The following is a 56,451-nucleotide window of genomic DNA, read 5'->3' as shown; positions in this document are numbered from 1 at the left end:
GCGACTCGGGGTCGACGATCTCCACGTCCACCGAGACCCCGATGCCGTCCTTCACGGCCGCGACGATGGACCGGGCCGCCGCCTCGCGCGTCTGCGAAGGCGCGTCCGGACGGGCCTCGGCGCGGACGGTGAGGCTGTCCAGGCGCCCCTCGCGGGTCAGCCGGAGCTGGAAGTGGGGTGCCACACCGGGCGTGCGGAGCACGATCTCCTCGATCTGGGTCGGGAACAGATTCACTCCGCGCAGGATCACCATGTCGTCACTGCGCCCGGTGACCTTCTCCATCCGCCGGAACACCCGGGCCGTGCCGGGCAGCAGCCGCGTCAGGTCCCTGGTCCGGTACCGCACGATCGGCATGGCCTCCTTGGTCAGCGAGGTGAACACCAGCTCCCCCTGCTCGCCGTCCGGCAGCACCTCGCCCGTGATCGGGTCGACCACCTCCGGGTAGAAGTGGTCCTCCCACACGGTCAGCCCGTCCTTGGTCTCCACGCACTCCTGGGCCACACCGGGACCGATCACCTCGGACAGCCCGTAGATGTCGACGGCGTCGATCCCGAACCGCTCCTCGATCTCGCGCCGCATCTGCTCGGTCCAGGGCTCCGCCCCGAACACGCCGGCCCGCAGCGAGGTGGTGCGCGGGTCCACGCCCTGCCGCTCGAACTCGTCCAGCAGCGTGAGCATGTAGGACGGGGTCACCATGATGACGGTCGGCTCCAGGTCCCGGATCAGCTGCACCTGCCGGGCCGTCATACCGCCGGATGCGGGGACGACCGTACAGCCCAGGCGCTCGGCACCGTAGTGGGCGCCCAGACCGCCGGTGAACAGTCCATAGCCGTACGCCACATGCACGATGTCGCCGGGCCGTGTGCCGGCCGCCCGTAGCGAGCGCGCCACCATGTCGGCCCACATGGAAAGGTCGTTGTCCGTATAGCCGACCACCGTGGGGTGTCCCGTGGTGCCACTGGAGGCGTGCAGCCGGCGGATCCGCTCCCGGGGGACGGCGAACATGCCGTACGGGTAGTTCGCCCTGAGGTCGGCCTTGGTCGTGAAGGGGAAGTGGGCGAGGTCCGGGAGGGAACGGCAGTCCTCCGGGTGGACGCCGGCCTTGTCGAAGGACTCCCGGTAGAACGGCACGTGGTCGTAGGCGTGCCGCAGCGAGGCGCGCAGCCGCTCCAGCTGGAGCGCCCGCAGCTCGTCGGGCCCGAGCCGTTCGCCCGCGTCGCGCAGGTCCGTCGCATCCGCCATCGAGACGTCTCCCTTGCAGGCCGTACATACCGGACGACCGATCATTCGGTTGACTCGTTCGGGGCCAGTAATTCAGGCCATGCGCGATCAGGCAAGGGGGGTGCACGGATTTTCTGCCCGGTTCCGCGCCCGCGCCGGGCGGGATGCGGCGCCCGTACGCAAAAACGTTGCGCCCCGCCGGGGTGGACCGACATGATCGCGGCCATGCCCACCTTCACCACGACCGACGGGACCCGGCTCGCCTACCACCTGCGGGGCGAGGGCGAGCCCCTCGTCGTGCTGCCCGGCGGCCCCATGCGTGCCTCCGCCTACCTCGAGGACCTCGGCGGGCTGACCGCGCACCGCCGGTTGGCCCTGCTCGACCTGCGGGGCACCGGCGACTCCGCGGTGCCCGCGGACCCGGCGACGTACCGCTGCGACCGGATGGTCGAGGACGTGGAGACATGGCGCGCACACATGGGCCTGGAGCACATGGATCTGCTCGCCCACTCGGCGGGTGCCGCCCTGGCCATGCTCTACGCGGCCCGCCACCCGCGGCGCATCCGGCGGCTGGTGCTGATCACCCCGAACCTGACCGGGCTGGGCCTGCGGGCGGCGCCCGAGGACCGGCTCGCCGCGGCCCGGCTGCGCGCGGACGAGCCCTGGTTCGAGAAGGCCTTCCCCGCCTTCCGGGCATGGCTGGTGGGGGAGGCGGACTTCGACGACGTCTTCCTGCCGTTCTTCTACGGCCGCTGGGACGCCGCCGCCCGGGCACACGCGGACGCCGAACTGGAGCAGAGCAACGAGGAGGCGGGCGACCGGTACTTCACCGAGGGTGCCTTCGTACCCGAGGCGACCCGGGCCGCACTCGCCGGCCTGACGGCACCCGTGCTCGTGCACGCGGGCGAACTCGACGGCGGCCCCCGCCCCGACCTCGCCCGCCGGGCCGCCGAGGCCTTCCCCCGGGCCGAGTTCAGCGTCCAGCCCGGTGCCGGTCACTTCCCCTGGCTGGACGACCCCGAACGGTTCGCGGGCCGCGTGCTCGCCTTCCTCGACGCAGCCGTGGGCACCGCTGTGCCCTCGGCGGATTAGTCGGCCCCCGCCCCGGCCGCCCGGCCGGCGTGCCCGGCATGGACACCGCGCGGCCGCACACCACCGAGGCGAACGGCAACACCCTGGCCTGCCGAAGCCGAAGCCGAAGCCGAAGCCGAAGCCGGAGCCGGGGCCGGGGCCGGGGCCCGGCCCCGGCCGGCGCCCCGCCGTCCTGCTGCTGCACTACCGGGGCGCCGTCGGCGCCGGCCCGACCCCGATCGCCGAACGGCCCCCGCGCCACCGGTGCCGCGCCGCGTGTACGCCCCCGACCGGCGCGGCCACGGACGCAGCAGGTGGCCGGGGCAGTACGCGCGGGAGGCGATGCCGGACGACGTACGCGCCCTGCCGGCCGCCCCGGGCCTCGCCCGGGTCGATGGGGTGGGCCGATCGCCGGGCGGCCTCGTCGCCTGTCTGCCGGCGCAGCGCCACCCCGGGGTCGTACGACGTCCGGTGCTCGAGGACGTCTGCGCACCGGTGCCGCGCGACCCGCCCCGGGTCCCCGCCCCGCGGCCCGTGGGAGAGTTGCCGTTCGGCCGGGCGATGGTGCGGGCCACCGACGAGCAGTGCAACGCCCCCGATCCTGTGTGGCGGGACCGCATGGGCCGGATCGCTATGCCAACACCGGAGGAGTTCCTCGGGCGCTGAGGACCGGGAGCCGCGTCCGCGCGAGGTCCGTCACCGGCCGGGCCGGGGCCCGTACGCCTTGAGGAAGCGGTCACGGAAGCTGTCCATGGGCCACACGGGGGCGTCGGCGGCGGGCTTCAGCCCCCGCGTCCAGCCCCAGCCGGAGATGCGGTCCAGCACCTCGGGGTCGTAGGCGACGATGCTGACCGGCACGTCCTTGCGGGGGCTGTTCCCGGTGACCGTCGGCACCGGCTGGTGGTCGCCCAGGAAGACCAGGACCGTGTTCCTGTCGCCGTAGCGCTGCAGGAACCCGACGAGGCTGTGCAGTGAGTACTCGATGGAGCTGCGGTACTCGGCGCGCACGCTCTCCGGACTGCTCCAGACCTCCTCCTGGGACCTGCCGGCGCGCCTGATCGGCTGGAACACCGAGCCGTCGCCCAGTTTCGCCCAGTCGACCAGGCGCGGTACCGGCGCCCAGGGATAGTGGCTGGAGGTGAGGATGATCTCCGCCATCAGCGGGCCGCGGCCCCGCCGTGCGAACTCCTTGTCCCGGAAGGCGTCCAGGGTGAACTGGTCCGGCACCTGCGACCAGCCGAAGTCAGGGCCGTGGTAACCGAGATGACGGCCGTCGTAGATGTGGTCCAGGCCGAAGAACCGGCCCTCCGGCCAGGCCGCCAGCACACCCGGCACGACACCGACCGTGCGCCAGGCACCCGTCCTGCGGAAGGCGCCGGTGAGGGTGGTGCGGTCGCTGGAGGTGAGGCTGCGGAACCGCTGCTGGTTGCTGATCCACAGGCCGGACAGAAAGGTCGAGTGGGCCAGCCAGCTGCCGCCGCCCGTCACCGGCGAGCGCAGCCAGCCGCTGCGCGCCTCGAACCCGGCCGCCCGGACGGCCGCCGTGCTCTCCTTGAGGACCGCGTCGATGCGCGGGGCCATCGCCGGGTCCTCGATCGCCGAACGGCCGTAGCTCTCGACGAAGGTGAACAGCACGTCCTTGCCGCGCAGTGCGGTGAGCAGCCGGCCCGGCGGGGTGCGGGCGAAGGCGTCGACGGCGGCCTGCTGCCCGAAGAGGCGGGCGTCGGCGAGTGACGTGCGGACCTGGCGGGCGTGGTCGCCGAGCAGGTCGGCGTCGAGCGTGGCGGCGACGGGCCGGCCGGCGCTGTGCAGGCCGAGCACGACGCAGGTGCCCCACGCGGTGCCCAGCAGCAGGATCCCGTGGACCGACCGGGTGCGGTGGCGGACCAGCAGTGCGGCCAGCCGGACCGTGGCGCCCGTGGTCAGGACGAGGACCGCGACCCCGAGCAGTACGGCACCGGCGATGGCGGCCAGCTCACCGGCCCGGCCCGACGTCTCGCGCAGATAGTCCGCCGCGTTGCCGAGCAGGCCCCAGTCCAGCACCAGGTCGAAGGGGCGGAACAGCACCGAGTAGAAGCCGATGTCGAGGCATTTGAGGAGGATGAGCAGCCCGATGAGCACACCGGCCGCCACCGCCACGGCCCGCCGGGCCCGGTACGGCAGCACCAGGAGCAGTGCCGCGAGCACGATGCCCTCGGCCGGAAGCCGGACGAACGCGGCCGGGTCGAGATGGTCGGGCCGGTCCGGCAGCAGCAGCGCGCCCAGCACGAGGACGGCGGCGAGGACGGTCGTGCCGAAGGACACCCCGCGCCCGATCCGGGTGTGCCGACGGCACCACGCGAACCATCGACGAGGCGTGGGGTGCGACACCTGGAGGTCCTTCCGCACGGGGCCGGGTGCCGGCGCGGGCGGGACCGGGACCGGCATCACTCGTACGACCGACGATCACTCCTGGTAATGAAATGGCGTCGGGCGTTGACACAGGGTAATCCTCCGGTGCGGTCGAGGCGGCGGGACACCCCGCAGCCACGGCCTACGGCCGGTCCGCCGCCACCGCCACCTCGCGGGCCCACCGGTAGTCGGCCTTGCCGCTCGGGGAGCGCCGGACGGACTCCGTGATCACCAGCTGGCGGGGGATCTTGTAGCCGGCCAGCCGGGTACGGCAGTGGCCCTGGATGTCGGCGAGGGACGGCCGCGCGGCTCCCTCGCGCAGTTGCACCACGGCCGCCACATGGTTGCCCCATGTCGCGTCGGGCACCCCGGCGACGAGCGCGTCGTACACGTCCGGATGCGCCTTGAGCGCCTGCTCGACCTCTTCGGGGTAGACCTTCTCGCCCCCGGTGTTGATGCACTGCGATCCGCGGCCGAGGACCGTGACCACGCCGTCCGCGTCGACGGTCGCCATGTCGCCGAGCAGCACCCAGCGCTCGCCGTCCCTGGTGAAGAAGGTCTCCGCCGTCTTGCGCGGGTCGTTGTAGTAGCCGAGCGGCACATGGCCGCACTGGGCGACGCGGCCGACCTCGCCCGCCGTGACCGGTTCGTGGGTGGCCGGATCCACTACCCGAGTACGGGAGTTGACCCGGATCCGGAAGCCGCGCTCGGGCCCGGAGTCCTCGGTCGCCGTGCCGTTGAAGCCGGACTCCGAGGAGCCGAAGTTGTTCAGCAGCATGGCGTTAGGGACCAGTTCGCGAAACTGCCGGCGCACCGTCTCCGACATGATCGCGCCGGACGAGGAGACGCTGAACAGGGCCGAGCAGTCGGTACCCTTCAGCGGCCCGCTCAGCGCGTCGATCAGCGGCCGGAGCATCGCGTCGCCGACCAGCGACACGCTGGTGACCTTCTCCTTCTCGATGGTCCGCAGTACCTCCTCGGGCACGAACTTGCGGTGCAGGACGACACGTTGGCCGAAGTTGAAACCGATGAACGCGGTCAGCGTCGAGGTGCCGTGCATCAGCGGGGGAGTGGGGAAGAAGGTGATCCCGGTGCCGCCGGCCGCGACCCGCTCGGCCAGCTCCTCCGGTGTCCTCACCGGCTCCCCGGTCGGTGCGCCGCCGCCCAGCCCCGCGAAGAACAGGTCCTCCTGACGCCACATCACACCCTTGGGCATGCCGGTCGTGCCGCCGGTGTAGATGATGAACTGGTCGTCCCCGGAGCGCGCGGGAAAGCCCCGCTCGGGTGACCCTGCGGCCTCCGCGTCCGCGAACGCAACCGCGCCCGGCACCCCGGCCGCACCCGTCGCCGTACCCGGCCCTGTGGCCACACCCGTCCCTGTGCCCGGCCCCGTCCCCGGCCCGCCGGGCGTCCCCGGCCCCACGCACAGCAGGTGCCGCAGCCCCGGCGTCCGCGGCAGCGCGCCCGCCACCCGGTCCGCGAACTCCGCGTCGAAGACCAGTGCCACCAGGTCCGCATCCCGGTAGAGGTACACCAACTCCTCTTCGACATAGCGGTAGTTGACGTTGACCGGAACAATGCGCGCCTTGAGGCAGGCCAGCACCGTCTGGAGGTACTCGACGCCGTTGTACAGGTGCAGGCCCAGATGCTCCCCGGGGCGGATGCCGCTGTCGATCAGGTGATGTGCGATGCGGTTGGCGGCCGCGTCCAGCTCCGCGTAGGTCAGGCGGCGTTCCGCGCCGGTGCCGGGATGGTCGAGGTGGACGAGGGCCTCCCGGTCCGAGGCCACGTCGACGACCGACTCGAACAGATCGGCAAGGTTGTACTCCACCGCGCCTCCTGACCCCGAACAGCCCCGACGGAGAAAGGTGAGAACCGTCGCTTCGCCGGTCATCAGAGCAAAGGGCGCCGCAACTGTGAAGGGCCCGCACCAATAAATCTGACTGTCTGTCAGAAAACCCTTGAAGTGCCTCCCCGCCTCCTGCAACCTGTTCTCGTTCTCACCGAGGGGAGACAAGTCCATGGGCGGGACGGAACACCTCACCGTGCGGCGCGAGGGCGCCACACTGGTGCTCACACTCAACCGGCCCGACGCCAGGAACGCGCTCTCGCTTCCGATGCTCGTCGGCCTGTACGACGGCTGGCTCGAGGCCGACGCGGACGACGCGATCCGCTCGATCGTGCTCACCGGGTCCGGCGGCTCCTTCTGCGCCGGCATGGACCTGAAGGCGCTCGCCGGCAACGGCATGCAGGGCGAGCACTACCGCGACCGGCTCAAGGCCGACCCCGATCTGCACTGGAAGGCGATGCTGCGTCACCACCGGCCCCGCAAACCGGTGATCGCCGCCATCGAGGGGTACTGCGTGGCGGGCGGTACCGAGATCCTCCAGGGCACCGACATCCGGGTCGCCGGCGAGTCCGCGACCTTCGGCCTGTTCGAGGTCCGCCGCGGGCTCTTCCCGATCGGCGGTTCCACCGTCCGGCTCCAGCGCCAGATCCCGCGCACCCACGCCCTGGAGATGCTGCTCACCGCACGGCCGTACAGCGCCGAGGAGGCTGCCCGTATCGGCCTGATCGGTCATGTCGTCCCCGACGGCACCGCGCTGGAGGCGGCCCTGGAGATCGCCGAGCGGATCAACGCCTGCGGCCCGCTCGCCGTCGAGGCCGTCAAGGCGTCGGTGTACGAGACCGCCGAGCTGACGGAGACCGACGGTCTCGAGGCCGAACTCGCCCGCGGCTGGCCGGTCTTCGACACCGCCGACGCCAAGGAGGGCGCCCGCGCCTTCGCCGAGAAACGGCCCCCCGTCTACAAGCGCGCCTGAACCGCCGAAGGAGTCCCCAAGGATGCCCGAAGTCCTGCAAGCGCCCCTCGTCGTCGAGTTCCCCTTCACCCGCTCCCTCGGACCCGTCCAGAGCGCCTTCCTCACTGGCCTGCGCGAACGCGTCGTGCTCGGTGTGCGGACCGGCGACGGACGCACCCTGGTGCCGCCCGTCGAGTACGACCCGGTCACCGCCGAGGAGATCCGCGACCTGGTGGAGGTCGCCCCCACGGGCACTGTCACCACCTGGGCCTGGAACCACGAACCCCGCCGTGGCCAGCCCCTCGACGCCCCCTTCGCCTGGGTCCTGGTCCGGCTCGACGGCGCCGACACCGCCCTGCTGCACGCCCTCGACGCCCCCGGCCCCGACGCCGTGCACACCGGCATGCGGGTGCGGATCCGCTGGGCAGGGGAGCGCACCGGCGCCATCACCGACATCGCCTGCTTCGAGCCGTACGACGGACCGGCCGCACAACCGGGAGACCACACGGGAGAGTTCGCGGCCCCCCTCACCGGGATCGTCGCACCCGCCCGCCTCGACTACACCTACTCTCCCGGCCGCGCCCAGTCCGCCTACATCCATGCCCTCTCCCAACAGCGGACCGTCGGCGAACGCTGCCCCTCCTGCCGCAAGGTGTACGTCCCGCCCAGGGGTGCGTGCCCCACATGTGGCTTGGCCACAGCAGAACAGGTCGAAGTAGGTCCTCGGGGCACAGTGACCACCTTCTGCATCGTCAACATCAAGGCGAAGAACCTCGACATCGAGGTCCCGTACGTCTACGCGCACATCGCGCTCGACGGCGCCGACCTCGCTCTGCACGCCCGGATCGGCGGCATCCCGTACGACCAGGTGCGCATGGGACTGCGCGTCGAGCCGGTATGGACCGAAGGAGCCCGCTTCCCCGACCACTACCGGCCCACCGGCGAGCCCGACGCGGACTACGAGACGTACAAGGAGCTGCTGTGACCAGCGAAGAAGCCCCCGCCGCCCGGGACGTCGCCGTCGTCGCCTTCGCCCAGACCGACCACCGGCGCTCCACCGCGGAGTCCTCCGAGGTCGAGATGCTCATGCCGGTGCTCCACGACGTCCTCGCACAGACCGGCCTGAAGACCGCCGACATCGGCTTCACCTGCTCCGGCTCCAGCGACTACCTCGCGGGCCGCGCCTTCTCCTTCACCATGGCCCTGGACGGCGTCGGCGCCTGGCCGCCCGTCTCCGAGTCCCACGTCGAGATGGACGGCGCCTGGGCCCTGTACGAGGCCTGGACGAAGCTCCTCACCGGCGACGCCGACACCGCGCTCGTGTACTCCTACGGCAAGTGCTCACCCGGCTCCGTGCGCGACGTACTCACCCGGCAGCTCGACCCGTACTACGTCGCCCCCCTATGGCCCGACTCCATAGCTCTGGCCGCCCTCCAGGCGCAGGCACTCATAGATGCCGGCCACACCGACGAGCCCGCCCTCGCGGCCGTCGGCGCCCGCAGCCGGGCCGACGCGGCAGCCAACCCGCACGCCCAGCTCAAGGGCCGGCAGCCGCAAGGCGACTATGTCGTACGGCCGTTGCGCACCGGCGACTGCCCGCCCGTCGGCGACGGCGCCGCCGCCGTGATCCTCGCGGCCGGGGAGCGGGCCCGGGAGCTGTGCGCGCGGCCCGCCTGGATCCGGGGCATCGACCACCGCATAGAGGCGCACGGCCTCGGCGTCCGCGACCTCACCGACTCGCCGTCCGCCCGGCTGGCGGCCGAAAAGGCCGGCGTCTTCGAACGGCCCGTGGACACGGCCGAGTTGCACGCCCCGTTCAGCGCCCAGGAGGTGATCCTGCGCAGGGCCCTGCGCCTCGGCGACGACGTGCGCGTCAACCCCTCCGGCGGGGCGCTCGCCGCCAACCCCGTCATGGCCGCCGGACTCATCCGCATCGGCGAGGCCGCCACCCGCATCCACCGCGGTACGTCCGACCGCGCCCTCGCCCACGCCACCTCCGGCCCCTGCCTCCAGCAGAACCTGGTCGCCGTACTCGAAGGGGATCCACGATGAGCAAGGAGCCCGTGGCCGTCACAGGCATCGGCCAGACCAAGCACGTGGCCGCCCGCCGGGACGTGTCGATCGCCGGACTCGTCCGCGAGGCGGCCCGAAGCGCCCTGGACGACGCCGAGTTGACCTGGGCCGACATCGACGCCGTGGTCATCGGCAAGGCGCCCGACTTCTTCGAGGGCGTGATGATGCCCGAGCTGTACCTCGCGGACGCGCTCGGCGCGGTCGGCAAGCCCATGCTCCGGGTGCACACCGCCGGCTCCGTCGGCGGCTCCACCGCGCTCGTCGCGGCGGGCCTGGTCGCCGCCCGTGTCCACGGCACGGTCCTCACCCTCGCCTTCGAGAAACAGTCCGAGTCGAACGCCATGTGGGGTCTGTCCCTGCCCATCCCCTTCCAGCAGCCCCTGCTCGCCGGGGCGGGCGGCTTCTTCGCCCCGCACGTGCGCGCGTACATGCGGCGCAGCGGCGCCCCCGACACCATCGGCTCCCTCGTCGCCTACAAGGACCGGCGCAACGCCCTGAAGAACCCCTGCGCCCATCTCCACGAGCACGACATCACGCTGGAGAAGGTCCAGGCCTCGCCCATGTTGTGGGACCCCATCCGGTACTCCGAGACCTGCCCCTCCTCCGACGGCGCCTGCGCCATGGTCCTCACCGACCGCGCCGGAGCCGCCCGCGCGCCTCGGCCGCCCGCCTGGATGCTCGGCGGCGCGATGCGCAGCGAACCGACCCTGTTCGCGGGCAAGGACTTCGTCTCCCCGCAGGCCGGCAAGGACTGCGCCGCCGACGTCTACCGGCAGGCCGGCATCGCCGACCCGCGCCGGGACATCGACGCCGTCGAGATGTACGTGCCGTTCTCGTGGTACGAACCCATGTGGCTGGAGAACCTCGGCTTCGCCGAGGAGGGAGAGGGCTGGAAGCTCACCGAGTCCGGGGTGACCGAACTCGACGGGGACCTGCCCGTCAACATGTCGGGCGGCGTGCTGTCCACCAACCCCATCGGCGCATCCGGGATGATCCGCTTCGCCGAGGCCGCGCTCCAGGTCCGCGGCCAGGCCGGGGAGCACCAGGTGGACGGCGCCCGGAAGGTCCTCGGACACGCCTACGGCGGCGGCTCGCAGTTCTTCTCCATGTGGCTCGTGGGCTCCATGCCGCCCGACGCCTGAACGACTGGCCAAAGTCCTGCCCACGTGGCCTGTCGGCCATAGGAACCGGTCGCTAGGCTGAGCCGCGGACGACAAACCGGGAGGAGCACGGACGTGGCCGAGAGCACCATCCAGCAGCAGCCGTTCGCGGGCTGGGACAAGCCGGACCTCGACCTCAGCAACGCGGAATGGCAGTCCAGCAGCCGGGGCCTGGGCGATGTCCAGATCGCGTTTGTCGAGGGATTCATCGCGATGCGCAACGGCGACCGCGCGGAGAGCCCCTCCCTGATCTTCACACCCGCCGAGTGGGGCGCCTTCGTCTCCGGCGCGCGGGAGGGGGAGTTCGACCTGACCTGACCTGAGCCGCACCGACGGCGGCACCGCCCCCGGCGAGAGCGGACCAGGAGCCGAACCGGGGGTGTTCCGGGCCGATTTCCGGACACGCGACCAGCAGCGCCCCACGGGGGCCGACGCCTGAGTCAGGCTGGCCCCAGCAAGGGGAAGGTCGCGTTCCGGAGGTGAGAACGATGAGCACTGCGCCGGTCATCGCCGCGGTCGACGGTTCGGACGACAGCCTGCGCGCACTGGACTGGGCCGTCGATGCCGCCCGGCGCCGCGTGGCATCGCTGCGGGTGGTGCACGTACGGCAGTACGCCGCCTGGGGCCAGGCCGACGTGCTGGTCGCCGGGCCACCCGAGGCCGAGGGTGATCCAGTGCTGGACGAGGTCCGCATCCGGCTCGCGGGCCGCGTCGAGGAGTCCGCAGTGGAGTACGTCGCCCTGGAAGGCGTACCGGGTGCCGTGCTGCCCGAACTCGGCACCGACGCGCAGCTGTTGGTCCTCGGCTCGCGGGGCCGCGGCGGCTTCGCCAGCCTGCTGCTCGGTTCCAATGGCCTTGCCGTCGCCCGGGACGCCGAGTGCCCGGTGGTCGTCGTACCCCGGCCCGGCCGGGACGCGGGTACCTCCCACGACCCTGGGCCGGTGGGCGAGCACGGCGACGGACCGGCCGAACCCGGGCCCCGGGTGGTCGTCGGACTGCATGCCGACAGCCCTGACGACGCCACCCTCGGCTTCGCCTTCGCCGAGGCCGCCCTGCGCGAGGCCCGGGTACAGGTGATCGCCGCCTATCCGTGGCCGGTGCAGACCTGGACCGCGCCCGGGCAGATCCTGCCGCCCGCGATCGACCAGGTCGCCGTCGAGAGCGAGACCCGCGCGCTCGCCGAGGGCTTCCTCGCCCCGCACCGGGGGCGGCACCCCGAGGTCCGCGTCGACACCGAGGCGCTGCCGGGTGACGCGGCCGGACACCTCGTCGCCGCCTCCCGGGACGCCGAGCTGGTCGTCGTCGGCCGCCACCGCCGCCGCCTGCTCGCCCCGGCCCGCATGATGGGCTCGGTCGCCCAGGCCGTCCTGCTCCACGCGGCCAGCCCGATCGCGGTCGTACCACCGGCACCACCCCAGGAGTGAGCGACCCCGCCCGGCACGGCGTGCCGCCGGCCGCCGCCGAGCCCGCCCCGACCTTGCGTGACAGCACCGACAGCGACAGCACCGCGGCAGTCCCGCCCCGTACCCGCCACCGTCACCACGTTGCCCGCCCGGCTCGTACGGCACCACCGTCCCGCCCGCCTCGGTCGGCCCACGCTTCCTGCAGCCGTTCGGGTGTGCGGACGGACCGTCAGTCGTGCCGTCCGTCCGGCCGGCCGCCGGTGACCCGGGCGGGGCACGGGACCGGTCCGCATGCCGGGCCGATCCCCGGCCGGGCGGGAGCGGGCCGAGCCCCGACGGCCGCACCGTCCCCCGGGCCGACGGCCTCCCCGCCCGCCCGGCACCCGCACGGCGTCACCGGGCGCCCGCAGGTCACCCTGTAAGGCCCGGGCACGTACCATGGCCGCATGTCGTTCCTCCGCCGCCGCAGCGCCACTCCTGCCGGACCCGACTTCGACGTGCTGGCCATGGACCCGGGCGACTGGCCGGGCAACCTCGGCGCGGGCCTGCTGCCCGCCCCCGACGGCACCTGCCAGGGTGTCTTCCTGCGCTACGACCTCTTCGGCGGCCGCGGCCCCGCGATGATCATCGGCAACCTGCCCGAGGACTCCCCGGCCCGCGAGGTCGCCGAGGGCGAGGTCCCCTTCGAGGTGGGCCAGCTGCTGCTCGCGCTGGAGAACGACGAGGAGGTCACCGTCCTCGACACCGAGGACACCCCGGTCCTGCAGGGCGACAACCTCCTCATCGTGCGGCGGCTCAAGCTCTCCGAGTCCCGGATCTCCTGCGTCCAGTTCGACCGCAGCGACGGCGTCCTCGTCACCATCGCCGCCTGGGACCGTCCCATCACCGACGACCTGTACGCCCTGCTGAAGCCGCTCCCGGCGGAGCTTTTCCAGCAGGGCTGAGGCTGCGGCGCACGGGCCCGACTAGCCGGCCGAGCCCTCCAGCGTGACGTCGGCCGCGCGGACGAACTCGACCCGGTGGCCGTACTGGATCTCGTAGTACAGGTCCTTGCCCACCACGACCCGGTGCGAGTCGGTGGTGAAGGTGACCGAGTAGTAGTACTCGCTCGGCACCTCGTCACCGGCCACGTACTTCTGCCCGGCCGGAATCGTGTACGGCAGCGGCACGACCGACTGTGCGGGAACGCCTGCCGGGTAGGCCTCCTTCTCCGGGTAGGCGCGGCCGTACACCGGGATGCTCGCGAGGCCGGCCCTGGGAGTGATCACCAGCCCCTTGGCGGGCACCGCCGTCGGCTGCTTCGGCGGGTTGCGGAACCAGGCCTTCTGCCCCAGGTACCAGATGGCCGTCCAGTCGCCCCAGCGGTCCGCGACCGCGTACTGCTGGCCGGTGGCGACCCGTGACGACAGGTCGTTGACATCGATGGTCGGGTCCTTGCCCAGGCCGATGTCCTTGACCAGCGGTGCGCTGGTGTCGTGGTCCGCGTACAGCCGTACCTCGCTGGAGCCGTGCCCGGTGCAGGGCTCGCCCGACGTGGTGCAGCCCGTGTACTCCGGCTGGTTCGACGCGTAGTCCGGCAGGATCGTCACCAGGCCGGACCGCTTGCCCGCCGTGCGCTTGAAGGGGTGGCCCAGCAGCTGGAAGTAGTGCTGCCAGTCCCAGTACGGGCCCGGGTCCGTGTGCATACCGGGGATGGTGGACGTGGTCGGACCGGGAACGTTGTCATGGCCCAGGATGTGCTGCCGGTCCAGCGGGATGTCGTACGTGCGGCTCAGGTACTTCACCAGCCGCGCCGAGGAGCGGTACATCGCCTCCGTGTACCAGGCGTCCGGATTCGCGAGGAAGCCCTCGTGCTCGATCCCGATCGACGCGGCGTTGACATACCAGTTGCCGGCATGCCAGGCGACGTCCTTCGCCTTGACGTGCTGGGCGATCAGACCATCGGTGGAGCGAATCGTGTAGTTCCAGGACACATAGGTGGGGTCCTGGACCAGGTTCAGCACCCCGTCCCAGGTGCCCTCGGTGTCATGGATGACGATGTACCTGATGCGCTGCGACACCGGGCGGTCACCGAGGTCGTGGTTGCCGTAGTCGTTGTTGCCGAACTGGGCGTAGGGTGCCCAGACCGCCTCGCAGGACACCGACCGGGGGCACTCGGTGCCGTCCGTGGACAGCGCGCGCAGGCCGGCCCGCTCGAGCTGGGCGGTGTCCGGGGTCAGCCGCGGCTCGGCGGGGAGGGCCACCAGCTGGCCGTCGTCCGTGGTGCGCTCCTCGCCCGTGTGCAGGACGTCGTACACGTCGTTCGCGTACGCCGCCGCGGTCGCCGTGTCGTCCGCTCCGGAGAAGCGGGCCACCGCGCCGTACCAGTCGGCCGGATCGGTGCTCAGCGGCTCGCCCAGCTGCTTCTGCGCGTCGGCGAGGAGGGCGGCTCCGCCGGTCACATTGGCCGCCGGATCGGTGCGCAGCTCCTCGGCCGGCAGGCCGGTCAGCCGCGCCGCCTGCGCCAGCGTCTTCAACCGCGCAGGGAGGGCGGACTCGGCCGGCACGTCGATCCTGGGATGCACGGCCGCACGGGCGCCGTCGCCGCGGGCGTCCTCCGTGCCCTCGGCGAAGTGCTCCGTGGTGGCGATGGCGGTCCGGGCGTCGGTCAGGTGCATGGGGCCGTAGCCGCCGGTCACGCTCGGCGCGCCGCCGTGCCGGTCCCACCGGGACTGGAGGTAGGAGACGGCCAGCAGGACACTCTGCGGCACGTGGTAGTCGGCCGAGGCCGTGGCGAACGCCTGCTGGAGACGGCCGGCGGCGGAGTCGGTGTCGCTCGGTGCGGGAGCCGCGCCGAGCAGGGGCAGCAGCAGGGCGGCGGAGGCGAGCGGGACAGCAGCGCGCCGCAGCTGTCTGTGACCGGGGGCAGACGTGGGATCTGTGGCGGAACCTCGCAATGCGGCCTCCTGTGACGGGCGGGCGTGGCGGGGCGTGCGGCGCCGAACTGGGTCAGTGGTACCGGCTTGCCGACGATCCGTCAATAATGCCTACCGGACGGTGATTTCCCATGTCACGAAGGGGTTTCGGCGAGTTTCGCGATGGCGGTGCGCGGGCCTGCGCGGCGTCACCGGCCTACACCAGTGGCCGAGGCGTCCCGACGCACGAAGGTCCGCGATGCGCCGCCGCTCTGGCGCATCGCGGACCCGTCGTCCCGTCAGCGAGTTCCGACCGCCGCCCGGACGGCCTTGCGGGCCATCTGGCAGTCGTCGTGCAGCCGCCTGAGCAGCAGCCGCTGTTCCTCGCCGGACGGCACGGCACCCGGGTGGGCCGCCCCCGGTGCCGTCGGGGCGGTGTCCTGCATCGAACGCTGCACGGCCGACTCGTAGGTCCGGATCTCCCGCGTCAGCAGCAGCATCAGGTTCACCAGGAAGGCGTCCCGGGAGGCCGGGCCCGCCGACTGGGCGATCTGGCTGATCTGCCGCCGGGCCACCGGAGCGTCCCCGAGGACCAGCCACAGCGTCGCCAGGTCGTACCCCGGCAGATACCAGCCCGCGTGCTCCCAGTCCACCAGCACTGGACCGGCCGGTGACAGCAGGATGTTCGACAACAGGGCATCGCCGTGGCAGAACTGGAGCATGCCGTGCCGGCCCACCTCGTGGGCGATGCCGTGCAGCAGCTTCTGGAGGTCGCCGAGATCCCGGTCGGTGAGCAGACCCAGCTCGTGGTACCGGGAGATCCGGGCGCCGTAGTCCAGCGGAATGTCGAACGTGCCCGCGGGCGGCCGCCAGGCGTTCACCCGGCAGATCGCGCCCAGCGCCGCCCGGATGTCCGGGCGGGGCGGCGCCTCCACCGGATGCCGCTGGAGTGCCGCCACGCGGCCCGGCATCCGCTCGATCACCAAGGTGCAGTTGTCCGGATCCGCTGCGATCAGCCGGGGCACGCGGACCGGGGGCCGGTGCCGGACGAACGAGCGGTATGCGGCTATTTCATGGCGGATCCGCTCGGCCCAGGCAGGCGAGGCGTCCAGCAGACACTTGGCCACGGCCGTACTGCGCCCTGTCGTCCCGACGAGGAGCACGGAGCGTCCGCTGCGCCGCAGCACCTGCACCGGAGCGAACTCCGGACAGATCCGGTGCACCGAGGCGATCGCGGAGCGCAGCTGCGCCCCCTGGGGACCGGACAAGTCGAGTCTCCCGCTGAGCGGTGGGGTACCGGGCTGACCCGGGACCCGCCGGAGCCGGCCCGCGGCCGGCACGGGTCCGCCCGGCCGGGGCACCGGGTCGAGGTACGGCCCGCCGCCCGCCGGGCGGGAGCGCAGCGGCCGGGGCGGGGCGGACACGGAGGACGATGCTGCGTACATGGGAGATACAGATCCCTTCGTGTGCCTGCGGTGCCTGCCTGTGCAAGTCCTGGTGCGCAACCCGGCCCGGTCTGTTCGGGAACACCCTGGGGAATGCCCTTCGAGCAGACCGGGTCGGGGTGGCGCGTTCCTACCTGACACCCGATGCCCAGTGGCACACCATCTGGCGCACCCTGGCGAACCGTGGCGAATAGTCGCTCGGCAACCTCCACGGGGCTACTGTCAACTCAGCCGAGAACCTGGGGGCTTGATGTGAGCGGACAACCCAACACCCGCCTGGCGGACCTGTTCGGCCTGGCCGGCTGGTCGAAGGGCGAACTCGCGAGACTGGTCAACAAGCAGGCGGCGGCCATGGGCCACCCCCAGCTGTCGACCGACACCTCCCGGGTGCGGCGGTGGATCGACATGGGAGAGATCCCGCGCGATCCGGTGCCGCGGGTGCTGGCGGCCCTGTTCACCGAGCGTCTCGGCCGTGTCGTGACCATCGAGGACCTCGGTCTGGTACGGCACGGGCGTAGCGGGAAACGGCAGGGCGACGGGATCGATGAACATCCCGACGGCGTGCCGTGGGCGCCCGAACGGACCGCCGCGGTCCTCACCGAATTCACGGGAATGGACCTCATGCTCAACCGACGCGGCTTGGTGGGCGCGGGTGCCGCGCTCGCCGCGGGATCCACACTCAGCAGCGCCATGCACGACTGGTTGCACACCGACCCGGCCCTGAGGGCCGACGCCCCCGTCCTCGACGACCCCCTGCACGCCGACCCCGCTGGGTTCGACCGCTACGAGGCCGCCCCCATCGGGTCGCAGGAGATCGAGGAACTGGAGCGCTCGGTCGAGGTGTTCCGCGCCTGGGACGCGGCCCGCGGTGGCGGGCTTCAGCGCAAGGCGGTTGTGGGCCAGCTCAACGAGGTGGGCGGCATGCTCGCCTACCACCACCCACCCCATCTCCAGCGGCGCCTGTGGGGCGTCGCCGCCAACCTCGCCGTCCTCGCGGGCTGGATGTCGCACGACGTCGGCCTGGAGCCCACGGCGCAGAAGTACTTCGTCATCGCCGCCCATGCGGCCCGCGAGGGCGGCGACCGGCCCCGTGCGGGGGAGGCCCTGTCCCGGGCGGCCCGGCAGATGGTGCACCTGGGCCGGCCCGACGACGCGCTGGACCTGATGAAGCTCGCCCAGTCCGGCTCCGGCGAACGCCTCCAGCCGCGTACGAAGGCGATGTTCCACACCATCGAGGCCTGGGCACAGGCGTCGATGGGCAAGGGCCAGGCGATGCGCCGTACCCTCGGACAGGCGGAGGACCTCTTCGTCTCCGACCGGCAGGACGTGGAAACGCCGGACTGGATGCAGACCTTCAAGGACGAGGACCTGTACGGCATGCAGGCCCTCGCCTACCGCACGCTGGCGGAGTTCGACCCAGGTGCGGCCGCGCACGCCCAGTACTACGCGGAGAAGGCGCTCGCCCTGCGCATCGACGGACGGGAGCGGTCGAAGATCTTCGATCATCTGTCCATGGCGTCGGCCTGCTTCATCGCCGACGACCCCGAACAGGCCGACCGCTTCGCACGCCTGGCCCTGATGTCGATGGGCTCGAACTCCTCCCGCCGCACCTGGGACCGGCTGCGCCAGATGTACCAGCTCACCGCCCAGTACGCCGAGTACCCGAGGATCCACGAACTGCGGGAGGAGATCAGGAACGCTCTGCCCAAGCCCAAGTCCAAGGGCAGCAGCGCACAGGTGTGAGCGCACAGACAAGGGGTCTGTGCGCTCACTTCCCTCAACGGTGCCGTGAGGTCACCCGGTGACCTTGGCGACGAGCACGCATGCGTCGTCCTCGCGTCCGGCCCCGCCGAACTCCTCGACCAGCGTCCGTACACAGTCCTGCGCGGTGCGCGCCGCGTCGAACCGTGGGGCGAGGTCGAGCAGCCGGTCCACGGCTGCCGTCGTGACGTGCCCCGGTACCAGCCCGTCGGTGTGCAGCAGCAGCAGGTCGCCCGGCTGGAGGGTCTCCTCCGCCTGCCCGTAGACGGCCCCTGAGGTCGCGCCGAGCAGGACCCCGTCCGGTGCGTTCAGCAGGCGCCCCGTTCCGTTGCGGTAGAGCAGCGGGGCAGGGTGTCCTGCCTGCGCCCAGACCAGGGTGCGGGTCGCGGGCCGGTAGCGGCAGCAGACGGCGCTGCCCAGGGCGGGCTGCACGGTGGTGTCCAGTAACCGGTTCAGCATGCCGAGGAGTTCACCGGGCCGGGTGCCGGCCAGCGCCATGCCGCGTACGGCGCCGAGCAGCATCGCCATGCCCGAGGCGACGGCCACTCCGTGTCCGGTGAGGTCGCCGACGCTGAGCAGCGTCTCGTCGCCGGGCAGGTCGAGCGCGTCGTACCAGTCGCCGCCGATGAGTGTGCTCGCCGCCGCGGGGAGGTGGTGGGCGGCGAGGTCGAGGGTCCGCGGTCCCTGGTGCGGCAGGCGCAGGGAGCCGAGCCAGGGCGGCAGCACGGCCTGCTGCACCTCGGCCGCGATCCGGTGCTCGGTCTGCTCCTGCCGGCGCCGATGCTGCAGCGAGTCATGGGTCTCGCGCACCGTGCGCTGGCTGCGGCGCAGTTCGCTGACGTCGCGCAGCACCGCCCACATCGAGGCGGTACCGCCGTCGGCGCCGAGCACGGGCTCGCCCATCATGTGCACGGTCCGCACCAGGCCTTCGGGCTGCAGGACGCGGAACTCGCCGTCGATCGGCTTGCCGTCGACCAGGCAGCCCGTCACCATCGCGGTCAGTTTCGGCCGGTCCTCGTCCAGGACCAGCGAGGGCAGTTCGTCCAGGGTGAGGGCGGGTTCGGCCGGGTCGCGGCCGAGGATCTGGTACAGCTCGCCGGACCAGGTCGCCTCGTCCGTCAGCAGGTTCCACTCGGCGCTGCCGACCCGGCTGAGCAGTGCGTCGTGCGGGGCGGCGGACGGTGCGGTGCGGACGGGGAACGCCGTGGGTTCGGCCGGGACGGAGGGGGATGCGGGGTCCGGGCCGTCCCGCAGTTGCGCCAAGTGGGCGTCCAGATCGTCCAGTTGATGCAGCGCGAGGTCGTACAGGGCGCGTTGCCAGCGCTCCTGCGGGTCCGCGCCGTCACTCCGGGTGTCCCGCCGTACGGCGTCCACATCACCCTTGAGCCGCCGCGCCTGCGATATCAATGCCTCGACCGAGCCGCGTCCGGGCGGCTGGGCGGCTGGGTGGCCCGCGGAGACTGGGGACGGCATGACGCACTCCGATGGGGGGACGAGACGGCCGAGCAGGACGGGGGACCGTTACGACTGTGGCACAGCCCGCGACGCCCTGTAAGGGATTTGGCAACACACGATACGGTGGTGCTTCCGGCATATGCCAGAGTCTTCCCGGTGGGATCCAGAGATATGGACGACGTACGTGCCGGGCGGCACAAGTCGTAGGAATCCTACGAGAGTTGATCCCGAAAGATGATCTTCGTGCGGAACTCATTCAGGCGTTCGATGCTTCTGCGTTCCCGCGTGGCAGCCGTCCGGCCTGTACCCATCGAACTCTGACCGGATTTGGCGGCATGTGAAGCGCCTCCGCAGACTCCATATAGGCATGGACATCACTGTCGAACAGCCCATGCTCGCCCGGCTCATCACCGCCGAGGACCAGGAGATCCCCATGTCGGCCACGCTGCGCTACTGCGCGGACGATCCGCTCGCCGTCTTCGTGGACTTCCCCGCCGAGGCCGCCCTGGAGGGCGAGGAGGTCACCTGGACCTTCGCGCGCTCCCTGCTCGACCAGGGGCTGCGGGCCCCGGCCGGCCACGGGGACGTACAGATCTGGCCGTACGGCCGCACCCGCACGGTGGTGGAGTTCCACTCGCCCCACGGTCTGGCCCTGCTGCAGTTCCAGGCCCTGGCCCTGCGCCGCTTCCTGTTGCGAACCTACGAGGTGGTGGCCCCCGGACAGGAGGATGTGACAAGGGTGGTGGAACGCGGCTTGTGCGCCCTGTTCGGCGGGGTGTGAACAACACCTGGTGACTTTGACTTTTGTTCATCTTCGCCTCACCGCACGGGTATGGACCCTGACGATCACCCCGTGCACCCTGTCGCGCGGCGTGCCACAGGGGCACCCCAGTGACGAGGACGGGGCGAATGACACCGATCAGCCGAAGAGGCTTCGTGGGACTCGGCGCATCGGTCGCGGCGGGTGTGGCGCTGGGCGCCGGCACCACCCGAACGGCGACCGCGGCCACCACGGCGACCGGCACGATCAAGGACGTGAAGCACGTGGTGATCCTCATGCAGGAGAACCGCAGCTTCGACCACTACTTCGGCCGCCTGAAGGGTGTGCGCGGCTTCGACGACCGCAGCGGCATCGCCCTCAGCGGCGGCTACCCGGTCTTCAGCCAGCCGAACGGTACGGGTCGCCAGTACCCGTGGAAGCTCAGCGCGACCCCCGCCGCCGGCGGCAAGGACGGCGAGACGCTCGCCCAGTGCAACGGCGACCTGCCCCACTCCTGGTCCTCGCAGCACTCCGCCTGGAACAAGGGCCGGATGGACAACTGGGTCGCGGGCGTCGGCAACGTCCGCTCCCTCGGTTACCTGGACCGCTCCGACATCCCCTTCCACTACGCGCTCGCGGACAACTACACCATCTGCGACGCCTACTTCTGCTCCACGCTCAGCGCCACCGGCCCCAACCGCACCTACCTGTGGAGCGGGAAGGTCGACTCCTCCAGCTACGACGGCGGCGACGAGTCGGGCCTGACCTGGCAGACCTACGCCGAGGCGCTCCAGGCCGCCGGGGTGTCCTGGAAGGTCTACCAGAACGCGGCCGACAACTACGGCGACAACGGCTGCGCCTATTTCAAGAACTTCGCGAACGCCAAGGCGGGTGACCCGCTGTACGACCGGGGCATGTCCTCGGTGCCCAAGGTGACCGGCTCGACCCCGGACGACATCGCCGCCGCGATCAAGGCCGACGTCCTCGCGGGCACCCTCCCGCAGGTCTCCTGGATCGTGCCCAACCAGGCCTTCTCCGAGCACCCCTACGCCCCGCCCGGCGACGGCGCCCACTTCGTGAACCTCGTCTACCAGGCCCTCGCCGCCGACCAGGACGTCTTCGACTCGACCGTCCTGTTCCTCAACTACGACGAGAACGACGGCTACTTCGACCACGTCCCGCCCCCGTCCCCACCCGCCGGCACGGCCGGCGAGTTCCTCAACGGGGTGCCGTACGGCTTCGGCTTCCGTGTGCCGATGATCGTCATCTCGCCCTGGACGCGCGGCGGCTGGGTCTCCTCGGAGGTCTTCGAGCACACCTCGGTGCTGCGCTTCCTGGAGACCTGGACGGCCGCCCTCGGCACGCCGGTCACCTGCGCCAACATCAGCGACTGGCGGCGCGCGGTCAGCGGCGACCTGACCGGGGTCTTCGACTTCGGCAATCCGGTGTACGGCGCGGTCTCCCTGCCCGCCACCGGCGTCATCGGGATCAACACCTGCGGCCCGCTGCCCAACCCGGTGCCGACGGACAACGCCCTGCCCGCGCAGGAGTCCGGCACCCGGCCCGCCCGCGCGCTGCCGTACCAGCCGGGCGGCTACCTGGACCACCTGGAGTTCGACGCGGCCGGCAAGATCCTCGCCTGGTTCACCATGACCAACCAGGGCAGCCCGGCCTCCCGCGCGGCCCACTTCTCCATCCACCCGAACGCCTACCGCGACACCACGCCGTACCAGTACACGGTCACTCCGGGCGGCACCGCCTCCGACTTCTTCAACATCGGCACGGGCTTCGGCGGCGGCAAGTACGACCTGAGCATGGTCGGCCCCAACCGATTCCTGCGCCGCTTCCAGGGCGACGCGACCAAGGCGGGCAAGTCGGCCGAGGTGAGCACCCGTTACGCGGTCGAGCCCGGCACCGGCAAGCTGGCCATCTACTTCAAGATGACCAACTCGGGCTCCTCGTCGGTGGAGTTCACCATCACCTCGAACCACTACCGCAGCGACGGTCCGTGGACCTACACCGTCGCCGCGGGCGCCTCGACCGAGGACTTCTTCAACGCCGTCGCCTACCAGAACGGCTGGTACGACTTCACGGTGACCGTCGACTCGGACGCGACCTGGTCGCGCCGGTTCACCGGGCACCTGGAGTCTGGCGCCGCCAGCGTCAGCGGCTGACCCCGGCGCCGTACAGGTCCGGGCGCGGGGCCGGCTCGACGGTCGTTCGGCCGCCGGTCTCCAGCGCCCGGACACCCGCCTCGGCGACGACGGATGCCGCGTAGCCGTCCCAGGCGCTCGGGCCGCCGACCTCGCCGCGCCGGGCGGCGTCGACCCAGCTCTGAACCTCTCGGTCGTAGGCGGCGGCGAACCGCACGAGGTAGTCCTGTGCCACCTCCTCGCGGGCGCCGCCGCCGGCGGTGACCACCATGGTGTGCTCGTCGCCGATCCGGGCACTGCCCTTCTCGCACACCGCCTCGCAGCGCACCTGATAGCCGAAGCCGCAGTTCACGAAGACCTCGACGTCGACCAGCGCGCCCCGATCGGTCTCGAACAGCACGAACTGCGGGTCGAGCAGGCCGGCCGGGGCGCCCGAGGAGGGCGTGGGCCGCAGCACGGTCACCGCCGTCAGCTCCTGCCCGAGCAGCCAGCGGGCCGCGTCGATCTCGTGCGAGACCGAGCTGTTGACCAGCATGGCGCTGGTGAAGCCGGGCGGCGAGGAGACGTTGCGGTGGGTGCAGTGCAGCATCAGCGGCCGGCCCAGGCCTCCGCCGTCCAACAGGATCTTCAGCCGCTGGTACTCGGCGTCGTAGCGGCGCATGAAGCCGATCTGCGCCAGCCTGCGGCCCAGCCGTGCCTCGGCCTCCATGACCCGCAGCGCGCCGGTGGAGTCCGGCACCATGGGCTTCTCGCACAGCACCGGCAGGTGCCGGGCGAAGGCGGCGAGCAGCGCCTCCTCGTGGGCCGGGCCGGGGGAGGCGATCAGCACGGCTTCGACGCCGGGCGCACCGAGCGCGGCCTCCGGGTCCGTGTGCACGGCGACCCCGGTGAGACCGGCCACCGCGTCCTTCGCCCGCTCGACGTCGGGGTCGGCCACGGCAACCACCCTGGCTCCGCTCACCACCTGCTCGAGGCGTCGTATGTGATCGGCTCCCATGTGTCCCGCACCCAGTACCGCCACACCCAGCAGGTCACCCATGCGCGCGCTCCCTTACGCCGACGATCACGGCGTAGCGTACGCCGGGCAGCGCTGCCGGGTGAGCGGCTCAGTACCGCAGGACTCCGGCGATGCCGGCGGCGTCGCCCAGGGTGCCGTCGGGCACGAAACGGACGTCGGCGCCGGTCTCCAGACACTGCTCCACGATCTCGTCCACGATGTCCTCGCGGGCCTCCAGGTCGCCGGGCTCGGCCGGCACCAGGTGGTCGCCCAGGTCGCTGACGGCCGCCCGGAAGTTCTCCTCTACGGCCAGCAGCCGTACCCGGCCCTCACGAGCGCTCTGCCACAGCTCGTCCAGCCCGGCCGCGTAGGTCCGGTGGCCGCGCGCCGAGGTCAGCTCGCGGATCACGGACGTGGCGTCCTTGCGGGCCTCGGCCTCCAGCACCGGCCTCAGCGCCTGCCACACGGCCTCCGGGCCGGCGTGCGCGAGGCCGCCGTGCGGTACCTGGACGGCGGCCCCGGCCACGGTGCCGACCTCCTCCAGCAGCGAGAGCGCCGCCTGCTCTCCGGTGACGTACAGCGGCCGGGGCTGTTCGCGCAGGAGCGCCGCCATGGCGATGTCCGCCTCGCGCAGGAACTGGCGCGTGCTCTCGTCGCGGAAGATGCTCGGCTGATCGCCGATCTGCATCTGGCGCTCGGCGTCGAAGTTCTGCTGCCGGCGCTCCAGCGGGAAGCCGCCGGACTTGTCGGCCACGACGTGCTCCTCGCCGCCGCTCCACAGGCTGACGCGGTCCGCGGAGACCGACAGCACCCAGAAGGGCCGCTCGGCCGCCTGCGCGGCGACCAGGTTGCGGGTGAGGAAGGTGTCCGAGAGCACCACGCGCTCGGGGACGGTGCGGGCCAGGGACCAGACCTGGTGCTCTCCCGGGGCGGCGAAGATCACCAGACCGTCCTCGGCGTGAGCCAGGTCCACCTCCGCCAGCGCCCGGTCGAGCTGGGCCGCGACGTCGTTGCGCCGCTCACGGGTGACGGACGGGTCGGCCTCCAGGCGCTTGCGTGCTTCGGTGACGACGTTGCGCAGCCGGACGGGGTCCTGCCCGTTGTCGGGTTCGCGGCGGTGCGTCGGGGTCAGCACGGACACCGCCGGGTAGGGGCGCGGGCGCCGCAGTTCGGCCAGGGTCGCGGGACTCAGTGCGTGCTCCATGACAGCACGATAGGGCCGATTCACCAGTACGGCATTCGGGGTAAACCGGGCCTGGCTCGCGGAAGGAAGTCCCCGGTGGGAGCCGGTGACGCGACACCCGGTGGCCGGATAACGTACCCGCCAGTAACCACACCGTGCCCAACCCCGGGAGGCCTCCATGCCCCAGCTCGACGTCGCCGGAGCGGCCCTGACGTACGACGACGAGGGTCCCCGCGATGCGCCCGGGGTGCCGCTGGTGTTCGTGCACGGCTGGACCGCGGACCGGCACCGCTGGGACCATCAGGTGGCGCACTTCTGCGCCGGGCGCCGGGTGATCCGGCTGGACCTGCGCGGCCACGGCGAGAGCACCGGTGCGGGGGTGCGCACCGTCGCGGAACTCGCGGACGACGTCCTGGCCCTCCTCGATCACCTCGAGGTCGAGCGGTGCGTGCTGGTCGGTCACTCCATGGGCGGGATGATCGCGCAGACCATCGCCCTGGCCCACCCCGACCGGGTGGAGCGGCTGGTACTGGTCGGCTCCATCGCCCGGATGGCGTACAGCCGTGGCCGGGCGTTGCTCATGGCCGCCTCCACCCTGGTGCCGTTCAGGCTGTTCGTCGCGGCCAACATCCAGCGCGCCTTCGCGCCCGGCCACCCGCGCGAGCAGGTCCGCGCGCACATCCGGGCCTCGGCCGCCGTCCCGCGCGAGGTCGTCATGACGCTGTACGGCGCCATGCGGTCCTTCGACGTCCTCGACCGGGCCGGTGAGATCCGTATGCCCACCCTGATCGTGCACGGCTACCACGACGTCCAGCTGCCGGTGCGGCAGGTGCTGCGGCTGGCCAAGGCCTGTCCGGACGCGGTCGTCCGCATCCTCGACGCCGGTCATGAGCTGCCCCTGGAGAAGCCGGCCGAGCTGACCGGGGCGCTGGACCGGTTCCTGTCCGGAAACCCTGACCCGCGTCACACTTGGTGAAGTTTTTGCTTGTGGCCGGTCTATTGCGGCCCCTGCCTGGCGGCGTGGGCTTCGCTCGATTTCGCGCGAGCAAAACATGGCCGGATCATGAGGTCGGGTGAGTCGAACGCGTTACGGCCACGTTGACTGCCTCGGGCAACTGACGGACGCTCGAGATATAGGTGCTTGATACAACCGGTTCGAGACCGGAACCCGGCTCGCCGTGGAAGTCGCAGGTGAGCCCGGGAAACGGGCGCGAACCGGAGGCTGGAGGTAGCGCATGTGCGGCATCACCGGATGGGTCTCCTTCGATCGTGACCTGATCACCGAGACCTCCACATTGGATGCGATGACCGAGACGATGGCCTGCCGGGGTCCGGACGACCGCGGCACCTGGACCGAGGGTCCGGCAGCCCTCGGACACCGCCGCCTCGCGATCATCGACCTTCCCGGCGGCCGTCAGCCGATGTCCCTGTCGACCCCGCAGGGGAACATCGCCATGGTCTACTCCGGCGAGGCGTACAACTTCACCGAGCTGCGCCGCGAACTCGAGGACCGGGGCCACCGGTTCACCACCGACTCCGACACCGAGGTCGTCCTGCACGGGTACCTCGAATGGGGCGACGAGGTGGCCGAACGCCTCAACGGCATGTACGCGTTCGCCGTCTGGGACGGACGCCACGACAAGCTGGTGATGATCCGTGACCGCATGGGCATCAAGCCGTTCTACTACTACCCCACCCCCGACGGCGTCCTGTTCGGTTCCGAGCCCAAGGCCGTCCTCGCCAACCCGCTGGCCCGCCGCCGCGTCACCCTGGACGGCCTGCGTGAGCTGTTCGTCATGATCAAGACGCCCGGGCACGCGATCTGGGACGGCATGCGCGAGGTGGAACCCGGCACCGTCGTCACCGTCGACCGCTCCGGACTCGGCACGCGCGTGTACTGGCAGCTGCGGACCCTCGCGCACACCGACGACCGTGACACCACCATCGCCACCGTGCGCTCCCTCCTCGACGACATCGTGCGCCGCCAGCTGGTCGCCGACGTGCCGCGCTGCACTCTGCTCTCCGGCGGTCTCGACTCCTCCGCGATGACCGCGATCGCCGCCCGGCAACTCGCCGAACAGGGCGAGCAGGTACGCAGTTTCGCCGTCGACTTCGTCGGCCAGACCGACAACTTCGTCGCCGACGAACTGCGCGGCACCCCCGACACGCCCTTCGTGCACGACGTGGCCAAGCTCGCGCAGACCGACCACCAGGACATCGTGCTCGACGTGCAGTCCCTCGCCGACCCCGCCGTGCGCGAGCAGGTGATCCGCGCCCGCGACCTGCCGGCAGGCTTCGGCGACATGGACTCCTCGCTGCTGCTGCTCTTCCGCGCCATCCGCGAGAAGTCCACCGTGGCCCTGTCCGGCGAGTCCGCCGACGAAGTCTTCGGCGGTTACCTGCAGTTCTTCGACGAGGACGCGCGCCGCGCCGACACCTTCCCGTGGCTGGTGCGCTTCGGCCGGCACTTCGGCGACGACACCGGCGTACTGCGCTCCGACCTGTCCAAGTCCCTCGACCTGAAGAGCTATGTCGCCGACGGCTACCGCACCGCGGTCGCCGCGGTCGACCGGCTGGACGGTGAGAGCGACTTCGAGTACCGGATGCGGCAGATCAGCCATATGCACCTGACCCGCTTCGTGCGTGCGCTGCTCGACCGCAAGGACCGTGCGAGCATGGCCGTGGGGCTGGAGGTCCGGGTGCCGTTCTGCGACCACCGGCTGGTCGAGTACGTCTACAACGCGCCCTGGGCCCTCAAGTCCTTCGACGGCCGGGAGAAGAGCCTGCTGCGGGAGGCGGCCGCGGACGTCCTTCCGCGCTCGGTGTACGACCGGGTGAAGAGCCCCTACCCTTCCACCCAGGACCCCAAGTACGCCGTCGCCCTGCAGGAGCAGGTCAAGGACCTGCTCGCACAGCCCTCCCACCGCGTCTTCGACCTGGTCGACCGGGGACGGGTGCAGCAGGCCGCCGAGCTGGAGACACCGGTCAGCACCCAGGTGGAGCGGCGTGGTCTGGAGCGCACCCTGGACCTCGCCAAGTGGCTGGACCTCTATGCACCGGAGGTCGTGCTCAGCTGAGGCCGACGGCCCGGTCCGCTGCCGCCGCCGTGGGCTGCCACCACGTCGTCACCGGCTCCCACACCAGGATCCGCTGCCCGGTGCCGAGCCGGGCGGCGGCGAAGGAGCGGCCCGGGTGCGCGGCCGAGGCGGCCACGGTGAGACTGCCGGTCCGGCGGGCCTCGGGGTCCGCCGGGTCACCGATGGTGCGTACGTCCGCGTACGCGGTCCGGCCCGCCGCGAGCCGGTAGCCGCCGGTGGCGCCCGCCGGCACCGGCAGCGCGGCCCCGTCCAGGCTGGCGAAGGTCACCGTGGGCACCCGGTCGACGGTGCACGTGCGGCCGCGGCGGTTGGTGACGCTCATGCGCACCACGGACGGCGTGCCGGGCACGGCCTTCGCCCGGACCGTCAGCGACCGCTCGGCGCACGGGGTGGTCCCGGCCGGGCCCGTGACGGCCCGGCTCGGCGGCGCGGCCAGCAGGAGGGCCGCCGCGGCGGCCGAGACGGCGGGCACGGCGAGAGCGGCGCGGATGTGCATGGTGGTCTCTCCCTGTCCCGGTCACGTGCGGGGTACGGCGACCGAGGCACGCCTGCCCCGGGTGACGTCCGGGAACGGCGGGGGGTTGTTCCGGATCCGCCTGATGCCCGGTTGCGTCGCTCCTGTCGTCAGTCGTCGGATCCGGTGGTGGCGCTCCAGTCCTTCCCGTCCGCCGGGCAGGAACTGCCGCCGGGGGGCAGGGAGCCGTACAGCAGGAAGTCGTCCACCTCCCGGTGCACACAGGCGGAGGAGGTGTAGCCGGTGTGCCCGTCCCCCTTGTTGTCGAGCACCACGGCCGACGAACCCAGCCGCGCGGCCGTCTCCACCGTCCACTGGTACGGGGTCGCCGGGTCCCCGCGCGTGCCGACGAGCAGCATCCTCGCGGTGTCGACGTTCTTGACGCGGTCACGGATGAAGTCGGTGCCCCGGGGACGGCCGTAGCACATGAGCAGCTCGGTGAGCCGGTAGCGGCCGAAGACCGGTGAGGCCTGCTCGTACGTGGCCAGCAGGTTCTTCAGGTCCTTGGTGAGCCGGGCGGCATCGGGCCGGTCGGGGTCGTCCGCGCAGTCGATCGCCATGAGCGCCGCCGGCAGATTGTCCGCAGGGATGTACTGCGGATCGACCAGGCCGCCGCCCTTCCTCCGCTCCTTGTGCGCTGCTGTCGGTCGCGCCCTGCCCGGGAGGGCCGGCAGGCCGGCGCCGCCGGAGGCGAAGTTCAGCACGCCGCGGGTGTCGCCGTCCTGGGCCAGTGAGGCCAGCGCCCGCTCCAGCGAAGGCCACGACCGCTTGCTGTAGAGGGCCTGTCCGAGGGCGCCCACCAGGTCCTGGCCGGAGAACTTGTCAGCGGGGTCGATGGGGACCGGGTTCGCGTCGAGCGAGCGCACCAGCCGGACGACCCGGTCCCCGGCCGCACGCCGGTCCTGGCCGAACGGGCAGGCGATGTCCGTCGTACACCAGTCCAGGAAATCGTCCAGTGCGGTCTGCTGCCCCTCGGCCCCGGCCACCCCCTGCTCGGACAGCGGCTCGGTCAGTGTGTCCACCCCGTCGAGGACGAACCGGCCGACCTTGTGCGGGAACTGCGCCGCGTAGACCGCACCGAGCCGTGTTCCGTAGGAGAAGCCGAGGTAGTTGAGCTTCTTGTCGCCGAGGGCCTGGCGGATGACGTCCAGGTCGCGGGAGGCGTTGACGGTGCCGATGTGGGACAGCACGGGGCCGGAGTACCGGGCGCACTGGTCGGCGGCCTTCTTCAACTGCCCGAGCAGTGCCTGCGGATGGTCGATGCCGGCGGTGTCGTCGGTCGCACCCGCGACAGCACCGGCGCCGTCGCCGCAGCTGACGGGGGAGGAGCGGCCGACGCCGCGCGGGTCGAAGGTCACCACGTCGTAGCCGTTGGTCAGGTCCAGGAACTCCCGCCCGTCGGTGCCGAGTTCGCTGACTCCCTGGCCGCCCGGGCCGCCGAAGTTCAGCACCACCGAGCCCTGCGACTTCCCCGTCGCCCGGTAGCGGGCCAGGGCTATGTCGAGGGTCCCGGCGCGGGGCCGTGCGTAGTCGAGCGGCACGGTGACCTTGGCGCACTGCAGGTCCTTGGGCATGTCCGAGCCCCTGCAGGCCGTCCAGGCCGGTTTCTGCCGGTAGAAGCGGGTCAGGTCCGGCTGCGGCCGGGCGGTTGAGGCGGTCGCGGGCAGCCCGGCTCCGAGCAGCGCCAGGGCGAGGAATCCGGTACCCGCGCAGCGCCGCACGGCGAGCCGTGTGGACAGCTTGGCCAGCATCGATCGCCTCCCGGGACGCCTGTCGCGGACCAGGGGACGGCGCCCTCGGATCACCATAAGCGGGCCCCGGAGCGCCCGCCTCCGGGCGGGCGGTTCGGGGCCCCGTGTCCTATGATTCGCACCTTTTGTTCCCTATTAATGATCATTGAGGGGCTTTGCATGCGGTTCGATAACACTGTCGCTCGACGGGGTGAAAGGCCGATAAGCCATAACTCGGATGGTTCACCTGCGTTTTAAGTGATGCGGGTGAGTGCCCGCGATGACGTCTGGAAGGCAGGGAACCTATGAGACGGGCTACCCGAAACGGTGTGATCGCCCTCGCCACCGCCTCCGGAGCGATGGCCGTGGCGCTGCCGGTGTCCGCCGCCTTCGCGGCCGACGGAGCCACCGCCGACGGCTCCGCGGCCGGTTCGCCCGGGCTGATCTCCGGCAACGGCATCCAGCTCCCGGTGCAGCTGCCGGTGAACGTGTGCGGCAACACCGTGAACGTGGTGGGGCTGCTCAACCCCGCGGCGGGCAACCGCTGCGCGAACACCGGCGGCACCGGAAAGAGCCACTCGCCACGGTCCGGCGGTGCCGTTGCCCACGGTGGCGCGAAGGACTCGCCCGGGGTGCTCTCCGGCAACGGCATCCAGCTCCCCGTGGACCTGCCGGTGAACGTCAGCGGCAACAGCGTCGACGTCGTCGGCGTCGGTAACCCGGCCACCGGCAACACCTCGGTCAACGGCGACCACCCCCGCAGTCCCGAGCCCCCGCGCAGCCCGGCCCCCCGGCACGCGGCACCCGTGCAGCACCACCCCGTACCGGCCGCCCCGCGGCCGGCGGTCTCCGCCCTGGCCCACACCGGAGCGGACGCGACCGTCCCCGCGGCCGCCGGCAGTGCCGTACTCCTCCTCAGCGGCGCCCTCCTCTACCGCCGCTTCCGCCCCGCCCGCTGCCGCTGACTCCCCCCACGGCGCACGCCCCACCGGTCGCCGGCCCGGTGGGGCCCGGACACACGTGCAGTACGTTGTCCCGGTGACGGACGGCATACACGGGCGGTGGCGAGCACTGCCGCGCTGGGCACGCGTGGTTCTCGTGATCTCCACCGGCGGATTCCTGGAAGGCACCGGCTACCACGCCCAGTACCTGGCACGTGGCGGGCTGCACGCCTACGCCGGCTTCGGTCCGCTGCCGTTGCAGGTGTTCTTCGTCGCCCTGGTCGTCCTCGACCCGCTCGCCGCCGCCCTCACCCTGTGGCTGCGTCCCTGGGGCTTCAAGCTGGCGGCCGTCGTGATGACACTGGACGTCCTCGCCAACTGGTACGTCAACGGCGCCTGGGTGGCGGCGGATCCCACCCGGCTGCTGCGGCCGGTGGGGCTGCTGCCGATCACCCTCTTCGGGCTGTTCGTGGTCGCCACGGCACCCGCGCTGCTGCGTGCGGCGCGGGGTTCCGTAACGGCTGATCTTCCCGTGGTGCGGCCCCCGTTGATCCGGAAGGATGCGGAACGTCAGTCCGGACCCGACGCAACTGGAGCACACCGATGACCTCTGCGGCCCCCTACGACCTCGTCGTCACGCAGGCCACCCTCGACGACTGGCCGGTGATCGCCGGATGGGCCGGGGCGGAGGGCTGGAATCCCGGGGTGTCCGACGGGCCCGCGTTCTTCACGCAGGATCCGGCCGGTTTCTTCCTCGGCCGGATCGACGGGGAGCCGGTGTCGGCCATCTCGGTCGTGAACTACGGCCCGGACTACGCCTTCCTGGGCTGCTACCTGGTCCGCCCCGACCTGCGCGGCCACGGCCACGGCCTCACCACCTGGAAGACCGCTCTGGCGCACGCCGGGGAACGTACCGTCGGCCTGGACGGAGTCGTGGCTCAGCAGGACAACTACCGCCAGTCCGGGTTCGAACTCGCCTACCGCACCATCCGGTTCACCGGCGCCGCCCCGCTGGGCGAGCCGTCCGACGGCGTCCGTCCGGCCGGTCCCGCCGACCTCGCCGCGATCACCTCCTACGACGGCGCCTGCTGGCCGGCCGACCGGCCGCGCTTCCTCGCCGAGTGGCTCACCGGCCCCGGCCACCGGGCCTTCGTCCGCCACGACGGCGCACGCGTGACCGGCTACGGCGTGCTGCGCCCCGGCCGCGACAGCCTGCGCATCGGCCCCCTGTTCGCCGACACCGCCGAGGACGCCCGGGCGCTGTTCGCCGCGCTCGCGGCCGAGGCCGCCGGACGCGAGGTCGCCATCGACGTGCCCGAGCCCAACAAAGCCGGCATCGCTCTCGCCGAGGCGGCCGGACTCCGGGCCTCCTTCGAGACCGCCCGGATGTACACGGGACCGGTCCGCGCACACGCCCAGGACCGCGTGTTCGGCGTCACCACCCTCGAACTCGGCTGACCCGCAGGACAGTCACGACCGCAAGCGGCGCCGGTGCAGCTCCCGCACCTGGCCCACCAGGCCCGGCACCGGCCCCTCCACGGCCACACCGGGCGCGACCTCGTGGACGGGCAGCGGCCGTACCGGTCCCTGCGGTACCCCCCACTCGGCCAGCCAGCCGGTCAGCTGTTCCGAGGAGACGATGTACACGATGCGGCCGAGCCCCACCCAGGCGTGCGCGGCCGCGCACATCGGGCAGTGCTCGCCGGAGGTGTAGACGGTGGCACCGGCCCGCTGGCCGGGCGTCAGATGCGCGGCCGCCCAGCGGGCCAGCTCGAACTCGGGATGCCGGGTGTGGTCCCCGCCCGCCACCCGGTTGCGGTCCTCGGCCAGCGCCGTGCCGTCCGCCGCCACGAGCACCGACCCGAAGGGTTCGTCCCCCGTCTCGAGCGCCGCCACGGCCAGCTCCACACAGCGGCGCAGATGCCGCAGTTCACTGTCCTTCACCATCGTCCACCGACCTCCTCACGGAATGATCTCCGGCGGTGCACGCCACGGCCACCCGGCGGGACCCGGCCGGTGTGTCCGCCTCCGGGGCGACGGCGCGCCGCACGGCAGGGAAGGCGTGCCGCCGGCCCGCCGCGACCGTACCCAGCGCGACCAGGGCCGGTGCCAGCGCGGTCCACGGCAGCGCACCGGCGCCCAGCCGGTCCAGCGCCACCCCACCGGTGAACGAACCGGCCGCGATACCCGCGTTGTACACCGTGGTCTGCAACGAGGTCGCCACATCCGCGTCGGCCGGGCCCGAGGCGTCGACCAGCGCGGTCTGGATCAGCGTCGGCGCCCCGCCGAAGGCCACGCCCCACACGGCGACCGCGCCGACCAGCAGCGCATGCACCCCCGCGGCCAGGCCCAGTACCGGCAGCACGCCCGCGAACAGGGCGAGCGCCCCGAGCAGGGTGCGGCGCGGCCACCGGTCGATCAGCGCACCGGTGAGCCAGATCCCGGCCACCGTGGCCGTCCCGAACACCGCGAGCAACAGGCCCGTACGGCCGTACCCCGCATGCGCGGCGAACGGGGCGACGTACGTGTACATCACCTGGTGGCCCAGCAGCAGGAACAGGGTCACGGACAGCACCGGGCGGATCCCGGGGCGCCGCGCCACCCGGGTGAGCGGCACGCGCGCGTGCGGCGGTTCGCCCGGGAAACCGGGCACGCGAAGCCGTATCCACGCCACGAGCAGCACGGCGAGCACGGCCAGCGTCCCGAAGGCCGGCCGCCAGCCCACCGCACCGGCCAGCGCGGAACCGGCGGGCACCCCGAGCGACAGGGCCAGGGTGATCCCGGCGAGCACGACGGCGATGGCCCGGCCGCGCCGCGCGGCCGGCACCATCCGGGCCGCGTACCCGGCCAGCATCGCCCACAGCGTGCCGCCCATCGCACCGGCCAGCAGCCGGGCGGCGAAGGTGAGCGGATACGACGAGGACAGCGCGACCAGTGCGTTGCTGAGCGCGAACCCGAGCAGGGCCGCGCACAGCACCGGCCGCCGCGGCAGCCCGCGCAGCGCCGCGGTGAGGGGGACCGCGGCCAGGAACGACGCGGCCGCGTAGGCGGTGACGAGAAAACCGATCCGGGACTCGGCGACCCCGAGCGGCGGCGCCATCGCGGGCAGCAGCCCGGCCGGGAGGAGTTCCGTCATGACGGCGGCGAACGCGGCACAGGACAGGGCGAGCAGCCCCGACCACGGCAACCGGCCGCCCTTGGACGGGGAGTACGTGGACGATGGTGAGGACACGGTCATGCGACCATGCTCGGAGCTTCACATCAGTGTGAAGGTCAAACGCGGACCGGACACGGCTCGGGAGGCCCGGATGCGGATCGGTGAACTGGCGCGCCGTACGGGTGTCCCCACGCGACTGCTGCGCTACTACGAGGAACAGGATCTGCTCCACCCCGAGCGGACCGAGAACGGCTACCGCAGCTATCCCGAGTCCGCGGTGGCCGACGTCCAGCAGATCCGCGGCCTGCTGGACTCCGGGCTCACCACGGAGATGATCCGTGCGATCGTGCCGTATCTCTCCGGGCCGAACGAGCTGCACCCGCCCACCGAGTGCGTGACCCCGCAGACGGCCGCCCTGCTGCAGGGGCACATCGACCGGATCCAGGCACGTATCGACTGCCTGGCTCGCAACCGCGACCGGCTCGGTGCCTACCTCGCCGTCGTACGGCCGGACGCAGACGCGCGGTAATTGCCTGGCCCGGCGAAGAGCGACGTGCTCAGCTGGGTGCATGGATCACACAGCGGTACTCGCCCTGTACGACCGGGACATGCGCGAGCGCGCCCGGCCCGACGGCCCCGGAGCCCTGGTCGAACGGGCCGGCCCGGTCGTGCGCCAGGTCGCGGACGCCCAGGGCTGGAACGGCGTGCTCTGGAGCGACTTGGACGCGGTGGGCGCCGACCGGGCGATCCGCGAGCAGATCGCCCACTTCACCTCTCTCGGCCGGGACTTCGAGTGGAAGCTGTACGGCCACGACCGGCCCGCGGACCTGGGTGCCCGGCTCGGCGCCGCCGGGTTCCGTGCCGAGCCCGAGGAGACGCTGCTCGTCGCCGAGACCGCCCGGCTGGCCCTGGACGCCGAACCTCCCGCCGGCGTCCGGCTCGTGGAGGCCGCCGACGAGTTCGGGATCGGCCTCGTCGTGGACGTGCACGAGAAGGCCTTCGGCACCGACGGCACCCGGCTGCGGCACCGGCTGCTCGCCCGGCTGGCCGCCGACCCCGGCACGGTCGTCGCCGTGGTCGCGCTCGCCGGGGACGAACCGGTCAGCGCCGCCCGCATGGAACTGGTGCCCGGCACGCCGTTCGCCGGGCTGTGGGGCGGCGGCACCGTGGAGGCCTGGCGCGGCCGTGGCATCTACCGCGCCCTGGTCGCCCACCGCGCCCGCGTCGCCGCCGCCCACGGCTACCGCTACCTCCAGGTGGACGCCTCGCCGATGAGCCGCCCGATCCTCGAGCGCCTCGGCTTCCACGCGCTGAGCACCACCACGCCGTATCTGTACGGGAGCTGACTCAGCAGCGGGCCCGCGACGCGACCGGTCGAGGGCGGTGATGCCGACCGCGGCGAGCGCGATCTGGATGAAGCACTCGATCCAGCCCGGCTCCTTGGTGTCGGCGGCCCCGAACCCCGCGGCGGCCCCGAACCCCGCGGCGATCGCCGAGCCCAGCAGCGCGGCCACGATGCCGACGACGATGGTCCACAAAATGCCGATGTGCTGGCGTCCGGGGACGACCAGGCGGCCCAGCACACCGATGATGCCGCCGATGACGATGGCGCTGATGAAGCCCGAGATCTCCATGTACACCCCTTTTTCGCCCTGTCTCCCGCTATCATCTGCCCGCTGCGGGCTGAGCCGGTCCGCTCACGTTCGTTGCCGGGAGTGTCTGTTCATCACGCCTTCATGCCATGTACCTTTCAACCAGTCGACGCGTGTAGAACCCTCAATCCGGTTCTACGCGCGCAGAATTGGCGCCCGCACCGCCTCTCCCCACCCCTCATGGAGGTTCGCCGGATGCTTGGATCCAGGAGATCCCGCCGCAGACTCACCACTGCCCTGGCCGGATTCGGGCTGCTCCTCACCGGAGCCGCCGTCCAGGTCGGCGGCAGCACCCCCGCCCACGCGGCGACCACGCACCGCGTCCTGTTCGACAACGCCCACGCCGAGACGGCCGGCAACGCCGACTGGATCATCTCCACCAGCCAGCCCGACCCGCTCGGCCAGGACTCCTCCCCGTCCGTCGAGACCGACTGGACCGGCGCCCTGTCCTCCTGGGGCGTGGCGCTCCAGAAGACCGGCGACTACAGCCTGAAGACGCTGCCCTCCGGCTCCAGCCTCAGCTACGGCGGCTCGTCCTCGCTGGACCTGTCGAACTTCGACACGCTGGTCCTGCCGGAGCCGAACACGCTGTTCACGAGCGCCGAAAAGACGGCGATCATGAACTTCGTGAAGAACGGCGGCGGCCTGTTCATGATCTCCGACCACACCGGAGCCGACCGCAACAACGACGGCTACGACGCGGTCGAGATCCTCAACGACCTGATGTCGAACAACAGCGTCGACTCCAGCGACCCGTTCGGCTTCTCGATCGACTCGCTCGACATCAAGTCCGGCTACCCGGCGGCGATCAGCGACAGCTCCGACCCGGTGCTGAACGGCTCCTTCGGCACCGTCACCAAGAGCCTCATCGCAGACGGCACGACCGCCACCCTCAAGCCCTCCGACAACTCCTCCGTCAAGGGCCTGGTCTACCGCAGCGGATACTCCGGGAACACCGGGGCCTTCTTCCTCACCAGCACCTACGGCAGCGGCCGGGTCGCCTTCTGGGGCGACAGCTCCCCGATCGACGACGGCACCGGCCAGTCCGGCAACACCCTGTACGACGGCTGGAACGACTCCGGCGCCACCAACGCGGCCCTTGCGCTCAACGCCACCGCCTGGCTGGCCGGTTCGGGCACCAGCGGCGGCGGATCCGGTGGCGGCACCGGTGGCGGCACCGGCACCTGCACCGCCGCCCAGCTGCTCGGCAACGCGGGCTTCGAGTCCGGCAACTCCACGTGGAGCGCCACCAGCGGTGTCATCACCAACTCCGGTGGCGAGCCGGCCCACTCGGGCTCGTACTACGCCTGGCTCGACGGCAACGGCACCGCCACGACCGACACCCTCTCCCAGTCGGTGGCGATCCCGTCCGGCTGCTCCGCCACGCTCAGCTTCTACCTGCACATCGACACGGCCGAGACCACGACCAGCACGGCCTACGACACCCTCAAGGTCCAGGTCCTGAACAGCTCCGGCACGGTCCTCGGCACCCTGGCCACGTACTCGAACCTCAACGCGGCCTCCGGTTACACCCAGCGCAGCTTCGACCTCAGCAGCTACGCCGGGCAGACCGTCACCCTGAAGCTCACCGGCACCGAGGGCTCCAAGTACCAGACGTCGTTCGTCGTGGACGACACCGCGCTCAACGTCGCCTGACCCGAACGACGGTGCGGGGGCGGGCCGTCCGGGCCCGCCCCCGCACCGTCACGTCCGCCGTCAGGCCGCAGGAACGGTCCGCTCCGGGCTGTTCCAGCCGGAGACCCGCACGCTCGGCGTCGAACCGCCCAGGTCGGCCGTCCGGTAGGTGGCCGTCAGCGTCACCGACTCGCCGGGCCACAGGCTCACCTCGCCGTCCGACCAGCGCACCGGCAGCACCGGCCTGCCGTGCGCGTCCACGAGATGGACGTCCGTCATGAGGGCCGGGGTCTTCCCGCTCCCGGTGCTGCGCAGGGTGACGGTGGTGGTCGACGTGCCGTGCGACGACTTCGTGGCCGCCGTCGCCGACACCGGCACCGACGCCATCGAGCAAAGGCCCGTGAGATCGGCGTAGCTCGTCGTCGGCGTGTAGTACCAGGTGGTGCCGGACCAGTCGAGGGTGTCGGGGCGGGTGGAGAGCCAGTACACGTTCCGGCTCACCTCCCTGCCTGCCGCGTCCGTCAGGTCCAGGCGGAGAAGATGGGTCGCGGACAGCCCGCTCACCGAGGCCGGCAGGCTGAGCGCCGTCGTGTGCGCGCCGTCGCCGTTCACCGACACCCCGCGCACCGTCCTGTCGTACTTCTGTGTGCCGTCGGAGTTGAACAGCGTGGCCCGTGCGGTGAGTCCGGAAGCCGTGTCGTGCCGGTTGTTCACGACGGCGACCGAGCGGTCGTCGTAGCCGTACTGGATGTGCAGCGGCTCGTTCGCCTTCTTCGCGCCGAAGTGGGCACCGCCCTGGTCCAGGTAGCGGTCCGTCAGCTGCCAGTGCAGTGACGTCCAGCCGCTGTTGAACATCCAGTGGATCACCCCGGTCGAGGGACCCGTGGCATCCGTGGCGTTGCGCCCGTAGGCCTCGAACTGGGCGCGGACGTTCTCGTACTGGGCCAGCTGGGCCTTGCGGACGTAGTCGGCGAGGCCGGTGGGGGCACCGTAGCGGCCGGTGAGGGCGGCGTCGTAGATCTTGAGCGTGCCGAAGACGGGGGACGGCGAACGGTGGTACTGCCTGGCGGCCGGATCCTTCCAGAGCGTGTCGAGTTCGGCCGGGGTCAGCATGCGGCGCAGGGTGTCGAGGGTGGGGATGCTCGGGCCCGCGCTGGTCTCGGAGTTGAAGCCGGTGGCCCCGCCCTCGCGCTTGGCGTACCAGTAGGCGGGCGGCACCCAGTCGTACGGACCGGTCATCTTCATGCCCGAACTGCCGAGCTGGGGCGAGGAGTTGTCCGAGGCGGCCGAGACAACCGGGGCCGTCCAGTCGGCGGCCTTCAGGGCGTCCAGGTAGGTCTTCTCGATCTTCGCATCGGGTGCGAAGTCGCTGCCGATCAGGAAGGAGATCACGCTGGGGTGGTCACGCAGCCGGGCGGCCTCGGCGGCCATGGACGCCCTCGCCACCGGATAGTCGGCGTCGCTCCACGGGTCCCCGGGCTCGTCGGCACCGTTGACGTTGCCCTCCCACTTGTCGCAGCACTCCCAGCCCGGCAGGGTCAGAATGCCGTGGCGGTCGGCCAGGTCGAAGAACTCGTCCGGCTCCAGGTGCCCTTCCAGGCGGATCGTGTTCAGGCCGAGGTCGACGGCGTACTTGAGCCGGTCCTCGACGTAACGGCTGTCCCAGCGCAGGAACTCGTCGGGCGACCAGCCGCCGCCCTTGATCAGCAGTGGCCGGCCGTTGATCCGGTACTGGCGGGCGCCGTCGGCGTTCAGCGGCGCCCGGACGTCGCGGACGCCGAAGTTCTCGTGCGCGGTGTCCGACGTCGTACCGGCGACGGACGCGGTCAGGTCGAGGTCGTACAGCGGCTGCCCGCCCATTCCGGCCGGCCACCACACCTTCGGGGCGGTCAGGTGCAGACCGGGGGTGTCGGCGGGGGAGAAGGTGACGGTCCTCGTCTCGTGCGCGGCGAGTGCGACCTGCCGGGTGAAGGCCGTCGTGCCGACGGTGCCGGTGATCTCGGCCGTGACCGGGGCGCCGGTGTCGTTGCGGGCCTGTGCCTTCACCGTCAGGTCGGCGGTGGCGAGCGACGGCACGGCCAGGCTGGTGAGCACGTGCGCGTCGCGCAGGGCGACCGGGCCGCCCCGGCGGACCAGGACGTCACGGACGATCCCCATGTTCCGGTCGGGCGGCGGCTGGAGCCAGTCGATCCAGCCCATGGTCAGGTCCTTGGCGGGGTCGTTGGGCTGGATCCGGAAGGCCACCGTGTTGGTGCCGGACCTCACCAGTGAGGTGACGTCCAGCTCGTGGCGGGTGTAGGCGCCGGTGACCTCCTGGGCCGTCGCCGCCTGCCGGCCGTTGACGTAGACGTCGGCCGCCGAGACGACTCCGCCGACATCGAGATAGGTGCGCCGGGCGGTGTCCTGCAGGGTGAAGTCGGAGCGGTACCACCAGGGGACCTGGAAGTCGGCTGCCGGGATTTTCTGCTGGTTGACCGAGAAGAACGGGTCGGCGTAGACGCCGTCGGCGAGCAGCGCGGCCAGCACCGTGGAGCGGGGGCCCGCCGGGTACCAGCCCTTCGCGGGATAGCCCGGGGAGGAGACGGCGGCGGCGGAGTCGGTCACCCTCGCCGAGGACTGGAGGGCGAATCCGGTGAGCGGGGTGCCGGTGCCCGCGGCGGAGGGGACGCGCGTGACCCGCGCCGACGGCATCCGATGCGGAGGGTCGGCCCAGGCGCCGCCGACCAGGGAGCCGAGCAGACCGAGGACCAGGGCGGTGACGGCGTACCGGCGCGCCGTGGGGGCGGAGCGAGGGAACACGGCGGTCTCCAGCCTCGTAAAGTTAGGAAACTTTACTAATCGAGCTCACGGTAGGGCGCCCCACCGGTCATGTCAATGACCGTGGCCGGGGGCGCACTTAGGCGGATCAGGCCCTGCCCATCGCGCGGCCCGCCCGACGCGCGAAGACCAGATCCCGGGCGGTGTCCAGCGCCGTCGCCACCGCGCCCAGCAGCACCGCGTCCTCGCCGAGGCGGCTCGGGGCTATGCGCGGGCGCAGCGGGGTGAGGGCGCGCACCTGCTCCTGGACCGGCCGCAGCAGCAGGTCGACGCTGTGGCCGACACCGCCGCCCAGCACCACGAGATCGGGATCGAGCACGGCTGCCGCCGCCGCCACGGTGTGCGCGATCCGCTCGCCCTCCAGCTCCACCGCCCGCACGGCCGCCGGATTGCCCTGCCGGGCCGCGTCGAAGACCGCCTTCGCCGTGAGCTGCCCGCTCATCCCGAACTGCCGTGCCGCCTCCACCACGGCCACCCCGGACACCGCGTCCTCCAGCCGTTCCGGCTTCTGCCGCCCGGGCCAGGGCAGGAAGCCGATCTCGCCGGCCAGCCCGTGCGCGCCCGTGAACAGCCGCCCCTCGCTGACCACGCCCATGCCGAGGCCGGTGCCGATCAGGATGTACGCGAACAGCCGGCTGCCGGTGCCGACACCGAACGTGTACTCGCCCAGTGCGGCGAGATTGGCGTCGTTGTGGACCTCCAGGGGTACGCCCAGCTCCTCGCGCATCCGGTCGACGAGCCCCGTGCGCCCCCAGCCCGGCAGATGCATCGCGTACCGCACCCGCCGCTGCTTCTCGTCGTAGACGCCGGGCGTGCCGACCACCCCGTGCACCACGTCGGCCGGGTCCACGCCCGAGTTGGCGATCACCTGCCGGGCGGTGCCCACGACCAGGTCGGCCAGTGCGGCGGAGGTGCGGGCCCGGTTGCGTACGTCGGCCCGGGCGACGACCGAGCCGTCCAGGTCGGCCACCGCCACACGCAGCCAGCCCCGGCCGATGTCCACGCCGAGCGCGTGTCCGGCCGCCGGGTCGGGCGCGTAGAGCACGGCAGTACGCCCGCGTTCCGGGGCGTGGGTACCGACCTCGTGCACCAGTCCGGCCGCCGCCAGCGAGGCCAGCGCGCTGGAGACCGTGGGCTTCGACAGTCCGGTCACGCGGGCCAGTTGGGCGCGCGATGCGGCGCCCTGGGCGCGCAGCCGGTCCAGCAGCAGCCGCTCGTTGGTACTGCGCAGGCGCCGGCGGCTCCAGGGATGTTCCTGCTGCTCTACGACGTCGCTCGCGGCCATCGCACCATTCTCACGCATTCCTGACGCCTACTTGACGCGGCTAGTAAGGCTCCTTAACTTTATCGCCCAGTCAGCCCGGCCCGGGCGAGTCGCTGCGCAGGCGGACGGGCCGCGCGCCCGTCGCGTCAGGAGTCCCCATGTCCGGTAGCCCGCCGCCCACGGGTGGCTTCGTCCGCCGTGTCGGTCTGTTCCAGGCCACGGCCATCAACATGAGTCAGATGTGCGGCATCGGGCCGTTCGTGACGATCCCGCTGATGGTCGCCGCGTTCGGCGGCCCGCAGGCGATCATCGGCTTCGTCGCGGGCGCGGTCCTCGCGCTGTGCGACGGACTGGTCTGGGCGGAACTGGGTGCCTCGATGCCCGGCTCCGGCGGCAGTTACCTCTATCTGCGCCAGGCCTTCCAGTACCGCACCGGCCGCCTGATGCCGTTCCTGTTCGTGTGGACGGCGATGCTCTTCATCCCGCTGATCATGTCCACGGGTGTGGTCGGCTTCGTGCAGTACCTGGGCTATCTCGCCCCCGGTCTCGGGCAGACGGCGGGCGACCTGATCGGGCTCGGCATCATCGCCCTGGTCGTGATCCTGCTCTGGCGTGGCATCGAGCACATCGCCCGCATCACCACCGTGATGTGGACCGTGATGATCGCCTCGGTGCTCCTGGTGATCGTCGCCTCGGCCGGCGACTTCAGCCCCCGTCGGGCCTTCACCTACCCGTCGGGCGCCTTCGACCTGACGAGCAACCACTTCTGGCTCGGCTTCGCCGCGGGCCTGACCATCGGCATCTACGACTACCTCGGCTACAACACCACGGCCTACATGGGGGCCGAGATCAAGGACCCCGGCCGGAACCTCCCGCGCTCGATCCTCTACTCCATCCTCGGCATCATGGTGATCTACCTGCTGCTCCAGATCGGCACCCTCGGAGTGATCGACTGGAAGCGGATGACCGACCCGCACGACATCGCCTCCACCTCGGTGGCCTCGGCGGTGCTGGAGGAGACCTGGGGCAAGGGCGCCGCCGACGTGGTGACCGTGCTGATCCTCGTCACGGCGTTCGCCTCCGTCTTCACGGGCCTGCTCGGCGGCTCCCGCGTCCCCTACGACGCCGCCCGCGACCGTGTCTTCTTCCGCCCCTACGAGAAGCTGCACCCCAAGCACCGCTTCCCGATGCTGGGCCTTGCCACGATGGGCGTGATCACCGCGGCCGGCTTCCTGATCGGCCGGCACACCGACCTTGCGACTCTGATCCAGTTGCTCACCACGGTCATGGTGATCGTCCAGGCGCTCGCCCAGATCGTGGCACTGACCGTGGTGCGCAGACGCCGGCCGGACCTGCTCCGGCCGTACCGGATGTGGCTGTATCCGCTGCCGAGCATCGTCGCGTTCGTCGGCTGGTGCGTGATCTACGGATACGCCGACAAGAACTCCCCGGGACGCCACCCCATCGAGTGGTCCCTGGCCTGGCTGGCCCTCGGCTGTGTGGCCTTCCTGGTCTGGGCCCGACTGGAGAGGGTGTGGCCGTTCGGCGCGAAGGAGATCGCCGAGGAGCCCAAGGTCCTTGAGGTGAGCTAGAGTTACGGCAGTCTTCGCGAGCCTCCCCGGACCGGACCTCAAGTCCGCCGGGGAGGCTGCTTTTTATGACCGACATATTCCCGGCGGACCGGGACCTGACCGTCCGCCCCGCGACCAGTGACGACCGGCCCACCGTCGAGCGGCTGTGGCTGATGTTCCACCATGACCTGTCCGAGTTCCGCGGCGCCCTGCCCGGCCCGGACGGCACCTTCCGCAACGAGCGGGTCGAGTACGCCTTCACCCGGCCGGACTGGGCGCCGTACCTGTTCGTGCGTGACGAGCGGCCGGCCGGCTTCGCGTTCGTGCGCGCGCTGGACGCACCGGTGCGCGTGCTGAACAGCTTCTTCGTGGTGCGCGGGGCGCGCCGCCTCGGCATCGGGACGCGGGCCGTACGGGACGTGCTGCGCCGGCACCCCGGGAACTGGGAGATCGCCTACCAGGGCGACAATCCGGCGGCCGTGCGGTTCTGGCCGCACATCGCCCGTGACCTGGCCCAGGACGCCTGGACGCGCGAGCTGCGGCCGGTACCGGACCGGCCGGAGCTGCCCCCGGACGTGTGGATCTCGTTCGCCGTGACCGGCTGAGCGGAGTCGGTTACTCGGCCTGCGCGGCCTGCGCCGTGCCGTTCTTGCCGTGGTCGCCGCCCGGCAGCGGGGTGGGCTTGGCGTCACCCGTGCCGGGCTGCGGCTGCGGGGCGTCCTCGACACAGGAGGTCACATGCAGCGTGACATGCAGGCCGTTGTTCTCGCCGTGGGCGGTGTGGCCCTTGGCGGTCAGGGTGTCGAGTTTGTGGCCGTGGGCGTAGATGTCGGCTTCGTAGTGGGTGGGGCCGATCTTGTAGACCTTTGCGGTCGAGGTGTCGTCGGCGACCGCGAGCCACACCGTCTTGACGAGACCCCGCTTGTCCTTGCAGTGGGCCGACGCGTGGGCGACGGGAGCCGACTCGGGGGCGGTGGCGGCCGGCGCGCCGGAGGCCGTGGCGGCGAGGACGGCGCCGGCACCGGCGGCGACGACGGTGGGTGCGCAGGGTGTGAAGAGCGCGCATGGGTGAACTGTCCTTCGATCGGTTGCGTTCGTCGGTGTGTCTTCGACGCTACGGACCGTCCATCAAGGGCGCCCATGCGTCATGTAACAGCTGTTCGTAGCGTTCGGCTCAAATCGGAACATAATCCGCGATTCAACCGGTGTAATCGCAGGAAATCCATTGGTCTCGCCTCGGTATCCAAGGGCCCCTCTTGACATGCAAGCATCGACAAGTTCGAGCGCCCGCGCCTGAGTGCGCTCGGTGCCCTGAAGCGACGAGCCGAGGAAGCCGTGACCGACAAGCCCAGCTTTGTGTACGTCACCTACATCGCGAGCACGCCCGAGAAGGTCTGGGAGGCGCTCACCGACGCCGACCTGACGGCCGCCTACTGGGGTCATCGCAACGAATCCGACTGGCGGCCCGGCTCGCGCTGGGCGCATGTGCGCACCGACGGCTCCGGCGTCGAGGACGTCGTCGGCCGGGTCGTCGAGAGCAAGCCGCCGACCCGCCTCGTCGCCACCTGGGCCGCGCCCGCCGAGGAGGATCGGGAGGACCGGCACTCCCGGGTCACCTTCGAGATCCAGCCCTACGAGGACATCGTCCGGCTGACCGTCGTCCACGAGGACCTCAATGACGAGGGCGAGCGCTCACAGGTCGGCGCCGGCTGGCCGGCCGTGCTGTCCAACCTCAAGTCGCTGCTGGAGACCGGCCGGACCCTGCCGCAGGAGCCCTGGCTGGTGCCGAGTCCCTGAAGCGGGCGCGGGAAAGGCCGGTCCGCACGCGCGGACCGGCCTCGGCCGCCCTCCTGTTCTTCCCCTTGCTTCCCCCTTTCTCGCATCTCCCGCTACGGCCTGGGCGCGCTCTTCGACGCCGTTCCGGCGCAGACCAGTCCGAGTACGAGCGCCAGTGCGCCGATGACGACGTTGTTGATGATCACGCCCTTGTCGGGGCCCCTGCCCACGATCCAGGGAGCGATGATCATCCAGACGCCCAAGGCGCACATGGCCCAGCTGAGGCCGTACATCCGCTCGGGGGCCCTGGTGAAGCCGAGTGCCAGCAGGCCTATCGCTATCCCCATGATCAGGTTGTGGGTCATGAGGGAGGGCTGGCTCGTCGTGTAGTGCACGATCCACGGAGATGCCGCGCAGTACAGGCCGAGCAGGAAGACCGGCCCGTCCACGAGCGCCACATCACGACCGCCGAGCATGCGGGCGTAGCGATCCCGCATTTCGGAGACATCGGGGTGGGTCGATATATCACCCCTGTGCGAGACGTTGGCCATGACTCGTCTCCTTTGACTTTGCAGGCCAGACCGCGTCTGGGTGCGGTGTGACATATACACCGCTTTGTCCTAGTTTGCTCTTATTTCTTCTTTATGTGTAGCTCTCGTTGTGTGGCCTGGCTCACTCCAGGGACCGGGCCTGCCGGAAGCGGGCCAGACCGTCGGCGAGGTCGACGACCCGGTCCGGGTAGCCGCTGATGCCCGCCCGGTCCCGCAGCTTCCACGGCTCGTGCACCGCCGCCCCCGCGACACCGGCCAGCTCGGGCACCCAGCGCCGCACGTACGCCCCGTCGGGATCGTGCCGCCTGCCCTGGGCGACGGGGTTGAGGACCCGGTTGGGGCGGGTGTCCGTGCCGGTGCCCGCCACCCACTGCCAGTTCAGCTGGTTGTTCGCCAGGTCGCCGTCGACCAGCAGTTCCAGGAAGTGCCGGGCCCCCACACGCCAGTCGACGTACAGCGTCTTGGTCAGAAAGCTCGCCGTCAGCAGGCGCCCGCGGTTGTGCATCCAGCCCTCGTGGCGCAGCTGGCGCATCGCGGCATCGATCACCGGAAAGCCGGTACGGCCCTCCCGCCAGGCCTCGATGTCGGCGCGGGCCGTGCGCTCGGACCGCCACCGGTCGCGCCGCGTGCGGTAGTCGGTGACGGCCGCGGCGGGCCGCGCCGCCAGTACCTGACGGTGGAAGTCGCGCCAGGCGAGCTGCCGGACGAACGCCTCCGCGCCCGGGCCGCCCGCCTTCCGCGCGCGGTGGACGAGTTCGACGGGGGACAGTGTGCCGAAGTGCAGGTGCGGGGACAGTCGCGAGGTGGCGTCACCGGCCAGGTCGTCGTGCCGGTCCGCGTACCCGGCGAGGCCCGAACGGAGCCACGCGGTCAGCCGTTTCCTGCCCGCCGTCTCGCCGCCGGCCGCCGTTTCCGGGGACACACCGGACAGCGCGGCACGGAACGGCAAGCCCTCGGACGCGATGCCGTCCGGGACCTGGACCACGCGCGGCGCGCCCAGCGGGTCGCGCACCCGCTGCACCGACCAGTGGCGGAAGTACGGAGTGAAGACCGCGAAGTGGTCCGAGGCGGCCGGCGTCAGCGCACCGGGCGCCAGCACCGTGGTCACCGTGTCGTGCACGTGCAGCCGCCGCCCGTCCGCCTCCAGGGCGCGCCGCAGCCGCCGCTCCCGGAGCTGGGCGTACCCGCTCACGTCGGCAGCCATGTGCACCTCACCCGCGCCCGCTGCCGCGGCCACCGCGCACACCTCCTCGACGACGTCACCGCAGCGCACCACGAGCCGCCCGCCGCGCTCGCGCAGCCCGGCATCGAGGTCCCGCAGGCAGTCGGAGAGGAACGCCAGCCGGTTGGGCACCGCGAAACCGGCGTCCGTCACGCCCCGGTCCCGCACGAACAGCGGGACCACCTGGCGGCCCCCGGCCGACGCGGCGCGCAGCGGCGGGTGGTCGTGCAGACGCAGATCGGACGTGAACAGGACGACCGAGGCGGTCATGACGCGGCTCCGGGGGGGGCGAGGTCGAGGGCGGCGAGGCGGACGCGTGAGGCTCCGCCGGCCCTGCGCGAGGCCCCATGAGGATCGTGGCCCGCGCGGGCGGGCGGAGGGGGGCGCCGCGCCGGAGAACATCGAGGAGGAGAGTGTCGAGAGAGGGAGCGCCGAGGGGGAGAGCGCCGAGAGGGAGGGCGCCGAGAGGGAGCCGATGCGCGACGTCCTCGGGCCGTCATCGGCTCCCGGGCGCGTCGGCCGAGGGCCGCGTGGAGAGCCTGCGCCTGCGCCACCGCCACCGCGCGTCGGCAGCGAGGCGAGCGGGGTGCCCGGGCGTGTTGACATATCAACGGCCGCCGGTATGGGGAGTTCCCGCTCCGGACTGTGTGCGGTCTCGCTCAACGGATTTCCCGTCACACCCTGGTGAAATTCAAGGTCCGCGATACGAGACCGGTCGGGTTCTTCTTGACGGCCCTCGCCGGGGCGATCCGCCGCGCTCCCTCCTTTTTCCTGCTTTCCCGCCTGAATTCGCCGCGCCCGCACGCCCCTTGAATTCGGCGTTCTGGAAAACATTCCGCGCCAGGAGTTCCGCATACCCGCAGCAACCGTGGAGTTCACCTACTGGGTCACCCAACTCCCCCACGAGAAAGTGAGTTCGAGTCCCTCGTGGCCCGAGTGCGACTGTCGGCACCACTGCGCACCCTCAGAAACGAGGCACCCATGGCCACCGTCCTGTCCGTCTCCGGCAGCCCCTCCGCCACCTCGCGCACCGGTCGCCTGCTGCGCCACCTCGACCAGCGGCTGACCGCCCAGGGGCACGTGGTGATCCCGCTCGACGTCCGTGCCCTGCCGGCCGAGGCCCTGCTCGGCCCCGACGTACGGCACCCGGCCATCGCCCGGGCCGCCGAACTGTTCGCCCGTGCCGACGGCGTCCTGATCGGCACACCGATCTACAAGGCCTCGTACTCCGGCGTGCTCAAGGCGCTGCTCGACCTGCTCCCGCAGTACGCGCTGACCGGCAAGACCGTGCTGCCGCTCGCCACCGGCGGCTCCACCGCCCATGTCCTCGCCATCGACTACGCGCTGCGCCCGGTGCTGAACTCCATGGGGGCCGCACACATAGTCCAAGGCTGGTTCACCCTCGACAAGGACATCACCGTGGGCGAGGACGGCTCACTGACCCTCGCCCCCGCCACCGCCGAGGCCCTCGGTCAGGTGGTGGACCAGTTCTCGGTCGCCCTCGGCCGGACTCCGGTCCTGGCGGCGGCGGGTTGAGCGGCCCACCACGACCGCACCCGTCATCGCCGACGACGCCGAACGGCGGCCTCCTCGAGTCGAGCCGAGCCGGGCGTCCCGCTCCGGACCGCCCGCCACGACCCTGCCCACCGTCCCCGCGCGGCCCCCGGCTCCCGCACCCCGCACCGCCCTTGGCGAGGCGCACAGCCCCACGCCCCGCACGACCCGGTACCCCGGAAGAGCCGGTACCTCGGTCGGCCCGCGCCGACCGGCACCCGGCCGCCCGGCCGAGGCCTGGGCGGAGGCGGACCGGCTGCTCGACGGCTTCGACCCGGAGACGGTCAGGGCCGTACAGGAGGGTCTCGCGCGCAGCGAGTCCGAGGGTCAGCAGCGCATGCTCGCCCTGCACGGCGGCAGTCGGGACGGCCTGGAGATCCACCCCAACCTGTGGGCCGGCATCGGCCTGGTGCGCGGTGGCGCGGGCACGGCCCTGGTCGGCAGCCACGACGAGGTCGTCGAGCGGATCGAGGAGTACCACGCCCTCGGCATCGACGAGTTCGTCCTCTCCGGCTATCCGCACCTGGAGGAGACGTACTGGTTCGGCGAGGGCGTGCTGCCCCGGCTCGCCGCGCAGGGACTGTGGACGCATCCCCACGCCGGGACGCCCGCTGCCGAGGCCCAGGTGCCGTTCGCGGGCTGACCAACCCGCCCCGCCCGAAGGTCGGTTCATGACGCGAGAACCGACCGGCGCCGGAGCGGTGGGCGCCTGGGGGACCTGCTTGTGGCGTGCGCTCCGTACGACACCTAGCCCGCCCGGGGGGCGAGAGGGCGTGACGGCGACGACCGCTCAGGCGCCCGCCAGCGCCCGCAGATGCGCGGCCCTCGACTCGGCCGTCTGCCCCTGCACCAGCAGGAACAGCGCCTCCCGGGCGAGGCGTTGGGCGCGGCTCGTCAGGGCCATCGACCGCCCGCCCCCGGCCACCACCGCCGCCGTGGTGGCCGTCCGCAGCACCTCGTACGCCTCCGCGCGCACCGCCAGCCGTTCCACGACCCGCTCCAGCGGTGCCGGATGGTCGGCCAGGGCGTAGGCGCGACGGCGGACGTCGGCGAGCCGGGCCGTGAACGGGGCGGCCGTCTTGGGGTCCAGCAGTGACAGGGCGGCCTCCGCGACGCCGAAGACCGCCGGGCCGGCGTTCAGCGTCCTGGCCCGGTCCGCGGGTGCCCACCGCTCGTACCGGGTCCGCAGGGCCACCGCCTCCTCGGGCAGCCACAGTCCGGTCAGCTCCAGTGACACCGTGCGCGTGGCGGTCAGCGCCGCGAGGCGCATCGGCTCAGACGCGCGCAGCCCGGGCCGGCCGCGTGCCTCGGTGAAGGCGAAGAGCACCTCGTCGTCATCGCTCACCCCGGCGAGCAGCATCACGTCGTTCAGGCCCCACCCGGTGTACCAGGGCACACTCCCCTCGAACCGCCAACCCCGACCCTCCCGGCGCACGCGCACCGGGATGCGCGGATACGAGCGCAGATGCGCGTACGCCACCCCGGACAACAGCTCACCTCGCGACAAGGGGCCCAACAGCCGCTCCCTGACGGGGAGTTCGCTCCGTGCGAGGATCTGCACCGGAGTGTGGTGCTGGGTCTGCACGAACCACGTCGAACAGCACGCGCCGGCCAGGATCTCCGCGATCCGGCGGACCACGCCCGGCGGTGCCCCCGAGCCTCCGTAGGCGACCGGAGCGCCCGCCCCGAGCAGCCCCGACCTCTTCACCGCCTCGATGTGGCTCGCCGGTACGCCTTCCTGGTCGACCCGCTCGGCCTCGGGAACCAGCAGGTCCGCGGCGAGGCGACGGGCGCGGTCGAGGAGTGGGTGCGCGCAGGTGGGTGTCATATCCATGATTCTTCGACACCCCGGACCTCGCCTGCCAACATGTGCCGCACGTCGCCCGTGTCGGGCGCCCTCGCCGCCCGCACCGCACCGCCGGGGCGCCGGCCGCGTACGGCCCGGCCGCCGGGCCCGCCGGGAGTGAGGCCGGTCCGGCCGAAAGCGGGACCGAGCGGGCCTGCCCGGAGAGGCGGGACCGAGCGGGCCTGGCCGGAGACGCACGGGCGACCCCGGGCTGTGAGCGCCGTCACCTTGAGCCGCCGGAATGAACTTGAGGACGTGAAAGGTTGGCAAGTACATCCACCGAGACCTAGGCTCGGGCCGAACCCGCCCGTGCACCCCCAGCGAGGCACCCGTGAACCACCCCGCCATCGAGCAGCCCGCCGACATCGTGGCCCGGCTGCGCGCCACCTTCGCCGCCGGCCGCACCAAGCCCGTCGAGTGGCGTACCGGCCAGCTGCGCCGCCTGCGCGCGATGCTCACGGACCGCGGCGCCGACCTCGCCGCCGCCCTCCACGCCGACCTGGGCAAGAGCCGCACCGAGGCCTACCGCACCGAGATCGACTTCACGATCCGGGAGATCGACCACACGCTCGACCACCTCGAGCAGTGGCTCCGCCCGGAGCCCGCGCCGGTCCCGGCGCACCTCGGTGCCGACGCCACGGCCTGGACGCAGTACGATCCGCTCGGTGTCGTCCTCGTCATCGCGCCCTGGAACTACCCGGCGCAGCTGCTGCTCGCCCCGATGGTCGGCGCGCTGGCCTCCGGCAACGCGGTGGTCGTCAAGCCGAGCGAGCTGGCCCCGGCCACCTCGGCGGTGCTGGCCGAGCTGATCCCGGCCTTCCTCGACACCGACGCGGTCGCCGTCGTCGAGGGCGGCATCCCGGAGACGACGGCCCTGCTGGCCGAGCGCTTCGACCACATCTTCTACACCGGCAACGGCACCGTCGGCCGTATCGTGATGCGCGCCGCCGCCGAGCACCTCACCCCGGTCACCCTCGAACTCGGCGGCAAGTCCCCGGTGTTCGTGGACCAGGGCGCCGACCTCGAGGTGGTCGCGGACCGGCTCGTGCGCGGCAAGTTCCTCAACGCCGGGCAGACCTGTGTCGCCCCCGACTACGTCCTGACCGACCCGTCGACGGCCGCCGCCCTGGAGCCCGCGCTGGTGCGCGCGGTCGAGGCGCTGTTCGGCACCGACCCGGCGGCCTCGCCGGAGTACGGCCGGATCATCAACGAGCGCCACTTCGACCGTCTCCTTGCCCTGCTCGGCTCGGGCCGGGTGGCGGCAGGCGGCGCGAGCGACCGTGCGACGAAGTACATCGCCCCGACCGTCCTCGCGGACGTCGACCCGTCCTCGCCCGTCATGCAGGAGGAGATCTTCGGCCCGATCCTGCCGATCGTCGCCGTGCCGGGCCTGGACGAGGCGATCGCCTTCATCAACGACCGTGACAAGCCGCTCGCGCTGTACGTCTTCAGCGAGTCCAAGCGCACGCGCGGGCGCCTCGCCGCCGAGACCTCCTCCGGCGGCCTCGGCTACGGCCTGCCGCTCGCCCACCTCACCGTCTCCGACCTGCCGTTCGGCGGTGTGGGGGAGAGCGGCATGGGCAGCTACCACGGCCGCTACTCCGTCGAGACCTTCAGCCACCGCAAGGCGGTACTGGACAAGCCGCTCGGCTGAACTCGTTTGCGCGGCGGGAAGGATGTGCGAAGATCCGCCGGATGACCGCTGAAACGATCACCGCGGATGCTTCCGGCACCTTCAAGCTCGGCGACCTGCCCGTCCACCGCATCGGCTTGGGAGCCATGCGGCTGACGGGCAGCGCCGCGTTCCATCTCGGCACCCCGAGCGACCGGGAACGCTCGATCGCCGTGCTGCGGCGCGCCGTCGAGCTGGGCGTGAACCACATCGACACCGCGGCGTTCTACTTCTCCGCCACGCGCTCCGCCAACGAACTGATCAACACCGCCCTCGCCCCGTACACCGACGACCTCGTCATCACCACCAAGGTCGGCCCCTTCCGCGACTACTACGGCGAGTGGGGCACCGCGGCCCGGCCCGACCAACTGCGCGGGCACGTCGAGGAGAACCTGCGCCAGCTCGGCCGTGACCACCTCGACGTCGTCAACTTCCGCCGCCAGCAACAGGATTCGATCGCCGAGCACTTCGGTGCGCTCGCGGAGTTGCGCGAGGCCGGCCTGATCCGGCACCTCGGTGTCTCCGGCGTCCAGCCCCGCCATCTCGCCGAGGCCCTGGAGATCGCCCCGGTGGTGTGCGTCCAGAACCGCTACGCGCTGGACCGTGCCGACCCCGTCGACGACGAGGTGCTGCGCCTGTGCGCCGAGCACGGCATCGCGTTCGTCCCGTTCTACGCCGTCGCCGGCGAGTCCGGCCCCCGGGCGGCGGCAGAGCGCCACGACGACGAGGTGCTTGCCCTCGCCCGCGCCCACGGTGTGAGCCCCGCGCAGATCCGCATCGCCTGGACCCTGCACCAGGGTCCCCACGTCCTCGCCATCCCCGGCACCGGCGACCCCGACCACCTCGCGGAGAACGTGGCGGCGGGGGCGTTGCGCCTGACGGCGGACGAGCTGGCACGGCTGGACGCCCTGCACACCGGGACACGCTGAAGCGACCGTGGGGCCGGCAGGCCGGTTCCCGTGCCCCGAGGCGGCCCGTCCGGTGGCGTGCCGGGGCGTGCGGCCTGTGAGCGGTCGGCTCTCGCGTGCCGGGCCGGGGCCCGTACGTCCGCCGACCGGACGCCGCCTGCCTCGCGCACCCCCGGTCCTCGCATAATGGGCAGACGGGTGTGCGCTCGTACGACGGTCCGGTTGACTACCATCGTGTAGACGGACTCCCGGGTCGCAGACGAGGACGGGGTGAGGAACGTTCCATGACCGAGGTGAAGGACGAGCGCCGGCCTGCCGGTGAGCTGGAGGCGAGCGTCATGGCCGCACTCTGGGCCGCGGGCACGCCCCGCACCCCGGGCCAGGTCCAGTCGAGCCTCGGCGCGGACCTGGCCCGTACGACGGTGACGACGATCCTGACGCGGCTGTACGACAAGGGAGTGGTCGAGCGGCACCGTCAGGGTCGCGGGTACGCCTATTTCCCGGTGCGTGAGGTCCAGGACGCCCAGGGGCTGACCGCGCGCCGGATGCACAGCGAGCTGGACCGGGACAGCGACCGCGAGACCGTGCTGGCCCGCTTCGTCGCCCAGCTCGGCCCCGACGACGAACGCATCCTGCGGGACCTGCTCGAACCCGATGAACGATGACTGCTCTGCTTCTGCTGCCCCTGCTGCTGCCGTTCGCCCTGCCGGCCCTGGCCCGCCGGGCCCTGGACCGGCTGGCCCCGGTGGCCGCGCTGTGGGCCGTCACTCTCTGTGCGGTCGCGCTCGCAGGCTGCTCGCTGGCCGCGCTCGGCGGGTTCGTCCTGATCGGGCTGCTCAAGCTCCCGCTGTTCGCCGCGTTCGGCGAGCTGGTCCGCCCGCTGCACACCGCCTCGGACCTGGTCGTCCTGCCGGCCGCCGCGACCTCCGTGGGCGTGCTCGCCGTCTGCGTCTGGACCCTCGCCCGCTCGGTGCTGCACCAGGCCCGCGCCTTCGGTGCCGCCCGCACCCAGGCCGGGCACCGCCCCGCCGTCGGCGACCTGTGCGTGGTGGACTCGCCCCGCCCGGACGCCTACGCCCTGCCGGGCCGCCCGCACCGGATCGTCGTCACCACCGCGATGCTGCGCAGCCTGGACGGCCGTGAACGCGAGGTGCTGTTCGCGCACGAGCGGGCGCACAACGACGGCGGTCACCACTACTTCCTCGCCGCCGCCGAACTCGTCGCCCACTGCCACCCCGCCCTGCGCCCGGTGCGCGAGACCATCCGCCTCGCCGCCGAGCGCGCTGCCGACGAGGCCGCCGCGGCCCGGGTCGGCGACCGGCGGCTGACCGCCCGGGCCATCGCCCGCGCGGCCCTCGCCGGACAGGCCGCGCACACCGAGCGTCCCGACTTCGTGGCCGCCGCGACCACCGGTCCGGTCCCGCAGCGCGTCCAGGCCCTGCTGGCCGCGGCCCCGCACAGGCCGCGGGCCGGTCGCGCGATCGCCGCCGTCCTCCTCGCCTGCACCGCCGTCTCCTGTGTGGCCGCGGCCGCCGGGATGGCCGATTTCCACCACCGTGTGGAGATCGCCCAGGGCGAGGAAAACACCTGACACTTGCCGCCGGGCGACACCTGTGGCAAGCCTGTGGCACCCCTGGAGCAACGCGCGTAGAACAGGACTGGCGTCCGTCTAGTTTTACGTATAACCTCACCGGCTAATCACCTCCACCGGAAGGTCCCGATGCGACGCGTCGCCCTGGTCACCCTCGTCGTCGACGACTACGACGAGGCCATCCGCTTCTACACCGAGGCCCTCGGTTTCCGCCTGGCCGAGGACGCCCCGCGCCCCGACGGCTCCCGCTGGGTCGTCGTGGAGCCCGGCGGTGACGGAGCCGGTACCGGGCTGCTGCTCGCCCGTGCCAAGGGCGAGGACCAGCGGGCCCGCGTCGGCGACCAGACCGGCGGCCGCGTCGGGTTCTTCCTGCACACCGACGACTTCGCCCGCGACCACGCCCGCATGACCGCGGCCGGCGTGACCTTCCTGGAGCAGCCGCGGCACGAGCCGTACGGCACCGTCGCCGTCTTCCAGGACCTCTACGGCAACCGCTGGGACCTGCTCCAGCCCGCCGACCACTGACATCCCACCGCACCACCCGAGGAAAGTCCTGCCATGACCGAGCCCCGCATCGACACCGAGACCATCCGCCGGCTCCCCAAGGCCGTGCTGCACGACCACCTCGACGGCGGCCTGCGCCCCGCCACCGTCGTCGAACTCGCGGCGGAGATCGGTCACACCCTGCCCACCACCGACCCCGACGAGCTGGCCGCCTGGTACGTCGAGGCCGCCAACTCCGGCGACCTGGTCCGCTACATCGCCACCTTCGAGCACACCCTCGCCGTCATGCAGACCCGTGCCGGCCTGCTGCGCACCGCCGAGGAGTATGTGCAGGACCTGGCCGCCGACGGTGTCGTCTATGCCGAGGTGCGCTACGCCCCCGAGCTGAACACCAGGGGCGGGCTCACGCTGAGCGAGGTCGTGGAGACCGTCCAGGAGGGCCTCGCCGCCGGCATGGCCAAGGCGGCCGCCGCCGGTACCCCCGTGCGGGTCGGCACCCTGCTGTGCGGCATGCGGATGTTCGACCGGGTCCATGAGGCCGCCGACCTGGCCGTCGCCTACCGGGACGCCGGTGTCGTCGGCTTCGACATCGCCGGCGCCGAGGACGGCTTCCCGCCCGCCGACCACCTGGCCGCCTTCGAGCACCTGCGCCGCGAGAGCGTGCCGTTCACGATCCACGCCGGTGAGGCCCACGGCCTGCCCAGCATCCACCAGGCCCTGCAGGTGTGCGGTGCCCAGCGCATCGGCCACGGTGTGCGCCTGACCGAGGACATCCCCGACCTCGCGGCCGGCAAGCTCGGCCGGCTCGCCTCCTGGGTGCGCGACCGCCGGGTCGCACTGGAGATGTGCCCGACGTCCAACCTCCAGACGGGCTGCGCCACCTCGATCGCCGAGCACCCGATCACGGCCCTGAAGGACCTCGGTTTCCGGGTCACCCTCAACACCGACAACCGGCTGGTGTCGGGGACGACGATGACGCGGGAGATGTCCCTGCTGGTCGAGGAGGCGGGCTGGACGGTGGAGGACCTGCGCACGGTCACGGTGAACGCCGTCAAGAGCGCGTTCATCCCGTTCGACGAGCGCAGGGCCCTCATCGAGGACGTGGTCCTGCCGGGTTACGCTGCCGCGCTCTGAACCAGCCCCTTGAGGTAGGCGGCCTGTCCGACGTGCTGAAGGTCGTCGGACAGGACGCTCACCAGGCGGACGGCGAGCGTGACGGGGGGATCCCAGCGTTCGTCCACGATGCGTTCCAGATCCTTGGCGGCGAGCGAGCGCAGCGCGCCGAGGGTCTGCTCGTGGACGGCGTCGTAGTACCCGGTCAGCAGGTCGGCGGAGTCGACCTTGACCTTCGCGACCTTCGCGGGAGTGTGCCCGTAGCCGTGGTCCCGGGCCGGCAGGTCGAGGCCGAAACGCTTCTCCCAGCCCTGGGCGAGCCACACCTGCTCGAGGCCGAACGCATCGGCGATGTGGTCGTCCTGGACCCGGGTGAGGTGCCAGACGAGCCAGGCGACGGAGTTCGCGTCGGGCGCCGGGCGGTGGTTCAGCTCGTCCGGTCCGAGGCCGTCGAGGGCGGCATGGACTTCTTCCTGGATGCGGCCGTAGCCGTCGATGAGGATGTCCTTGGCATGCATAAGGTCCACCATCGCGCATCCGACGCCCTCACGCGTCCGGAATCCAGC

The 56,451-nt window shown here is 71.9% G+C and carries 50 protein-coding genes and 2 pseudogenes (2 of these 52 running past the window's edge); 31 read left to right on the top strand and 21 right to left on the bottom strand.

What is annotated here, in order from left to right; translation table 11 throughout:
* Positions 1–1,243: the 5' portion of a phenylacetate--CoA ligase PaaK gene (paaK, locus tag GQF42_RS06235; RefSeq protein ID WP_158918426.1), read on the bottom strand. It extends 62 nt beyond the left edge of the window; only the first 1,243 of its 1,305 coding nucleotides appear in the window; the start codon lies at positions 1,241–1,243; the stop codon falls past the left edge of the window.
* Between the two features lie 204 nt (positions 1,244–1,447).
* Here paaK and GQF42_RS06230 point away from each other — a divergent pair, with 204 nt between their 5' ends.
* Positions 1,448–2,314 carry an alpha/beta fold hydrolase gene (locus tag GQF42_RS06230; protein ID WP_199272585.1) on the top strand — a complete coding sequence of 289 codons (867 nt, stop codon included), beginning with the start codon at positions 1,448–1,450 and terminating at the stop codon, positions 2,312–2,314.
* 255 nt (positions 2,315–2,569) lie between these two features.
* Positions 2,570–2,959 carry an alpha/beta fold hydrolase gene (locus tag GQF42_RS06225; RefSeq protein ID WP_158918422.1) on the top strand — a complete coding sequence of 130 codons (390 nt, stop codon included), beginning with the start codon at positions 2,570–2,572 and terminating at the stop codon, positions 2,957–2,959.
* 30 nt (positions 2,960–2,989) lie between these two features.
* On the opposite strand, the gene GQF42_RS06220 is transcribed toward GQF42_RS06225, so the two are convergent.
* Together GQF42_RS06220 and GQF42_RS06215 are read right to left on the bottom strand one after the other, a co-directional pair.
* On the bottom strand, positions 2,990–4,663 hold the full coding sequence (locus GQF42_RS06220) for an alkaline phosphatase family protein (RefSeq protein ID WP_158918420.1): 1,674 nt from the start codon (positions 4,661–4,663) through the stop codon (positions 2,990–2,992).
* A gap of 163 nt (positions 4,664–4,826) precedes the next feature.
* On the bottom strand, positions 4,827–6,515 hold the full coding sequence (locus GQF42_RS06215; RefSeq protein WP_158918418.1) for an acyl-CoA synthetase: 1,689 nt from the start codon (positions 6,513–6,515) through the stop codon (positions 4,827–4,829).
* A 190-nt stretch (positions 6,516–6,705) separates the two neighbouring features.
* On the opposite strand from GQF42_RS06215, the gene GQF42_RS06210 reads away from it, so the two are divergent.
* From GQF42_RS06210 to GQF42_RS06180, 7 genes are all read left to right on the top strand, one after another.
* Entirely contained in the window at positions 6,706–7,506 is an 801-nt protein-coding gene (locus GQF42_RS06210; RefSeq protein WP_158918416.1) for a crotonase/enoyl-CoA hydratase family protein, read from the top strand.
* A gap of 22 nt (positions 7,507–7,528) precedes the next feature.
* Positions 7,529–8,470, top strand: a complete 942-nt coding sequence (locus tag GQF42_RS06205) for a Zn-ribbon domain-containing OB-fold protein (RefSeq protein ID WP_158918414.1) — start codon at positions 7,529–7,531, stop codon at positions 8,468–8,470.
* A complete protein-coding gene (locus GQF42_RS06200) occupies positions 8,467–9,537 on the top strand; it encodes a thiolase domain-containing protein (protein WP_158918412.1) in 1,071 nt (356 codons plus the stop codon). Before GQF42_RS06205 ends, GQF42_RS06200 begins: the two co-directional genes overlap by 4 nt.
* Positions 9,534–10,700, top strand: coding sequence for a thiolase domain-containing protein (locus tag GQF42_RS06195; protein ID WP_158918410.1), 1,167 nt, complete (start codon positions 9,534–9,536; stop codon positions 10,698–10,700). The genes GQF42_RS06200 and GQF42_RS06195 overlap by 4 nt, the downstream gene beginning before the upstream one ends.
* 93 nt (positions 10,701–10,793) lie before the next feature.
* A complete protein-coding gene (locus GQF42_RS06190) occupies positions 10,794–11,036 on the top strand; it encodes a DUF397 domain-containing protein (protein WP_158918408.1) in 243 nt (80 codons plus the stop codon).
* A 170-nt stretch (positions 11,037–11,206) separates the two neighbouring features.
* On the top strand, positions 11,207–12,142 hold the full coding sequence (locus GQF42_RS06185; RefSeq protein WP_158918406.1) for a universal stress protein: 936 nt from the start codon (positions 11,207–11,209) through the stop codon (positions 12,140–12,142).
* 425 nt (positions 12,143–12,567) lie between these two features.
* A complete protein-coding gene (locus GQF42_RS06180; RefSeq protein WP_158918405.1) occupies positions 12,568–13,065 on the top strand; it encodes a hypothetical protein in 498 nt (165 codons plus the stop codon).
* A gap of 21 nt (positions 13,066–13,086) precedes the next feature.
* Here GQF42_RS06180 and GQF42_RS06175 read toward each other — a convergent pair whose 3' ends face one another.
* Together GQF42_RS06175 and GQF42_RS06170 are read right to left on the bottom strand one after the other, a co-directional pair.
* Positions 13,087–15,057 carry an N-acetylmuramoyl-L-alanine amidase gene (locus tag GQF42_RS06175; protein ID WP_158918403.1) on the bottom strand — a complete coding sequence of 657 codons (1,971 nt, stop codon included), beginning with the start codon at positions 15,055–15,057 and terminating at the stop codon, positions 13,087–13,089.
* A 257-nt stretch (positions 15,058–15,314) separates the two neighbouring features.
* The gene (locus tag GQF42_RS06170; RefSeq protein ID WP_158918401.1) at positions 15,315–16,460 is read right to left on the bottom strand and encodes an aminoglycoside phosphotransferase family protein; all 1,146 of its coding nucleotides are present in this window, start codon (positions 16,458–16,460) and stop codon (positions 15,315–15,317) included.
* A gap of 252 nt (positions 16,461–16,712) precedes the next feature.
* Here GQF42_RS06170 and GQF42_RS06165 point away from each other — a divergent pair, with 252 nt between their 5' ends.
* Positions 16,713–18,203 (top strand): DNA-binding protein NsdB, encoded by a 1,491-nt coding sequence (locus GQF42_RS06165; protein WP_158918399.1) that lies wholly within the window; start codon positions 16,713–16,715, stop codon positions 18,201–18,203.
* 51 nt (positions 18,204–18,254) lie between these two features.
* Here the strand turns inward: GQF42_RS06165 and GQF42_RS06160 are convergent, their stop codons facing one another.
* On the bottom strand, positions 18,255–19,694 hold the full coding sequence (locus GQF42_RS06160) for a PP2C family protein-serine/threonine phosphatase (protein ID WP_158918397.1): 1,440 nt from the start codon (positions 19,692–19,694) through the stop codon (positions 18,255–18,257).
* A 349-nt stretch (positions 19,695–20,043) separates the two neighbouring features.
* Here GQF42_RS06160 and GQF42_RS06155 point away from each other — a divergent pair, with 349 nt between their 5' ends.
* Both GQF42_RS06155 and GQF42_RS06150 read left to right on the top strand, forming a co-directional pair.
* Positions 20,044–20,457 carry an SsgA family sporulation/cell division regulator gene (locus GQF42_RS06155; RefSeq protein WP_158918395.1) on the top strand — a complete coding sequence of 138 codons (414 nt, stop codon included), beginning with the start codon at positions 20,044–20,046 and terminating at the stop codon, positions 20,455–20,457.
* Between the two features lie 128 nt (positions 20,458–20,585).
* A complete protein-coding gene (locus GQF42_RS06150) occupies positions 20,586–22,610 on the top strand; it encodes a phosphocholine-specific phospholipase C (protein ID WP_158918393.1) in 2,025 nt (674 codons plus the stop codon).
* On the opposite strand, the gene GQF42_RS06145 is transcribed toward GQF42_RS06150, so the two are convergent.
* Together GQF42_RS06145 and GQF42_RS06140 are read right to left on the bottom strand one after the other, a co-directional pair.
* Positions 22,600–23,628: a Gfo/Idh/MocA family protein gene (locus tag GQF42_RS06145; protein ID WP_158918391.1), complete on the bottom strand. Its 1,029-nt coding sequence runs from the start codon at positions 23,626–23,628 to the stop codon at positions 22,600–22,602. The two genes, GQF42_RS06150 and GQF42_RS06145, sit on opposite strands and share 11 nt — an antisense overlap.
* Before the next feature lie 67 nt (positions 23,629–23,695).
* On the bottom strand, positions 23,696–24,790 hold the full coding sequence (locus GQF42_RS06140) for a baeRF3 domain-containing protein (protein ID WP_158918389.1): 1,095 nt from the start codon (positions 24,788–24,790) through the stop codon (positions 23,696–23,698).
* A 157-nt stretch (positions 24,791–24,947) separates the two neighbouring features.
* On the opposite strand from GQF42_RS06140, the gene GQF42_RS06135 reads away from it, so the two are divergent.
* Both GQF42_RS06135 and asnB read left to right on the top strand, forming a co-directional pair.
* A complete protein-coding gene (locus GQF42_RS06135) occupies positions 24,948–25,745 on the top strand; it encodes an alpha/beta fold hydrolase (protein WP_158918387.1) in 798 nt (265 codons plus the stop codon).
* 259 nt (positions 25,746–26,004) lie between these two features.
* Positions 26,005–27,846 (top strand): asparagine synthase (glutamine-hydrolyzing), encoded by a 1,842-nt coding sequence (gene asnB / locus GQF42_RS06130; protein ID WP_158918385.1) that lies wholly within the window; start codon positions 26,005–26,007, stop codon positions 27,844–27,846.
* Here the strand turns inward: asnB and GQF42_RS06125 are convergent.
* Both GQF42_RS06125 and GQF42_RS06120 read right to left on the bottom strand, forming a co-directional pair.
* Entirely contained in the window at positions 27,839–28,363 is a 525-nt protein-coding gene (locus tag GQF42_RS06125; RefSeq protein WP_158918383.1) for a DUF4232 domain-containing protein, read from the bottom strand. The genes asnB and GQF42_RS06125 overlap by 8 nt on opposite strands.
* Positions 28,364–28,491: 128 nt before the next feature.
* Positions 28,492–30,132, bottom strand: coding sequence for an alpha/beta hydrolase (locus GQF42_RS06120; RefSeq protein ID WP_158918381.1), 1,641 nt, complete (start codon positions 30,130–30,132; stop codon positions 28,492–28,494).
* A gap of 308 nt (positions 30,133–30,440) precedes the next feature.
* Between GQF42_RS06120 and GQF42_RS06115 the strand changes: the two genes are divergently transcribed.
* The 3 genes from GQF42_RS06115 (at position 30,441) to GQF42_RS06105 (ending at position 32,510) form a co-directional block, all read left to right on the top strand.
* Positions 30,441–31,076 (top strand): chaplin, encoded by a 636-nt coding sequence (locus tag GQF42_RS06115; RefSeq protein ID WP_158918379.1) that lies wholly within the window; start codon positions 30,441–30,443, stop codon positions 31,074–31,076.
* Positions 31,077–31,149: 73 nt separating this feature from the next.
* Complete coding sequence (locus GQF42_RS06110) at positions 31,150–31,659, top strand: hypothetical protein (RefSeq protein WP_199272584.1); 510 nt, start codon at positions 31,150–31,152, stop codon at positions 31,657–31,659.
* On the top strand, positions 31,656–32,510 hold the full coding sequence (locus GQF42_RS06105; RefSeq protein ID WP_158918377.1) for a GNAT family N-acetyltransferase: 855 nt from the start codon (positions 31,656–31,658) through the stop codon (positions 32,508–32,510). Before GQF42_RS06110 ends, GQF42_RS06105 begins: the two co-directional genes overlap by 4 nt.
* Before the next feature lie 12 nt (positions 32,511–32,522).
* Here GQF42_RS06105 and GQF42_RS06100 read toward each other — a convergent pair whose 3' ends face one another.
* Together GQF42_RS06100 and GQF42_RS06095 are read right to left on the bottom strand one after the other, a co-directional pair.
* A complete protein-coding gene (locus GQF42_RS06100) occupies positions 32,523–32,999 on the bottom strand; it encodes a nucleoside deaminase (protein ID WP_158918375.1) in 477 nt (158 codons plus the stop codon).
* Entirely contained in the window at positions 32,983–34,290 is a 1,308-nt protein-coding gene (locus tag GQF42_RS06095; RefSeq protein ID WP_158918373.1) for an MFS transporter, read from the bottom strand. Before GQF42_RS06095 ends, GQF42_RS06100 begins: the two co-directional genes overlap by 17 nt.
* 70 nt (positions 34,291–34,360) lie before the next feature.
* On the opposite strand from GQF42_RS06095, the gene GQF42_RS06090 reads away from it, so the two are divergent.
* Together GQF42_RS06090 and GQF42_RS06085 are read left to right on the top strand one after the other, a co-directional pair.
* Complete coding sequence (locus GQF42_RS06090) at positions 34,361–34,738, top strand: MerR family transcriptional regulator (protein ID WP_158929834.1); 378 nt, start codon at positions 34,361–34,363, stop codon at positions 34,736–34,738.
* A 40-nt stretch (positions 34,739–34,778) separates the two neighbouring features.
* Positions 34,779–35,555 (top strand): GNAT family N-acetyltransferase, encoded by a 777-nt coding sequence (locus GQF42_RS06085; protein ID WP_158918371.1) that lies wholly within the window; start codon positions 34,779–34,781, stop codon positions 35,553–35,555.
* Between the two features lie 18 nt (positions 35,556–35,573).
* On the opposite strand, the pseudogene GQF42_RS45680 reads toward GQF42_RS06085, so the two are convergent.
* Positions 35,574–35,843, bottom strand: a pseudogene (locus tag GQF42_RS45680) (GlsB/YeaQ/YmgE family stress response membrane protein); the annotation flags it as partial.
* 213 nt (positions 35,844–36,056) lie between these two features.
* Here GQF42_RS45680 and GQF42_RS06075 point away from each other — a divergent pair.
* The gene (locus GQF42_RS06075) at positions 36,057–37,517 is read left to right on the top strand and encodes a hydrolase (protein WP_158918369.1); all 1,461 of its coding nucleotides are present in this window, start codon (positions 36,057–36,059) and stop codon (positions 37,515–37,517) included.
* A 60-nt stretch (positions 37,518–37,577) separates the two neighbouring features.
* On the opposite strand, the gene GQF42_RS06070 is transcribed toward GQF42_RS06075, so the two are convergent.
* Positions 37,578–40,295, bottom strand: a complete 2,718-nt coding sequence (locus tag GQF42_RS06070) for a glycoside hydrolase family 2 protein (protein WP_158918367.1) — start codon at positions 40,293–40,295, stop codon at positions 37,578–37,580.
* Between the two features lie 106 nt (positions 40,296–40,401).
* Positions 40,402–41,598, bottom strand: coding sequence for an ROK family protein (locus tag GQF42_RS06065; protein WP_158918365.1), 1,197 nt, complete (start codon positions 41,596–41,598; stop codon positions 40,402–40,404).
* Positions 41,599–41,735: 137 nt separating this feature from the next.
* Between GQF42_RS06065 and GQF42_RS06060 the strand changes: the two genes are divergently transcribed.
* Together GQF42_RS06060 and GQF42_RS06055 are read left to right on the top strand one after the other, a co-directional pair.
* Positions 41,736–43,169, top strand: a complete 1,434-nt coding sequence (locus tag GQF42_RS06060) for an APC family permease (protein WP_158918363.1) — start codon at positions 41,736–41,738, stop codon at positions 43,167–43,169.
* Positions 43,170–43,234: 65 nt separating this feature from the next.
* The gene (locus GQF42_RS06055) at positions 43,235–43,753 is read left to right on the top strand and encodes a GNAT family N-acetyltransferase (RefSeq protein WP_158918361.1); all 519 of its coding nucleotides are present in this window, start codon (positions 43,235–43,237) and stop codon (positions 43,751–43,753) included.
* A gap of 10 nt (positions 43,754–43,763) precedes the next feature.
* Here GQF42_RS06055 and GQF42_RS06050 read toward each other — a convergent pair whose 3' ends face one another.
* Positions 43,764–44,051 (bottom strand): hypothetical protein, encoded by a 288-nt coding sequence (locus GQF42_RS06050; protein WP_158918359.1) that lies wholly within the window; start codon positions 44,049–44,051, stop codon positions 43,764–43,766.
* A gap of 432 nt (positions 44,052–44,483) precedes the next feature.
* On the opposite strand from GQF42_RS06050, the gene GQF42_RS06045 reads away from it, so the two are divergent.
* A complete protein-coding gene (locus tag GQF42_RS06045; protein WP_376000263.1) occupies positions 44,484–44,945 on the top strand; it encodes an SRPBCC family protein in 462 nt (153 codons plus the stop codon).
* A 92-nt stretch (positions 44,946–45,037) separates the two neighbouring features.
* Here the strand turns inward: GQF42_RS06045 and GQF42_RS06040 are convergent, their stop codons facing one another.
* Both GQF42_RS06040 and GQF42_RS06035 read right to left on the bottom strand, forming a co-directional pair.
* Positions 45,038–45,475 (bottom strand): SPW repeat protein, encoded by a 438-nt coding sequence (locus GQF42_RS06040; RefSeq protein WP_158918357.1) that lies wholly within the window; start codon positions 45,473–45,475, stop codon positions 45,038–45,040.
* 121 nt (positions 45,476–45,596) lie between these two features.
* Positions 45,597–46,967 carry a cryptochrome/photolyase family protein gene (locus GQF42_RS06035; protein WP_158918355.1) on the bottom strand — a complete coding sequence of 457 codons (1,371 nt, stop codon included), beginning with the start codon at positions 46,965–46,967 and terminating at the stop codon, positions 45,597–45,599.
* 711 nt (positions 46,968–47,678) lie between these two features.
* Between GQF42_RS06035 and ssuE the strand changes: the two genes are divergently transcribed.
* Positions 47,679–48,233 (top strand): NADPH-dependent FMN reductase, encoded by a 555-nt coding sequence (ssuE, locus tag GQF42_RS06030; protein ID WP_158918353.1) that lies wholly within the window; start codon positions 47,679–47,681, stop codon positions 48,231–48,233.
* A 250-nt stretch (positions 48,234–48,483) separates the two neighbouring features.
* Positions 48,484–48,894: pseudogene (locus GQF42_RS06025) on the top strand (LLM class flavin-dependent oxidoreductase); the annotation flags it as partial.
* 147 nt (positions 48,895–49,041) lie between these two features.
* Here GQF42_RS06025 and GQF42_RS06020 read toward each other — a convergent pair.
* Complete coding sequence (locus GQF42_RS06020; protein ID WP_158918351.1) at positions 49,042–50,085, bottom strand: acyl-CoA dehydrogenase family protein; 1,044 nt, start codon at positions 50,083–50,085, stop codon at positions 49,042–49,044.
* A gap of 343 nt (positions 50,086–50,428) precedes the next feature.
* Between GQF42_RS06020 and GQF42_RS06015 the strand changes: the two genes are divergently transcribed.
* The 6 genes from GQF42_RS06015 (at position 50,429) to GQF42_RS05990 (ending at position 55,906) form a co-directional block, all read left to right on the top strand.
* Entirely contained in the window at positions 50,429–51,751 is a 1,323-nt protein-coding gene (locus GQF42_RS06015; RefSeq protein ID WP_158918349.1) for an aldehyde dehydrogenase family protein, read from the top strand.
* A gap of 41 nt (positions 51,752–51,792) precedes the next feature.
* Positions 51,793–52,698 carry an aldo/keto reductase gene (locus tag GQF42_RS06010; protein ID WP_158918347.1) on the top strand — a complete coding sequence of 302 codons (906 nt, stop codon included), beginning with the start codon at positions 51,793–51,795 and terminating at the stop codon, positions 52,696–52,698.
* Positions 52,699–52,961: 263 nt separating this feature from the next.
* The gene (locus GQF42_RS06005; protein ID WP_158918345.1) at positions 52,962–53,342 is read left to right on the top strand and encodes a BlaI/MecI/CopY family transcriptional regulator; all 381 of its coding nucleotides are present in this window, start codon (positions 52,962–52,964) and stop codon (positions 53,340–53,342) included.
* Positions 53,339–54,268, top strand: coding sequence for a M48 family metalloprotease (locus GQF42_RS06000; RefSeq protein ID WP_158918343.1), 930 nt, complete (start codon positions 53,339–53,341; stop codon positions 54,266–54,268). Before GQF42_RS06005 ends, GQF42_RS06000 begins: the two co-directional genes overlap by 4 nt.
* 129 nt (positions 54,269–54,397) lie before the next feature.
* Complete coding sequence (locus GQF42_RS05995; protein WP_158918341.1) at positions 54,398–54,793, top strand: VOC family protein; 396 nt, start codon at positions 54,398–54,400, stop codon at positions 54,791–54,793.
* A 33-nt stretch (positions 54,794–54,826) separates the two neighbouring features.
* Complete coding sequence (locus GQF42_RS05990; protein ID WP_158918339.1) at positions 54,827–55,906, top strand: adenosine deaminase; 1,080 nt, start codon at positions 54,827–54,829, stop codon at positions 55,904–55,906.
* On the opposite strand, the gene GQF42_RS05985 is transcribed toward GQF42_RS05990, so the two are convergent.
* The gene (locus tag GQF42_RS05985; protein WP_158918337.1) at positions 55,888–56,403 is read right to left on the bottom strand and encodes a mycothiol transferase; all 516 of its coding nucleotides are present in this window, start codon (positions 56,401–56,403) and stop codon (positions 55,888–55,890) included. The genes GQF42_RS05990 and GQF42_RS05985 overlap by 19 nt on opposite strands.
* Positions 56,404–56,431: 28 nt before the next feature.
* Positions 56,432–56,451, bottom strand: the 3' portion of a protein-coding gene (locus tag GQF42_RS05980) for a carotenoid oxygenase family protein (RefSeq protein WP_158918335.1). 1,492 nt of this gene lie beyond the right edge of the window; the window shows 20 of its 1,512 coding nt (coding positions 1,493–1,512); its start codon lies beyond the right edge, outside the window; its stop codon occupies positions 56,432–56,434.

The sequence above is a fragment of the Streptomyces broussonetiae genome (genome assembly GCF_009796285.1).
Taxonomy (GTDB): domain Bacteria; phylum Actinomycetota; class Actinomycetes; order Streptomycetales; family Streptomycetaceae; genus Streptomyces; species Streptomyces broussonetiae.
The sequence above is the reverse complement of the archived record's forward strand: the minus strand, read 5'-3'. Positions and strand labels throughout refer to the sequence as shown.

Bases quoted from the DNA above. Each gene is read 5' to 3' on its own strand.
- GQF42_RS06230 (WP_199272585.1), top strand. From the start codon at position 1,448: ATGCCCACCTTCACCACGACCGACGGGACCCGGCTCGCCTACCACCTG.
- GQF42_RS06210 (WP_158918416.1), top strand. From the start codon at position 6,706: ATGGGCGGGACGGAACACCTCACCGTGCGGCGCGAGGGCGCCACACTG.
- GQF42_RS06205 (WP_158918414.1), top strand. From the start codon at position 7,529: ATGCCCGAAGTCCTGCAAGCGCCCCTCGTCGTCGAGTTCCCCTTCACC.
- GQF42_RS06195 (WP_158918410.1), top strand. From the start codon at position 9,534: ATGAGCAAGGAGCCCGTGGCCGTCACAGGCATCGGCCAGACCAAGCAC.
- GQF42_RS06185 (WP_158918406.1), top strand. From the start codon at position 11,207: ATGAGCACTGCGCCGGTCATCGCCGCGGTCGACGGTTCGGACGACAGC.
- GQF42_RS06180 (WP_158918405.1), top strand. From the start codon at position 12,568: ATGTCGTTCCTCCGCCGCCGCAGCGCCACTCCTGCCGGACCCGACTTC.
- GQF42_RS06170 (WP_158918401.1), bottom strand. From the start codon at position 16,460: ATGTACGCAGCATCGTCCTCCGTGTCCGCCCCGCCCCGGCCGCTGCGC.
- GQF42_RS06160 (WP_158918397.1), bottom strand. From the start codon at position 19,694: ATGCCGTCCCCAGTCTCCGCGGGCCACCCAGCCGCCCAGCCGCCCGGA.
- GQF42_RS06155 (WP_158918395.1), top strand. From the start codon at position 20,044: ATGGACATCACTGTCGAACAGCCCATGCTCGCCCGGCTCATCACCGCC.
- GQF42_RS06150 (WP_158918393.1), top strand. From the start codon at position 20,586: ATGACACCGATCAGCCGAAGAGGCTTCGTGGGACTCGGCGCATCGGTC.
- GQF42_RS06145 (WP_158918391.1), bottom strand. From the start codon at position 23,628: ATGGGTGACCTGCTGGGTGTGGCGGTACTGGGTGCGGGACACATGGGA.
- GQF42_RS06140 (WP_158918389.1), bottom strand. From the start codon at position 24,790: ATGGAGCACGCACTGAGTCCCGCGACCCTGGCCGAACTGCGGCGCCCG.
- GQF42_RS06135 (WP_158918387.1), top strand. From the start codon at position 24,948: ATGCCCCAGCTCGACGTCGCCGGAGCGGCCCTGACGTACGACGACGAG.
- asnB (WP_158918385.1), top strand. From the start codon at position 26,005: ATGTGCGGCATCACCGGATGGGTCTCCTTCGATCGTGACCTGATCACC.
- GQF42_RS06125 (WP_158918383.1), bottom strand. From the start codon at position 28,363: ATGCACATCCGCGCCGCTCTCGCCGTGCCCGCCGTCTCGGCCGCCGCG.
- GQF42_RS06120 (WP_158918381.1), bottom strand. From the start codon at position 30,132: ATGCTGGCCAAGCTGTCCACACGGCTCGCCGTGCGGCGCTGCGCGGGT.
- GQF42_RS06105 (WP_158918377.1), top strand. From the start codon at position 31,656: ATGACCTCTGCGGCCCCCTACGACCTCGTCGTCACGCAGGCCACCCTC.
- GQF42_RS06100 (WP_158918375.1), bottom strand. From the start codon at position 32,999: ATGGTGAAGGACAGTGAACTGCGGCATCTGCGCCGCTGTGTGGAGCTG.
- GQF42_RS06095 (WP_158918373.1), bottom strand. From the start codon at position 34,290: ATGACCGTGTCCTCACCATCGTCCACGTACTCCCCGTCCAAGGGCGGC.
- GQF42_RS06090 (WP_158929834.1), top strand. From the start codon at position 34,361: ATGCGGATCGGTGAACTGGCGCGCCGTACGGGTGTCCCCACGCGACTG.
- GQF42_RS06085 (WP_158918371.1), top strand. From the start codon at position 34,779: ATGGATCACACAGCGGTACTCGCCCTGTACGACCGGGACATGCGCGAG.
- GQF42_RS06075 (WP_158918369.1), top strand. From the start codon at position 36,057: ATGCTTGGATCCAGGAGATCCCGCCGCAGACTCACCACTGCCCTGGCC.
- GQF42_RS06065 (WP_158918365.1), bottom strand. From the start codon at position 41,598: ATGGCCGCGAGCGACGTCGTAGAGCAGCAGGAACATCCCTGGAGCCGC.
- GQF42_RS06060 (WP_158918363.1), top strand. From the start codon at position 41,736: ATGTCCGGTAGCCCGCCGCCCACGGGTGGCTTCGTCCGCCGTGTCGGT.
- GQF42_RS06055 (WP_158918361.1), top strand. From the start codon at position 43,235: ATGACCGACATATTCCCGGCGGACCGGGACCTGACCGTCCGCCCCGCG.
- GQF42_RS06040 (WP_158918357.1), bottom strand. From the start codon at position 45,475: ATGGCCAACGTCTCGCACAGGGGTGATATATCGACCCACCCCGATGTC.
- GQF42_RS06035 (WP_158918355.1), bottom strand. From the start codon at position 46,967: ATGACCGCCTCGGTCGTCCTGTTCACGTCCGATCTGCGTCTGCACGAC.
- ssuE (WP_158918353.1), top strand. From the start codon at position 47,679: ATGGCCACCGTCCTGTCCGTCTCCGGCAGCCCCTCCGCCACCTCGCGC.
- GQF42_RS06020 (WP_158918351.1), bottom strand. From the start codon at position 50,085: ATGGATATGACACCCACCTGCGCGCACCCACTCCTCGACCGCGCCCGT.
- GQF42_RS06010 (WP_158918347.1), top strand. From the start codon at position 51,793: ATGACCGCTGAAACGATCACCGCGGATGCTTCCGGCACCTTCAAGCTC.
- GQF42_RS06005 (WP_158918345.1), top strand. From the start codon at position 52,962: ATGACCGAGGTGAAGGACGAGCGCCGGCCTGCCGGTGAGCTGGAGGCG.
- GQF42_RS06000 (WP_158918343.1), top strand. From the start codon at position 53,339: ATGACTGCTCTGCTTCTGCTGCCCCTGCTGCTGCCGTTCGCCCTGCCG.
- GQF42_RS05995 (WP_158918341.1), top strand. From the start codon at position 54,398: ATGCGACGCGTCGCCCTGGTCACCCTCGTCGTCGACGACTACGACGAG.
- GQF42_RS05990 (WP_158918339.1), top strand. From the start codon at position 54,827: ATGACCGAGCCCCGCATCGACACCGAGACCATCCGCCGGCTCCCCAAG.
- GQF42_RS05985 (WP_158918337.1), bottom strand. From the start codon at position 56,403: ATGCATGCCAAGGACATCCTCATCGACGGCTACGGCCGCATCCAGGAA.